General features: G+C 70.4%; 47 protein-coding genes and 2 pseudogenes (2 of these 49 cut by a window edge). 23 read left to right on the forward strand and 26 right to left on the reverse strand.

Annotated elements, in window-relative coordinates; all coding sequences use genetic code 11:
• The 5 genes from ACGF5O_RS30000 to ACGF5O_RS30020 form a co-directional block, all read left to right on the forward strand.
• Positions 1-291: the final stretch of a TatD family hydrolase gene (locus ACGF5O_RS30000; RefSeq protein WP_393812996.1), read on the forward strand. 558 nt of this gene lie to the left of the window's left edge; 291 of the gene's 849 nt are visible here — the last part of the coding sequence; the start codon falls outside the window, past its left edge; its stop codon occupies positions 289-291.
• 3 nt (positions 292-294) lie between these two features.
• Positions 295-1,464 carry a metabolite traffic protein EboE gene (eboE, locus tag ACGF5O_RS30005; RefSeq protein WP_393812997.1) on the forward strand — a complete coding sequence of 390 codons (1,170 nt, stop codon included), beginning with the start codon at positions 295-297 and terminating at the stop codon, positions 1,462-1,464.
• A complete protein-coding gene (locus ACGF5O_RS30010) occupies positions 1,461-2,843 on the forward strand; it encodes an alkaline phosphatase family protein (RefSeq protein ID WP_393812998.1) in 1,383 nt (460 codons plus the stop codon). The genes eboE and ACGF5O_RS30010 overlap by 4 nt, the downstream gene beginning before the upstream one ends.
• 53 nt (positions 2,844-2,896) lie before the next feature.
• A complete protein-coding gene (locus ACGF5O_RS30015) occupies positions 2,897-4,060 on the forward strand; it encodes a sugar phosphate isomerase/epimerase family protein (protein ID WP_393812999.1) in 1,164 nt (387 codons plus the stop codon).
• A 131-nt stretch (positions 4,061-4,191) separates the two neighbouring features.
• Positions 4,192-6,312 carry a PQQ-dependent sugar dehydrogenase gene (locus ACGF5O_RS30020; protein ID WP_393813000.1) on the forward strand — a complete coding sequence of 707 codons (2,121 nt, stop codon included), beginning with the start codon at positions 4,192-4,194 and terminating at the stop codon, positions 6,310-6,312.
• 307 nt (positions 6,313-6,619) lie between these two features.
• Here ACGF5O_RS30020 and ACGF5O_RS30025 read toward each other — a convergent pair whose 3' ends face one another.
• Positions 6,620-9,283: an ABC transporter substrate-binding protein gene (locus ACGF5O_RS30025; RefSeq protein WP_393813001.1), complete on the reverse strand. Its 2,664-nt coding sequence runs from the start codon at positions 9,281-9,283 to the stop codon at positions 6,620-6,622.
• A 505-nt stretch (positions 9,284-9,788) separates the two neighbouring features.
• Entirely contained in the window at positions 9,789-10,001 is a 213-nt protein-coding gene (locus tag ACGF5O_RS30030) for an e9imm peptide (protein ID WP_393813123.1), read from the reverse strand.
• Between the two features lie 1,268 nt (positions 10,002-11,269).
• Here ACGF5O_RS30030 and ACGF5O_RS30035 point away from each other — a divergent pair.
• Positions 11,270-11,551, forward strand: a pseudogene (locus ACGF5O_RS30035) (SpoIIE family protein phosphatase); the annotation flags it as partial.
• An 84-nt stretch (positions 11,552-11,635) separates the two neighbouring features.
• Here ACGF5O_RS30035 and ACGF5O_RS30040 read toward each other — a convergent pair.
• From ACGF5O_RS30040 to ACGF5O_RS30060, 5 genes are read right to left on the reverse strand one after another with little or no spacing between them, the layout of a single operon-like run.
• On the reverse strand, positions 11,636-13,036 hold the full coding sequence (locus tag ACGF5O_RS30040) for an MATE family efflux transporter (protein ID WP_393813002.1): 1,401 nt from the start codon (positions 13,034-13,036) through the stop codon (positions 11,636-11,638).
• The gene (locus ACGF5O_RS30045) at positions 13,036-14,091 is read right to left on the reverse strand and encodes a cysteine synthase family protein (protein ID WP_393813003.1); all 1,056 of its coding nucleotides are present in this window, start codon (positions 14,089-14,091) and stop codon (positions 13,036-13,038) included. Before ACGF5O_RS30045 ends, ACGF5O_RS30040 begins: the two co-directional genes overlap by 1 nt.
• Before the next feature lie 18 nt (positions 14,092-14,109).
• Positions 14,110-15,453 (reverse strand): alanine racemase, encoded by a 1,344-nt coding sequence (locus ACGF5O_RS30050; protein WP_393813124.1) that lies wholly within the window; start codon positions 15,451-15,453, stop codon positions 14,110-14,112.
• A complete protein-coding gene (locus ACGF5O_RS30055) occupies positions 15,450-16,490 on the reverse strand; it encodes an ornithine cyclodeaminase family protein (protein ID WP_393813004.1) in 1,041 nt (346 codons plus the stop codon). The genes ACGF5O_RS30050 and ACGF5O_RS30055 overlap by 4 nt, the downstream gene beginning before the upstream one ends.
• A complete protein-coding gene (locus ACGF5O_RS30060) occupies positions 16,487-17,485 on the reverse strand; it encodes a TauD/TfdA family dioxygenase (protein ID WP_393813005.1) in 999 nt (332 codons plus the stop codon). Before ACGF5O_RS30060 ends, ACGF5O_RS30055 begins: the two co-directional genes overlap by 4 nt.
• A gap of 285 nt (positions 17,486-17,770) precedes the next feature.
• Between ACGF5O_RS30060 and ACGF5O_RS30065 the strand changes: the two genes are divergently transcribed.
• From ACGF5O_RS30065 to ACGF5O_RS30080, 4 genes are read left to right on the forward strand one after another with little or no spacing between them, the layout of a single operon-like run.
• The gene (locus ACGF5O_RS30065) at positions 17,771-19,327 is read left to right on the forward strand and encodes an ABC transporter substrate-binding protein (RefSeq protein ID WP_393813006.1); all 1,557 of its coding nucleotides are present in this window, start codon (positions 17,771-17,773) and stop codon (positions 19,325-19,327) included.
• Positions 19,324-20,316 carry an ABC transporter permease gene (locus ACGF5O_RS30070; RefSeq protein WP_393813007.1) on the forward strand — a complete coding sequence of 331 codons (993 nt, stop codon included), beginning with the start codon at positions 19,324-19,326 and terminating at the stop codon, positions 20,314-20,316. Before ACGF5O_RS30065 ends, ACGF5O_RS30070 begins: the two co-directional genes overlap by 4 nt.
• Complete coding sequence (locus ACGF5O_RS30075) at positions 20,313-21,128, forward strand: ABC transporter permease (RefSeq protein WP_393813008.1); 816 nt, start codon at positions 20,313-20,315, stop codon at positions 21,126-21,128. Before ACGF5O_RS30070 ends, ACGF5O_RS30075 begins: the two co-directional genes overlap by 4 nt.
• Positions 21,125-22,672, forward strand: a complete 1,548-nt coding sequence (locus ACGF5O_RS30080; protein WP_393813009.1) for an ABC transporter ATP-binding protein — start codon at positions 21,125-21,127, stop codon at positions 22,670-22,672. The genes ACGF5O_RS30075 and ACGF5O_RS30080 overlap by 4 nt, the downstream gene beginning before the upstream one ends.
• A 25-nt stretch (positions 22,673-22,697) precedes the next feature.
• On the opposite strand, the gene ACGF5O_RS30085 is transcribed toward ACGF5O_RS30080, so the two are convergent.
• Entirely contained in the window at positions 22,698-23,615 is a 918-nt protein-coding gene (locus ACGF5O_RS30085) for a M48 family metalloprotease (RefSeq protein WP_393813010.1), read from the reverse strand.
• A gap of 329 nt (positions 23,616-23,944) precedes the next feature.
• On the opposite strand from ACGF5O_RS30085, the gene ACGF5O_RS30090 reads away from it, so the two are divergent.
• Complete coding sequence (locus ACGF5O_RS30090) at positions 23,945-24,616, forward strand: LuxR C-terminal-related transcriptional regulator (protein WP_393813011.1); 672 nt, start codon at positions 23,945-23,947, stop codon at positions 24,614-24,616.
• 149 nt (positions 24,617-24,765) lie between these two features.
• The gene (locus ACGF5O_RS30095; protein ID WP_393813012.1) at positions 24,766-25,137 is read left to right on the forward strand and encodes a BlaI/MecI/CopY family transcriptional regulator; all 372 of its coding nucleotides are present in this window, start codon (positions 24,766-24,768) and stop codon (positions 25,135-25,137) included.
• 785 nt (positions 25,138-25,922) lie between these two features.
• On the opposite strand, the gene ACGF5O_RS30100 is transcribed toward ACGF5O_RS30095, so the two are convergent.
• The 4 genes from ACGF5O_RS30100 to ACGF5O_RS30115 all read right to left on the reverse strand — a co-directional run bounded on the left by ACGF5O_RS30100 (position 25,923) and on the right by ACGF5O_RS30115 (position 29,477).
• The gene (locus tag ACGF5O_RS30100; protein ID WP_393813013.1) at positions 25,923-26,525 is read right to left on the reverse strand and encodes a hypothetical protein; all 603 of its coding nucleotides are present in this window, start codon (positions 26,523-26,525) and stop codon (positions 25,923-25,925) included.
• 162 nt (positions 26,526-26,687) lie between these two features.
• The gene (locus tag ACGF5O_RS30105) at positions 26,688-27,536 is read right to left on the reverse strand and encodes an ABC transporter permease (RefSeq protein ID WP_393813014.1); all 849 of its coding nucleotides are present in this window, start codon (positions 27,534-27,536) and stop codon (positions 26,688-26,690) included.
• Between the two features lie 258 nt (positions 27,537-27,794).
• Positions 27,795-28,499: a response regulator transcription factor gene (locus tag ACGF5O_RS30110; protein ID WP_393813125.1), complete on the reverse strand. Its 705-nt coding sequence runs from the start codon at positions 28,497-28,499 to the stop codon at positions 27,795-27,797.
• Positions 28,500-28,685: 186 nt separating this feature from the next.
• Positions 28,686-29,477 carry a hypothetical protein gene (locus ACGF5O_RS30115; protein ID WP_393813015.1) on the reverse strand — a complete coding sequence of 264 codons (792 nt, stop codon included), beginning with the start codon at positions 29,475-29,477 and terminating at the stop codon, positions 28,686-28,688.
• Between the two features lie 201 nt (positions 29,478-29,678).
• Between ACGF5O_RS30115 and ACGF5O_RS30120 the strand changes: the two genes are divergently transcribed.
• The 5 genes from ACGF5O_RS30120 (at position 29,679) to ACGF5O_RS30140 (ending at position 34,584) form a co-directional block, all read left to right on the forward strand.
• On the forward strand, positions 29,679-30,623 hold the full coding sequence (locus ACGF5O_RS30120; protein WP_393813016.1) for an ABC transporter ATP-binding protein: 945 nt from the start codon (positions 29,679-29,681) through the stop codon (positions 30,621-30,623).
• Entirely contained in the window at positions 30,620-31,462 is an 843-nt protein-coding gene (locus tag ACGF5O_RS30125) for an ABC transporter permease (protein WP_393813017.1), read from the forward strand. The genes ACGF5O_RS30120 and ACGF5O_RS30125 overlap by 4 nt, the downstream gene beginning before the upstream one ends.
• Positions 31,463-31,503: 41 nt before the next feature.
• Complete coding sequence (locus tag ACGF5O_RS30130) at positions 31,504-32,793, forward strand: sensor histidine kinase (RefSeq protein WP_393813126.1); 1,290 nt, start codon at positions 31,504-31,506, stop codon at positions 32,791-32,793.
• Positions 32,790-33,458, forward strand: coding sequence for a response regulator (locus ACGF5O_RS30135; protein WP_393813018.1), 669 nt, complete (start codon positions 32,790-32,792; stop codon positions 33,456-33,458). The genes ACGF5O_RS30130 and ACGF5O_RS30135 overlap by 4 nt, the downstream gene beginning before the upstream one ends.
• Positions 33,459-33,627: 169 nt before the next feature.
• Entirely contained in the window at positions 33,628-34,584 is a 957-nt protein-coding gene (locus ACGF5O_RS30140; RefSeq protein WP_393813019.1) for a sensor histidine kinase, read from the forward strand.
• A 74-nt stretch (positions 34,585-34,658) separates the two neighbouring features.
• On the opposite strand, the gene ACGF5O_RS30145 is transcribed toward ACGF5O_RS30140, so the two are convergent.
• The 3 genes from ACGF5O_RS30145 to ACGF5O_RS30155 all read right to left on the reverse strand — a co-directional run bounded on the left by ACGF5O_RS30145 (position 34,659) and on the right by ACGF5O_RS30155 (position 37,608).
• Entirely contained in the window at positions 34,659-35,753 is a 1,095-nt protein-coding gene (locus tag ACGF5O_RS30145; RefSeq protein WP_393813020.1) for an ABC transporter substrate-binding protein, read from the reverse strand.
• 116 nt (positions 35,754-35,869) lie between these two features.
• Positions 35,870-36,751, reverse strand: coding sequence for an ABC transporter permease (locus ACGF5O_RS30150; protein WP_393813021.1), 882 nt, complete (start codon positions 36,749-36,751; stop codon positions 35,870-35,872).
• Positions 36,748-37,608: an ABC transporter ATP-binding protein gene (locus ACGF5O_RS30155; RefSeq protein WP_393813022.1), complete on the reverse strand. Its 861-nt coding sequence runs from the start codon at positions 37,606-37,608 to the stop codon at positions 36,748-36,750. Before ACGF5O_RS30155 ends, ACGF5O_RS30150 begins: the two co-directional genes overlap by 4 nt.
• A gap of 235 nt (positions 37,609-37,843) precedes the next feature.
• On the opposite strand from ACGF5O_RS30155, the gene ACGF5O_RS30160 reads away from it, so the two are divergent.
• Complete coding sequence (locus ACGF5O_RS30160; RefSeq protein WP_393813023.1) at positions 37,844-39,538, forward strand: ATP-binding protein; 1,695 nt, start codon at positions 37,844-37,846, stop codon at positions 39,536-39,538.
• Entirely contained in the window at positions 39,535-40,224 is a 690-nt protein-coding gene (locus ACGF5O_RS30165; protein WP_393813024.1) for a response regulator, read from the forward strand. The genes ACGF5O_RS30160 and ACGF5O_RS30165 overlap by 4 nt, the downstream gene beginning before the upstream one ends.
• A 6-nt stretch (positions 40,225-40,230) precedes the next feature.
• Here ACGF5O_RS30165 and ACGF5O_RS30170 read toward each other — a convergent pair whose 3' ends face one another.
• Positions 40,231-41,013 carry a hypothetical protein gene (locus ACGF5O_RS30170; protein WP_393813025.1) on the reverse strand — a complete coding sequence of 261 codons (783 nt, stop codon included), beginning with the start codon at positions 41,011-41,013 and terminating at the stop codon, positions 40,231-40,233.
• Positions 41,014-41,185: 172 nt separating this feature from the next.
• Between ACGF5O_RS30170 and ACGF5O_RS30175 the strand changes: the two genes are divergently transcribed.
• The gene (locus ACGF5O_RS30175) at positions 41,186-42,349 is read left to right on the forward strand and encodes a sensor histidine kinase (RefSeq protein ID WP_393813026.1); all 1,164 of its coding nucleotides are present in this window, start codon (positions 41,186-41,188) and stop codon (positions 42,347-42,349) included.
• Positions 42,346-43,002, forward strand: coding sequence for a response regulator (locus ACGF5O_RS30180; RefSeq protein WP_393813027.1), 657 nt, complete (start codon positions 42,346-42,348; stop codon positions 43,000-43,002). Before ACGF5O_RS30175 ends, ACGF5O_RS30180 begins: the two co-directional genes overlap by 4 nt.
• Positions 43,003-43,230: 228 nt before the next feature.
• Here ACGF5O_RS30180 and ACGF5O_RS30185 read toward each other — a convergent pair.
• The 9 genes and pseudogenes from ACGF5O_RS30185 to xylB form a co-directional block, all read right to left on the reverse strand.
• A pseudogene (locus ACGF5O_RS30185) lies at positions 43,231-43,425 on the reverse strand (IS701 family transposase); the annotation flags it as partial.
• Between the two features lie 1,369 nt (positions 43,426-44,794).
• Entirely contained in the window at positions 44,795-46,318 is a 1,524-nt protein-coding gene (locus ACGF5O_RS30190; RefSeq protein ID WP_393813028.1) for an aldehyde dehydrogenase family protein, read from the reverse strand.
• Between the two features lie 96 nt (positions 46,319-46,414).
• A complete protein-coding gene (locus tag ACGF5O_RS30195; protein ID WP_393813029.1) occupies positions 46,415-47,671 on the reverse strand; it encodes a GAF domain-containing protein in 1,257 nt (418 codons plus the stop codon).
• A 102-nt stretch (positions 47,672-47,773) separates the two neighbouring features.
• Positions 47,774-48,376, reverse strand: coding sequence for an N-acetylmuramoyl-L-alanine amidase (locus ACGF5O_RS30200; RefSeq protein WP_393813030.1), 603 nt, complete (start codon positions 48,374-48,376; stop codon positions 47,774-47,776).
• A 51-nt stretch (positions 48,377-48,427) separates the two neighbouring features.
• Positions 48,428-49,441: an acetamidase/formamidase family protein gene (locus ACGF5O_RS30205; RefSeq protein WP_362579036.1), complete on the reverse strand. Its 1,014-nt coding sequence runs from the start codon at positions 49,439-49,441 to the stop codon at positions 48,428-48,430.
• The gene (locus tag ACGF5O_RS30210; protein WP_393813031.1) at positions 49,438-50,925 is read right to left on the reverse strand and encodes an APC family permease; all 1,488 of its coding nucleotides are present in this window, start codon (positions 50,923-50,925) and stop codon (positions 49,438-49,440) included. The genes ACGF5O_RS30205 and ACGF5O_RS30210 overlap by 4 nt, the downstream gene beginning before the upstream one ends.
• 161 nt (positions 50,926-51,086) lie before the next feature.
• The gene (locus tag ACGF5O_RS30215; protein ID WP_393813032.1) at positions 51,087-51,578 is read right to left on the reverse strand and encodes an NUDIX hydrolase; all 492 of its coding nucleotides are present in this window, start codon (positions 51,576-51,578) and stop codon (positions 51,087-51,089) included.
• A 101-nt stretch (positions 51,579-51,679) separates the two neighbouring features.
• Entirely contained in the window at positions 51,680-52,888 is a 1,209-nt protein-coding gene (locus tag ACGF5O_RS30220; RefSeq protein ID WP_393813033.1) for an ROK family protein, read from the reverse strand.
• An 84-nt stretch (positions 52,889-52,972) separates the two neighbouring features.
• Complete coding sequence (gene xylB / locus ACGF5O_RS30225; protein ID WP_393813034.1) at positions 52,973-54,418, reverse strand: xylulokinase; 1,446 nt, start codon at positions 54,416-54,418, stop codon at positions 52,973-52,975.
• Between the two features lie 227 nt (positions 54,419-54,645).
• Here xylB and xylA point away from each other — a divergent pair, with 227 nt between their 5' ends.
• Together xylA and ACGF5O_RS30235 are read left to right on the forward strand one after the other, a co-directional pair.
• On the forward strand, positions 54,646-55,812 hold the full coding sequence (gene xylA / locus ACGF5O_RS30230) for a xylose isomerase (protein WP_393813035.1): 1,167 nt from the start codon (positions 54,646-54,648) through the stop codon (positions 55,810-55,812).
• Positions 55,813-56,256: 444 nt separating this feature from the next.
• Complete coding sequence (locus ACGF5O_RS30235) at positions 56,257-56,529, forward strand: hypothetical protein (protein WP_393813036.1); 273 nt, start codon at positions 56,257-56,259, stop codon at positions 56,527-56,529.
• Here the strand turns inward: ACGF5O_RS30235 and ACGF5O_RS30240 are convergent, their stop codons facing one another.
• Positions 56,530-57,671: the 3' portion of an alpha/beta hydrolase family protein gene (locus ACGF5O_RS30240; protein WP_393813037.1), read on the reverse strand. It continues 136 nt past the right edge of the window; 1,142 of the gene's 1,278 nt are visible here — the last part of the coding sequence; its start codon lies off the right edge, out of view — the gene reads right to left on this strand; its stop codon occupies positions 56,530-56,532.

A 57,671-nucleotide genomic window follows, 5' to 3' on the forward strand; every position in this document is an offset into this window, starting at 1 on the left:
GTCTACCCGGACACCAAGATGGACGAGGACCGCATGGTCGCGATCCTGAAGACGTACGGGACGGAGAAGGTCCTCGTCAACTCGGCCGCCGACTGGGGAAAGAGCGACCCGCTGAAGACCCGCAAGGTCGCCGACGCCATGCTCGCGGCCGGCTTCGGCGAGGACGACGTCGACCAGGTGCTGTGGCGCAACCCGGCGGCCTTCTACGGACTCAGCGGCCGTCTCCGGCTCGACGTCCCGAAGCCGGAAGGCCTGCACGAAGGCAACTCCGTCCTGCGCGGCGGGGAGTGAGCCATGCGTTTCCGCCATGCCGACGGCTCGACGGTGCACCTCGCCTACTGCACCAACGTCCACCCCGCCGAGACCCTCGACGGTGTCCTCGCCCAACTCCGCGACCACTGCGAGCCGGTGCGCAGAGCCCTGGGACGCGACCGCCTCGGCATCGGCCTGTGGCTCGCCGGCGACGCCGCACGCGCGCTGATCGCCGACCCGGCGGCGCTGCGGCGGCTCCGGGCCGAGCTGAACCGGCGCGGCCTCGAAGTCGTCACCCTCAACGGATTCCCCTACGAGGGATTCGGCGCGGACGAGGTCAAGTACCGCGTCTACAAGCCCGACTGGGCCGACACCGAACGCCTCGCGTACACCACCGGCCTGGCCCGGCTCCTGACGGAGCTGCTACCGGACGACGTCACCGAGGGGACCATCTCCACCCTGCCGCTGGCCTGGCGGACCGACTACGACGAACGCGCCGCCGCCACCGCCGGTGCCGCGCTGACCACCTTGGCGGAGCGGCTCGACGCGCTGGAGGAACTGACCGGTAAATCGGTCCGCGTCGCCCTCGAACCGGAGCCCGGCTGCACGGTGGAGACGACCGCGGACGCGATCGGACCGCTCACCGCCCTGCCCGGCGACCGTATCGGCGTGTGCGTCGACACCTGCCATCTCGCGACCTCCTTCGAGGACCCGGCCACCGCACTGACCGCGCTCGACGCGGCGGGTATCGGCGTCCCCAAGGCGCAGCTGTCGGCCGCCCTGCACGCCGAGGACCCCCGTCTGCCGGAGGTCCGCGACGCCCTCGCGGCCTTCGCCGAACCGCGCTTCCTGCACCAGACCCGCGCCCGCACGCCGGCCGGTCTGCACGGCACCGACGACCTCGGCGAGGCACTGGCCGGCGACGCCCTGCCCGACGACACACCCTGGCGCGCCCACTTCCACGTCCCCCTGCACGCCCCGCCCGCCGCACCGCTCACCTCCACCCTGCACGTGCTCCAGGACGCCCTGGCCCTGCTCGTGGGCGGCACGGAGCCCCGCACCCGCCACCTCGAAGTCGAGACCTACACCTGGCAGGCCCTCCCGCCGAAACTGCGCCCCCGCACCAGAACCCAGCTCGTGGAGGGCATCGCGGCCGAACTGGCCCTCGCCCGCGACCTGCTCACCGGCCTCGGCCTGAAGGAGCTGCCGTGAGCATCCACCCGACTCCGCTCCTGGTCCTCGACGTGGTCGGCCTCACCCCGCGTCTCCTCGACCGCATGCCCCGCCTCAAGGCGCTGGCCGCCTCCGGCTCGCGGGCGAACCTGTCCACCGTGCTCCCGGCCGTCACCTGCACCGCACAGTCCACCTTCCTCACCGGCGAGCTTCCCGCCGAGCACGGCATCGTCGGAAACGGCTGGTACTTCCGCGAGCTCGGCGACGTACTCCTGTGGCGCCAGCACAACGGACTGGTCGCCGGCGACAAACTCTGGGACGCGGCGCGCCGCGCCCACCCCGGCTACACGGTCGCCAACATCTGCTGGTGGTACGCCATGGGAGCCGACACCGACATCACCGTCACCCCCCGTCCCGTCTACTACTCCGACGGACGCAAGGAACCCGACTGCTACACCCGCCCGGCAGCCCTGCACGACGAACTCACCGAGAAGTTCGGCACCTTCCCGCTCTTCCACTTCTGGGGACCGGGCGCGGACATCGTCTCAAGTCAGTGGATCGCCGACGCGACCCGCCACGTCATGCGCACCCGACGGCCCGACCTGACCCTGTGCTACCTGCCCCATCTCGACTACGACCTCCAGCGGTTCGGCCCCGACGACCCCCGCTCCCACCGCGCCGCCGCCGAACTCGACGCCGTCATCGGCCCCTTGCTCGACGACGCCCGCGCCGAGGGCCGCACGGTCGTAGCCCTGTCCGAGTACGGCATCACCCCGGTCAGCCGTCCCGTGGACATCAACCGCGCCCTGCGGCGCGCCGGGCTGCTGGAGGTCCACACCCAGCACGGCATGGAGTACCTCGACCCGATGGCCTCCCGCGCCTTCGCCGTCGCCGACCACCAGCTGGCGCACGTCTACGTCCGCCGGCCCGAGGACCTGGCAGCCACCCGCGAGGCGCTCCAGGACCTCCCCGGCATCGAGGAGATCCTCGACGACGACGGCAAGAAGGCGAACGGACTCGACCACCCGCGCTCCGGCGAACTGGTGGCGGTCGCCGCCCCGGACGCCTGGTTCACGTACTACTACTGGCTCGACGACGCCCGCGCCCCCGACTTCGCCCAGCTCGTCGAGATCCACCGCAAACCCGGCTACGACCCCGTCGAGCTGTTCATGGACCCCGGCGATCCCTACGTGCGGCTCAAAGCCGCCAAGGCGGTGGCCCGCAAGAAGCTCGGCATGCGGTACCGGCTCGCCGTCGTACCCCTCGACCCCTCACCCATGCGCGGCAGCCACGGCCGCCGCCCCGCGAGCGACGAAGAAGGTCCGCTCGTCCTGGTCTCCACCCCCCGCGCAGTATCCGGCCGCGTAGCGGCCACCGAAGTGAAGTCCCTTCTCCTGAGGCTCGCCGGACTCTCCTGAGACGGCGGCCGACAGGCACCCGCAGCACCGCGACGACGAAAGAGAGAACCACTGTGACCGCGTTCAACGACGAAGCCGTCACCGGCGACGCCCTGCGCCGCACCCTCGGCGTCAACCGCCGCCGTTTCCTCAGCACCTGCACGGCCGTCACGGCCGGGGCGATCGCCGCCCCCGTCCTCGGCGCCGCCCCCGCCCTGGCGCAGGGCAGATCGGAAGCCGCCGGCCACGACCGGGGCCGTGCCACCCTGGTCCCGCCGGACAAGCGCGGCATCATCCTCTACACCGTCCGTGACGCCACCGGCCGCGACCCGCTCGCCTCCGACCTGCCCTCCGGTTTCCGCGAGGTGTTCCGGCAGCTGTCGCGCTTCGGCTACCGCCAGGTGGAGTTCGCCGGCTACGGCCAGCACGCCAACGCGCCCGGCGGCGCCGACCTGGGCACCGTCCAGGGCGCCAAGCTGCTGCGCTCCTGGCTCGACGAGTACGGGCTGAGGGCGCAGGGCAGCCACGGCTTCATCCCGCCGTCCTGGCCCCTGACACCCTCCGACGTGGACGCCTTCAAGCGCTGGCTGGAGATCGCCAACATCCTCGGCATGGAGCACATGGGCACCGGCGCCGACCCCACCAACACCCCCTACCGGGCCGACTGGGACGCCGCCGCGCAGAAGTGGAACACCCTGGGTGCCATCGCCCGCAGGGAGGGCATCAAGCTCTACACCCACAACCACGACAGCGCCTACGACTTCCTGCTCGACGGCGGCCCGCTCGACTCCCAGGGCCGTCCGACCCGCAGCTCCGGCACCCGGAAGCTGGAGTACTTCCTGAAGACGACCGACCGCAAGAACGTCTACCTGGAACTGGACGTCTTCTGGGCACACGTGGCCCAGTACAAGTTCCACACGTACACCGCCCACGACGGCTCGCAGCAGGAGGACGTCTTCGACCCGGCCGCACTCGTGGTCCGCAACACCAACCGCTTCCCGCTCTTCCACGCCAAGGACGGCGTCGTGAACACCCAGAGCGGCCTGGGCTACGACATGGTGCCGTTCGGCACGGGCGACATCGACTACCGCAGGTTCTTCACCCGGGTGGGCGCGAAGAACTACCACAACCCGATGGTCGAGCAGGACAACGCGCCGAGCACGAGCGTCCCCGGCCAGTCCCTGGAGTTCGCCCGGATCGGCTACGACAACCTCGCGGCCCTGCGCGCGTGTAACTGAGGGAGAACCACCCAGGAGTCCCGCCCGGCGTATCGACGCCGGGCGGGCCCCGAGCGGTGGGTGCCCTGGCGTCCAACGCAGGTACCTTCCGCGGTTTTTGATCAGCCATCACCAGACCGAAGGAGTTCTGAGTGCGCAACAGACGGATCGTCACCCTCATGGGGGCGGCTGCGTTGGCCGGAGCCGTCGGGCTCCTGCCGCTCTCCCCGGCCCAGGCCACCACATCGGACCCCGCACCGCCGGCCTCGTCGGACTTCCAGAAGGTCACCCTCAACGACCGCCCGGGTGAGCCCATGGCCCTGGCCGTCCTGCCCGACCGGCGGGTCCTGCACACGGCGCGCACCGGAGAGGTCCGGATCCACGACCCCCGCAGCGGCGTGAACTTCCTGGCCGCAGACATGAAGAAGAGCCCCGCCGGGCTCTACCAGCACGACGAGGAGGGCGTGCAGGGCATCGCCGTCGACCCGGGCTTCGCCAAGAACCACTGGGTCTACCTCTACTACTCGCCGCGCCTCGACACCCCGATGGACGACCCGGCCACCCCGGGCGTCAACGAGGGGGACGCACCGCAGTTCGGGACGGCGGTGGACTTCGCCCGGTACAAGGGCGTCACACGGCTGTCGCGGTTCAAACTGGTGGGCAACAAGCTGGACTTCGCCACCGAGCAGAAGGTCATCGACGTCCCCGCCGACCGCGGCATCTGCTGTCACGTCGGCGGCAAGATCGACTTCGACCACAAGGGCAACCTGTTCCTGTCGACCGGTGACGACTCCAACCCGTTCTCCTCCGACGGCTACGCCCCCCTCGACGACCGCCCCGACCGCAACCCGGCCTACGACGCGCGGCGCACCGCGGGCAACACGAACGACCTGCGAGGCAAGGTCCTGCGCATCAAGGCCAAGCCGAATGGCGGTTACACCGTCCCGGACGGCAACCTCTTCGCGCCGGGCACCCCGAAGACCCGTCCCGAGATCTACGCCATGGGCCTGCGCAACCCGTTCCGCTTCGCCGTGGACGACAGGACCGGCGCGCTGTACCTCGGCGACTACTCGCCCGACGCCAACAACGCCAACCCCGGTCGCGGCCCCGCCGGCCAGGGACGCTGGATGGTCATCGACCGCCCCGCCAACTACGGATGGCCGTTCTGCGTCACCCGGGACCAGCCCTACCAGGACTACGACTTCGCGACCCAGACCTCGGGCGGCGCCTTCGACTGCGCCAAGCCGGTCAACGACTCCCGCCACAACACCGGCCGCAGCGAGCTGCCACCGGTCACGGACGCGGAGATCGTCTACGGCTACGGAGCCTCCGACACGTTCCCCGAACTCGGCACGGGCGGCATCGGACCCATGGGCGGCCCGGCGTACCGCTACGACAAGCGGAACACGGCCCAGAACCGCTGGCCCCAGTACTTCGACGGAAAGCCGCTCTTCTACGAGTGGACCCGCGACCAGATGAAGGCCATCACCCTCGGCAAGAAGAACGAGGTCCAGAAGATCGAGGACGCGATCCCCTCGATCACGACGGACGGCCCGATCGACGCCGAGTTCGGCCCGGACGGCGCGCTGTACGTCCTGGAGTACGGCACCGGGTACTTCGCGGAACTGCCCGAGGCCCAGCTCTCCCGCATCGACTTCACCCGCGGGAACCGCACCCCGGAGCCCAAGGTCGCCGCGGACGCGGTCAACGGCACCAGCCCGCTGACGGTCCAGTTCTCCAGCGCCGGCACGAAGGACGCCGACGGCGACGCCCTGCGCTACGCGTGGGACTTCGACGCCGACGGCACCGTGGACTCCAGGGAGGCCGACCCGAGGCACACCTTCGACAAGAACGGCGTCTACGACGCCACGCTGAAGGTCACCGACAGCACCGGACGTTCGGCCTCCGCGTCCGTTCCCGTCGTGGTCGGGAACAAGGCGCCGGTCGTCTCGCTCACCACCGACCCGGCTCCGCACGGCGGCACGGCGTTCCACTGGGGTGACACGGTCACCTGGCAGGTCACCATCACCGACGACCAGCCGGTGGACTGCTCGAAGGTCACCGTCTCGTTCATCCTCGGCCACGACTCGCACGGCCACCCGCTGTCTTCGAGCAGCGGCTGCTCCGGATCCTTCGAAACGTTCGTGGACGGTGGACACGCCGGTGCGGACAACCTGAAGGCGGTCTTCAACGCCACCTACACGGACTCCCCGCCGGCCGGCCTCCCGGCCCTCTCGGGCAGCGCCGAGGTCGCGCTGACCCCGGCCGGCTGACCTGACCGAGACACAGCTGCGGGGCGCCAACCCAAAGCGGGGGGCGCCCCGTCGTCGCTTTCGCCTGGCTGGTTCGGAAGGCCCAGCGAATGGCGGGGCGAGCGGACACAGAGGTCGATCGCGCTCGTCGCACCCTCGGCGTTTGAGGGTGGCAGGCCGAGGAAGGCCCGGTCTCGATGAGGACGCCGTGGACGACGCCGGGGCAGTAATGCGGCCGTTCGCTTCACGGTGCTCGTCCCCCCTGATTACGCGCCTTCCGGCCCGCCCGTGGGAAGGCGTGCCCGGCGCGAACCGGAGCGGGAACCTCTCATGGGGAAGCCGCCGCGGTCTTGTCCCTGGGACAGGGGAAGGTGTCGGGAGGGGTGCCCCACTTCGCGGGGTTCTGCCGGTCGGGTAGGACTCCGCAGCTGAGCAGCGTGGCCGTGGTGCCGCTCGGTTGGGCGATCTCGCGGATGAACACCGCCTTGTCGGGCGGGTATTTGTTCTTGCCGTCCAGTTGCAGTACGCCGGAGGCGCCGGGGTACTGGGACACACCGTGGGCGGTGAGCCACAGGTAGATGTCGTTGGGCTGGACGTCGTCGGAAGCCGGCAGCAGGTCCTCGATCACCTTGCTGACGACCCCCACGGTGTCGAAGCCGCCGGCGGCGTCCGCGTCCGCGCTGCGTCCGCCGAAGACGGTGGTGAAGTCCTGGGCGAACTGGGCATAGGGATCGCGGGAGTCCGGGGTGGGGGCGTTCGTCGTCTCGTAGAAGAGAGTCATGTACGGGTAGGCGCGCGCCGTTTGTTCGGGATGAAGCTGGAAGTCGATGGGGGAGCTCTCGGTGATCATCGGGATGGTCGTGCCTTGCGGTGGCTGGCACTGACCGCCCGCACTCTGCATCGCGTTGAGGAGGCTGGGAAGCACACCGGACCGGGCGAGGTAGACCACGATCCCGTGGGTCGCGGCGACCTTGTCGCACACTTCGCTCGCGATGTTCTCCGGTGTGGTCGCCCCGGGCTTTTCGCTGTACTTGATCTCGTCGATACCGCCGTGTCCGCGATAGGCGGCGACGAACAGGTTCCTGAGGTCCGTACTGAAGGCCGTGTCGGTCGGGTCGTACACGACCACGGCGTGCGGTGTGCCGCTCGTGAGTCCGCGGACCGCGGGAGAGTGGCGGATGAAGTCGGCGAGGACCGGCGCGACTCGCCCGTCGGGCGCCGAGATCTGGAAGTACCGCTGCGGCGAGTCGGGGCCGACCATGGTGCTTCCGGACACACCGTTCGCGATGACCGGGATGCTGGCCCGGTCGAGTTCCCGGACCGCGTTCAGCGACTCGGGGCGGCTCTGGGTGATGCCGATGACCGCGGCTATGTGGTCCTGCCGCTGACGGCTGATGATCATCTGTGCGACGTCGGGATCCTGCGGAGCTGCGGCGCTGTGCGCGCCGTACTGGAAGTACTGGCCGGTGTTGGCGATGAGCAGGCGGATCGGCATCTTGTTCTGACGGACCCCGGTGTTGAGCCTGTGCTGCTGGGCGATGGCGCCGCGCAGGATCTGCAGGCCGATCGGCGGATCGTCGTACACGCCGTTCTGCAGACTCAGGGGAGCGAGGAAGACCAGGGTGCGGTAACGCCCGTCCGGGATCTGGGCGTTCTCCTTCGCGACCCGGTGCTCCAGGTCCCGCAGTTCCTTTCCGCGGTCTCCCGGTACGGCCAGATCGCATTGGCTGCCGTCGGTGACGCCCACGCGCTCACCGGTCCTGACCGTGACGCATGAGGGAGGCGCGGGGGGCGGAGCGGGCCAGAGGTAGTGCGGGGCCAGGAGGATGCCCGCGGTCGCCGCGGCCATGACGGGCAGAGCGGCAGGACGCAACCAGTCGATCGGGTGGTCCCGGCGAGCCATGACGCCCCAGTGGGTGTCGATCTTCGTCTTGGCCGTGCCCTCCGTGTCGTCCTCGGCGGGCAGCGTGACCAGGCGTACCGGCTCGTCACTGCCCTCGTTGAGGAACGTGAAGACCTTGTCGGCAATGCCGTTGGGCCGGTCGGGGTCGGCGCCCAGAGGTGCGGCGTAGTCCGGAGGCGGACCCGCGCAGGCGGCCAGGACGAGCAGCGGCTTGGACGGATGGTCACCGGCGAGTTCCTCGAACGTGCCGAGGAAGGCGCGGCCGGGGCCGTCCGTGTCGTCGATCTCGGGAACGAGGACGACGAAGGACCACCGGCGCCGTGCCCAGAGATGACTCAGCCAGGTCCTCCTCCGGGTCGCTTTCCGCAGATCGGTGAGCAGCGCGCGCAAGAGGATCCGTCGCACGCGCGGGTCTTCCCGGTCCAGCTCGCCGTCCTGGCAGAAGGCGAGCGCGGCGTCCAGGAAGCAGGTCGCGTTCGCTTCGTCCGCGACCCATTGCAGGCCCCAGTGCCGCAGGTGGAGCCGGTAACAGAGCTTGGGAAAGCCCACGATCAGAGCTGCCACGAGTCCCTGCAGCCAGCCGGTCAGGAGATGCTGGCCCAGGAAGTCCGCGAGGCGAGCGCAGGCACGCAGCGTCTTCCGCCTTTTGAGCAGCGCTGTGTACAGGTCGTCGAGGATCGGCTGCTGCTGGGCCTGGAAGTCGCCCGTGCCGCGTTCGGAGTCCAGTACGGCCCGGCAGGTGTGAAAGGCCGGCAACCGCAGTCTTCCCGACGGCATGGTGAGCTGGAACCGCAGTCCGACTCGGTCGATCGCGGCGAGGAAGCCTCCGCTCAGCTCCGCGTCGTCGACGACGGCGTGCGGCACCTGGAAATGAGGGTTGCCCCGTCGTCGGGACAGTCGGTGCTCGTACTCTCGGACCATGAAGGCCGGTGCCCGGACGTCGCCGCCGTCCTGCCTGGTGAGGACCAGGGCAGGCACCTTCTCGGCACGGGACCGCGTGGCCGCGAAGGTGTCGAGCTGACGTATGAGGCGATCCGACCACCTGGGGTATCGCGGGGGCGGGTCCGTGGGCGTGGGGGAGTTGGGCACGCAGTTCCTCCCTCGGGGAAGCGGGAGGTCAACATGTCATGAAAGATGCTAGCGAAAATGCGCCATATCGGTTACTGACGACTAATGAGTGATTCAGGCTGTTTCCGAGGTAGTGGATGGCGGAATCGCGTTAGGGAGACAGGAGCTTCTGTGCCCTGGACGCGCCTTCCCGACCTGGAGGGCGAGGTGACGTCGCGGGCGAGACGAACTGGGACATCTCGGTGGACTCCACCATCGCGCGGCGGACAAGGGGTACGGCAACGGCCGTTGCCGCGAGTACCCGCGGCGGCGGGGCATCCGGCACACGATCCAGGAGGAGACGGCCAGCCGGCTTCACCGAGGAGCGTTACAAGAAGCGCAACATCGTCGAACGAGCGATCAACAGGCTGAAGCATCTCGGGCCGTGGCCACTCGCCATGGCAAGCGCGGCTACGTCTTCCTCGGCACCGCGCCCACCGCAGCTCTGGTCATCTGGCTTCGCCCGGCTTCGGAGTCGAGCCCCGACCTACAAGGCGATCGGCCGATACGCCCGGGCCCGATCGACCACCTCGTCAGCCGAAAGCTCCCGCGGCGGCGGCCAGAAGATCAAGCCGCTTACGTGCCCCGAAGGGCATGCCAGGGCTCTGTCGAGTCCGTCCAGCCAGCCGGCCACCTCTTCGTCCGACGCGTAGTCCGAGGCCGTCGTAATCGGAGGATCGGCGAGCTCCGCTTCACCCAGAAGGTCGACGTATGCCGCAACCTCCCACAACAGGTCCCTGAGTATCGCGTTGTCGGTTTCTGGGGTGGGTAGCGCAACGGCCGCCGTCTCATCCTCGCGGGTCATGTCCAAGGCGGGACCTTCGCGAAGTCGTCCTCCCGGCCGGCCGCAGCACACCGCCTCACCAACTCCGACAACCTCGCTGCCGGATTGCGCAAGCACAGCCGAGACACCAGACGGCCGCTGACCACCTTGGGAATCACGTGAACAGTGACCGAGAAGGGCGCCTGACGGGAGATTTCCCGGCTCAGGCGCCCTTTTTCCGTGTCTCCAGAAGAAGCCCAGCTTCTTCGGCGAGTACGAGACCAGCAGGTTCTTCGTCTGCTGGTGGTACACGCTCAACGCCGCCTCTGACCTGCGGCAAAGGGTGGAATCGTCTGCTGCTGAGCCGAGTTGGTCCGCACCTGGTCCGGATCTTGGTCGGTGACCTGTGATGTTGGCGTGCGAGTCCTGCGGTATGGCATGGCACATGGCCGTAGAAGCCGTCCGCGGGCGTCCAGTTGGTCCAGGGCGAGTGCGTAAGCCCAGGTCAGGGCCTTGTGACGGGAGAGCGTCTACGGGGTTGGTGACATGCCTGTGATGGCTCGTGATGCGTGGGAACCCCCTTCGGCGTCCTCCGGCGGGGGTCCTGCGGAGACGGCCACCTGACACGACGACGCCGCGCGCACTCGCAGATCGTTGTCCGACAGTCCACTGTGGAAGTTGTGGGCTCCTGGCAGCCGGGTTCTTCCGGCCTGGGGCGGATATGGCAGCCACGTCACATGGGGCTGCTGATTCCGGTCGGGCTCATGGCCCTGGTCACGGTCGTGGACACCGTGACCCCGGCCGACATCGTCCTCGGCCCTCTCCTGGTCATCGCCCCCGCCCTCACCGCGTGGTTCGAGGGCCCCTGGACGACGGGAGGCATCGGAGTCCTGGCCGTGGCGGCCCAGACGGTCATCGGCTGGCGCTCCGGGCTGCTGATCTCACGGGGCTTGATCGTCCAGATCGTCGCCCTTGCCGCGCTCACCGCCCTGATCGTGGTCATGTGCGCGGTGCGGGACCGTGGCAGTCGCCGGCTGGCGCAGGTGCGAACGGTTGCCGGAGCCGCCCAGCGGGTTCTGCTGTGGCCCTTGCCGAACCGGCTGGGGACGCTGCGGCTCGCCTGTCTCTATGTGGCCGCCGAGGACGAGGCCCAGATCGGCGGTGACCTCTACGCGGCCGCACACAGCGGGAACGCGGTCCGCCTGATGATCGGCGACGTGCGGGGCAAGGGCCTGTCCGCGATCGGCGAGGCCGCCGTTGTGCCCGGCGCCTTCCGGGAAGCCGCTCACCAGCACGCCGGTCTGCCCGAGCTGGCCGCCGCACTGGACCGGAGCGTCGCCCGCTACCTCGCCGACTTCGAACCGGAGAGCGAGGCCGGGGAGCGTTTCGTCACGGCCCTGCTGTTGGAGTTCCCCGATGACGAACCCGTCGTCCGACTGACCAGCTGCGGCCACCCGGCGCCCCTCCTGCTCGCTGCGGACGGCAGCGTGAGCGTCCCGCACCTGCATCCCGCGCCTCCGCTGGGAATATTCTCCAGCGCTCGATTCGTGCTCTTCGCGGGCGGCTGGTTTCTACGACTGCATGCTCACCGAAGTCGTGGCCGCCACCTGCGCCGGCAGCCCGTTCACGAGCCGTCCGAACCGGCGCAGCAGCAGTACGGCGGTGGCCGCCAGGCCGGTCAGCAGGCCGAGCCAGATGCCGAGGGTGTCCAGGCCGGCTGCGAAGCCGAGCAGGGCCGCGGCGGGGAGGCCGATGAGCCAGTAGCCGATGAGGGTGACCTGGAAGCCGCCCTTGGTGTCGTCGAGTCCTCGCAGCAGGCCCACTCCGATGTTCTGCGTGCAGTCGAAGAACTGGAGGACGGCGGCGACCAGGAGGAGTTGCACGGCGGTGTCCATGGCCCGCTCGTCGTGCGTGTCGAAGAACGGTGCCAGGATGACGCGCGGGATTGTCAGGTAGACGACGGCCACCACCGCCATCACCCCGGCCGCACACGCCAGGGCTGTGGTCTTGAGGCGCTGTGCGGCGGCCGTGTTGCCGAGGGCCAGTTCGCGGCTGACCCCGATCGAGGCGGCGTGCGAGAGACCGACCGCGATCTGGAAGACGATGTAGACGAGCTGGTTGACGGCGGTGTGCGCGGCCAGTGCCGCCGTGCCGAAGCTGCCGACCAGCAGTGCCACGACGGAGAAGAAGCCGGCCTCGGAGCCGTAGGTCGCGGCGATCGGCGCGCCGAGTCCGGCCAGTCGGCGCAGGGTCGCCGGCCGGGTCTTCCAGACGCGCAGGGAGAGCAGCGGCGCAAGGCGCGGATCGCGGCGGGCGGAGGCGTACAGCGCCAGGAAGGACAGCGCGTACACGGAGGTGGTGGCCAGGCCGATGCCGGGCAGTCCCAGCTTCGGGAAGATCCACGTGCCATGGATGAAGAGCCAGTTGAGACCCGCGTTGACCGCGATGGAGGCGAGGGTGATGCGCAGCAGTGCCTGTGGCCGGCGCATGCCGACGGTGAACTGGCGGATTGCCTGGAACCACAGGCAGGGGAGCAGGCCGGGCGCCATCGTGTAGAGCACCGGCTGTGCCGTGCGGACGACATCCGGATCCTGGCCCAGCCAGACCAGCGCGTGCCCGATCAGCACCATCAGGACGGCGCCCGCCATACCCGCGAGTGTGGCCAGCAGCAGGCTCGCGCGCACCAGGTCGCGGACGTCCGCCGCATCCGTCCCGCCCTTCTCCGCGTGGGCGTCGGCGGCGGCTACCTGGTTGCCGACGGAGGTGACCATACCGACGCCCATGGTGCGCAGCTGGTTGAAGACGACCATGGCCAGGCCGCCGGCCGCGAGGGCTTCGGTGCTGATCAAGCCCATCATCACGGTGTCGGTGGTGGTCAGGGCGACCTGGGCGAGCTGGGTGAGCGCGAGGGGCACGGCGAGCGTGGCCAAGGCCCGGGCATCGGTGCGGAGTCGGGTCAGGGCGGGCGGCATCAGATGTGTTCCTGCGGGATCGGGGAAGCGGTCGGGCGGAGGATGGACAGCAACTCGTCGACCTCGCGTTCCACTCGGAGGTCGAGCAGACCGCGCGCGGTCATCCAGTCGTCGTCGAAGACAGTGTCCATGTACTTTTCCCCGCCGTCGTTGACCAGGGCGACGGCAGCGGTTCCCGCCGGCTGTGCGGCGAGGCGGTGCAGTGCCTCGTACACCACACCGCCGGCGGAGCCGCCGATGAGCAGTCCGACCCTGCGGGCCACCACCCTGGCGGTGGCGAAGGCTTCGACGTCGCCGACCTTGACGCCCTCGTCGAGGAGGCCGTAGTCGACCATGGCGCCGATGTCGGCTCCTTCGGGGGTGCCGGTGCCGGACTGGTAGTAGTCGTGCGCCGGAGGGCCGAAGGCGATGGACCCTTTCGGCTCGACACCGATGATCCGTACTCCGGGCACGATCTCACGGAGCACCTTCCCGGTCCCGAACAGACCGCCGCCGGTGCCGACGGCTCCGATCAGTTCGTCGACCCGGCCGTCCAGTGCCACGCCGATCTCCCGGGCCACGGGGTGGTAGCCGACGCCGTTCGCAGGGTTGTTGTGCTGCTCCGTGAAGTAGGCGTTGTCCGAGTCGGCGGCCATTTTCTCGGCGAGTTCCTCCCGGGCGGCCGTTGCCAGTTCCTCGTCGCCCTCCTGCGCGACGTAGACGAGTTCGGCACCGAGGGCCTTCATCGCCCGGAGCTTGTCGGTGGCCGCGTGGTGGTCGACGACGGCGGTGAAGGTGTACCCGCGTTCGGCCGCGACAACGGCCAGGCCGAGCCCGGTGTTTCCGGAGGTCGACTCGATGATGCGGCCGCCCGGGCGCAGCAGTCCGCGCTCTTCGGCGTCGATGACCATCTGCCGGGCCATGCGTATCTTCGCCGTGCCGGTCGGGTTGAACTGCTCAAGTTTCAGCAGCAGTCGACTGCTGTTCTCGGTGCGGCACAGCTCGAACAACGGAGTCGCACCGATGAGTTCGGAGACCTGCCGGACGACGGGCGGCCGGTGCAGGAAGTCGTGCATGGGGGGCTCCAGACGTGGTCAGGCAGGGCGGCGGTCGAGGTGCCAGCGGAAACGGTCCGCCGTCGGCTCGACGACGACCTTGGGCGGCAGCGGCAGCTCGTGGAACGGCGACTCGTTGGAGTCCATCTGGTAACCGGCGGTGTTGAGATACACGAGGAGGTCGCCCACGGCGGGTGGCGCCGGAAAGGGGATCTTGCGCCAGGTCAGCAGGTCCGACTCCAGACAGGTCGCCGCTCCTACGCAGGCCGGGTGGAGGTCTGCGTGTGGGCCGGCCTCCGGGCGGGCCGGCACGAGCACCGGGTCCGGCAGGAACTCGCTGTCGAACCACTGCTCCGACAGGCTCAGGCTGCTGCCGTCCACGGTCAGGATCGCGTAGCCGTCACGATCCTTGACGCCTTGGACGCGGAAGACAGTGAACCCGGCCTGGTCGAGCAGCGCCCGACCGGGCTCGACCAGCAGCCGTACGTTCGCCGTCCTCAACATCTCGGCCAGCGGGACGCTCTCGCCCGCGGGCACACAGGCGAGGACCGCGCGCAGGGCGTCGGCGCCCGCCACAGGGGAGTGGTACGGGTAGAAGCCGCCGCCAAAGCGCCTCTCGGCGTGGAAGTGCTCGGCCCGGTTGCTCTCCCCGAACCGCCGCCAGTCCGCACCGTCGACGTAGTCCACCGCGAAACCACCGCCGATGCTGATGCTGTCGGCGGGCAGCCCGAGTGCCCGCGCTCGGCTGCAAAGGCGCACCAACACCGCCGCCAGGTCCGCGCGTTGACGGACGTCGTATCCGGACAGGTGGAAGCTGAAGCCCTCCAAGGACACCGCCGAGCCGCCGATCCGTGCCAGAGCGACGGCGAGATCACTCTCCTCGAGCCCGAACCGGCTGTGCGGCTGTACCGACGGCAGCACCCGCAGCAAGGCCCGTGCCGTACGGCCGAGTTCGCCGGCCATCGCATTCAGCCGGTCCAGTTCGTCCAGCGCGTCCACGGCGATCAGCGCGCCCTGCAGCACGGCCACCCGCAGGAGCTCGTCCGCCTTCGCCGGGCCGGTGACCACCAGGTCGTCGCCCCGGACCCCGGCCGCGAGCGCTTCGCGCAGCTCGCCCCGGCTCGCCACGTCCACGCCCAGCCCGGCCACCGCCGCTCGTTCCGCGAACACAGCGGCCTTGTTGGCCTTCTTCGCGTAGTACACCCGGCCGTCCACGCCCGACTCCCCGAATACGGCTTGGAACGCGGTCGCGTTGGCGTCGAACGCGGTCGGCAGGAGTACGTGATAGGGGCCGCCGAGGCCGTGGCCGAGCTCGTGCAGCAAGGGGTCGGCCAGCAGACCGCGCGTCTCGGGGCCGGCGTGCGCGGGCAGCCGTGCCGTCACTTCCACAGGGGCACCGCCGTTCCCAGCCCCTGCGCCAGGGCGAGCTGGGCGAGCCGGTGACCGAGCGCGATGTCGGTGACGACCAGTCCGCTGTTGTAGGCGAAGATGCTCTGCCCCGCGTCGGTGCGCCCGGACATCCGCCCGGCCAGGATGTCGGGAAACTCCGCGTCCACTTCTGGCAGCCGTCCCTCACGGTCGGCCATGTCGATGCCGGTGACCTGCATCTGCGCGGCGCTGGTGGCGATGACGCGCCGGGCCCGATGGAGGGTCGACGGGGCGATGCCGTATCCGACCAGGACGCACAGAGCAGCGGGCTTCAGCCAGTCCGCCTCCACGCGGGCCGGAGTGTTCGGGCCCGCGGTCGCGAGCACGATGTCCGCCTCCTCGGCGGCCTCCCGGAGATCGGACACGACCTCCAGGTCCCGTCCCGGGAAATGCCGTTCCAGCTCCTCCCGGACGGCTGCGATGCCGTCCGGATGGGTACCGAAGAGCATCAGCCGCTTGAGGTCCGGCAAGGTCGTCAGCAGAAAGGGGAGGGCCAGCCGGCCCTGCGTACCGGTGCCGATGACGAGCGCGCTGCGACTGCCGGGTGCGGCCAGTTCACGGGCGAGCAGCGCGGAGACGGCCGGGGTGCGCAGCGCACCCACCCGTCCGCAGTCCAGCATCGCGACCGGCAGGCCGGTCTCGTCGTCGTACAGGGTCAGCGTCGTGTAGTAGTGCTGCCGTTCACGGTCCTCGTGCAGGCCGTACTTGTACGACGTCTTGACGGCGACGACCTTGCGCTCGCCGTCGCGGCCGAGCATGGCGTAGGCGACCGAGTGGTCGTCGTCCGGCTTGACCGTCAGCTTGCGCGGGTTGTCGGAACGGCCCTCCGCCAGGGTGCGGTACGCCTGTTCCACCACGGACACCACGTCGGTGAGGGTGATGTCGATGCCGGCCACGTCGCTGGTGCTCAGGATGCGCAGCGTCTTGTCGTCATGCCTCACGGGATCCCCCTCGACGCGGATGCGGACCGGGTCCGCCTGGGCGCGGGTCATGCGTACGCCTCCACCGCGGCCTGGCCGTATCCGTGTTCGTCCTGTTCGGCGGCCGGCCGGGTGCGGCGGTGCGGAACGCGGACCGAGGCGCGCTTGAGCCAGCGGTCGGTGCCGTCGTAGCGGGCCCGGAAGGGCACTCGGCCGTGGACGACCAGGTCGTTGTCGACGACGAGGACGTCGCCGGGCTCCAGGCTCACGGCGACGGAGACCCTGGTGAGCTCGTCCGTGAGCCGGGAGTAGGCCGCACGATGCTCCGCGGATCCCTGTTCGAGAGGGGTGTAGGCGGGGTCGAAGCGCAGTGTCAGCCCGTTCGGCGAATGCCAGAGGGTGGGTACGGCGGGCGGGGTGCCGGTGTAGGACTGAGCCTCGGCGTAGGCGTCGTCGGGGAGGATGGGCAGGACCGGCTCGCTCAGCAACGCGACGTCGGCGGCGTCGAGCCGGACCTCCCGGACGGAGGCGGCGGTGGTGGCCACGGCGTCGTGGTTGCGCATGCAGCCGAGGATCAGCAGATGGGCGCGGCCGGGGTGGAAGGCGTCCTCGGTGTGCGGGCTGAGCAGCACGCTGCTGCTGGCCCCGGTCTGTTCGGCCTCGTGCCCGGGGGAGGGGACGATGTTGTGCACGAACCGGCCGTCCTGCTGGCCCTCCCAGGCGATCGGCGTGCCCATCACGGTGGAGAGCAGCAGGAGGACCACGTCGTACAGTGCCCCGGCGCGTCCGGCGCTGGACCAGTGGCGTGGTGTGGGGCCGATGGTCTCGTCGACGACGGGGATGCCACGTACGACGAAGAGGCCCGCCGCACTGTCCACGGGACGGCAGACGTGGTGGATGTCGGCACTCAACGAGGCTGCCGTGCGCGGGACTTGGGCCAGGAGGCGCGACCAGTCGAGGTCGTCCTTCAAGGGGCCGGTGGAGGAGAGCAGGTTCTGGGCCGCCTCGGTCAGTTCATGTACGGCGTGCGGGTGCAGCTGGCGCACAGGCGTGACTGCCGTGGGCATGGTCGACCATCCGTTCTTGGGGGTGCGCGTGCGGGTGCGCGACGAGGTGATCGGGGAAGGCCGGGCAACAGGGCGTTGACAGTGGATCGTCTGCGGCGGGACGAGAGGTCCACGTGTTGCGTTCCAGTGACGCGCCGGGCCGGCTCGGCTCAGGTAAGCCACACCTAAGTTAGAGCGTTCACGCGGAGTGCGCTGTACTCCACTTGGAGTATTGCCCCGGGGTCGATTTTTAGGATAGGCAAACCTAAGTAAGTTGTTCGCTGTTTCTGGAAGTCGAGGACGAACGTGGATCTGACGAGACGTCAACTGCTGTGGACCGGTGGCGCTGTGGGCGCAACGGCCCTGCTGGCGGCATGCAGCGGCGGCGGTGACGCCAAGTCGACCGGGGCGTCCCGTGCGGCAACCGGGAAGCCCGTCAAGGGCGGCACGCTGCGCGTAGGTGCCCTTGGTCATGCGAGCGCCATCACCCGCGATCCGCACGGCACCCAGGCCAACGAGAGCGACTACCTGATCATCAGCCTCGTATACGACACGCTCGCCGTGCCCGGCAGCAAGCCCAACACCGTGCCCCGGCTCGCCGCGAGCTGGCAGGCGTCCGACGACCTGAAGACCTGGCGGTTCACCCTCGCCAAGGGGGCGACGTTCCACGACGGCTCACCCGTCACCGCGGCCGATGTCGTCTTCTCCCTCAAGCGACTGCGCGCGACTCCCTCCGGCGCCTCCCGGCTGCCCGGCATCCAGGCCGAGAACATCACGGCCGACGGTGACGACACGGTGGTCCTCGTCTCCGACTACGCCAACGCCGAACTGCCCCTGCTCACCCGCCTGACCACGTTCGTCGTCCCCGACAGCACGGCCGACAAGGACATCGCCAAGGCACCCGGCACCGGTCCGTTCAAGCTCGACTGGTTCCGCGGTGGCAACGCCCGCCTGGTCCGCAACGACGCCTGGTACGGCGGGGACGTGTACCTCGACGCCATCGAGGTGAAGATCTTCGAAAGCCCGCAGGCCATGGCCAACGCCCTGCTCGCGGGACAGATCGACCTCGCCTCCAACGCCGGCGCCGTCGCGGCCCGCACGGCCGAGACGCGCAGCGACATCCAGACGATCCGGCGGCCCAACGACATGGCGATGCCCATCGTGATGCGCACCGCCGACGGCCCCTTCGCCGACTCCAAGGTACGAGAGGCCCTGCGCCTGGCCGTCGATCGCAAGGCCATGGTCGAACAGGTGCTGTCCGGCTACGGGAGCGTGGCCAACGACATCCTCGGCACCGGCGATCCCGCCTACGCCAAGAGCATCACGCAGCGCACCCGTAACCTCGCCCGGGCCAAGCAACTGCTCAAGGAAGCAGGATTCGACACCTCCAAGACCTACGAGATCCTCACCACCGAGGACATCTCCGGACTGGCCGAATCCGCCACCCTCTTCGCCACCCAGGTCCGTGAGGCCGGCGTCAAGGTGAAGGTGGTCAAGCAGGAGTCCGCCGTCTTCTGGGACAAGACCTGGCTCAAGGGCGATCTCTACACCACCTACTGGGGCACCAACGACTCGGTGGTCTTCTTCGCCAGCAAGACCATGGTCTCCGACAGCGGCCAGAACGAGGCGGGCTGGAAGAACAGCACCTTCGACGCGGCGTACGAGAAGGCCATCGGCACCTCCGCCGCCACCGAACGCACGGCACGTCTCCAGCAGATGCAGCAGATCGAGTACGACGGCTCCGGCTATCTCCTGTGGGGCATGGCCGACGGTGTGGACCTCGCCGTCGCCAAGGTCCACGGGCTGCCCACCCTGCCGGGCTACGGGCGTGTCCAGCTCGAGAAGGCGTGGCTGGCCAGTTGAGCACGGCAACCGGGGCGCTCCCGGCCGCGGTGCCGCGGGGCGGATGGGCGTGGGCCGTCGTGGCCCGCGTCGGCCTCGCCGTACTCAGACGCGCCCTGCTTCTGACGGCGCTCCTCGCCGCGGTCTTCGTCGGCGTGGAACTGCTGCCCGGGGACGCGGCGAGCGCTACCTCGGAACGCGGGGAGAGCAGCGCGGACCTGGCCCGGCGGCGCCATGAGCTCGGCCTCGACAGACCGGTCCTGGAACGCTTCTGGGACTGGATGTCCGGCCTGCCCACCGGCGACCTGGGGACATCGGCCCACGGTGAGCGGGTCACCGGGCTGCTGACCACGGCGTTCCCCAACACCCTGGTGCTCAGCGGCACCGCCCTGCTCCTGACCGCCCTGCTGTCGGTGACGCTCGCGTCCTGGGCGGCACAGCGGCCCGACGGACGCCTCGACAGGGTCGTCACCGGCGTCTCCACCGCGGTCTTCGCCATCCCGGAGTTCGTGGTCGCCGTCGGCCTCGTTCTGGTGCTGTCCCTGTGGACCGGCTGGCTTCCCGCCGTCACCCTCACCGACAGCCACGGAACCCCGGCCTCATGGACCATGCTGATCCTCCCCGCCCTGGCCCTGACCATCCCGCAGACCGGCTGGAACACCCGTATCGCCCGTGCCGCACTCGCCGACGAGGCCCGCGCCCCCTACGTCGAAGCCGCCGTCCTAGACGGCCTCGCACCGCGCCACGTGCTGCTGCGCCACGTCCTGCCCGGAGCCCTGCCGACCATCGCCACCGGTCTCGCCACGTCATCGGGAGTGCTTCTCGGAGGGGCGGTCGCCGTGGAGACCATCTTCAACTACCCGGGGATCGGCGCCGTCCTGTCCTCCGCGGTCGCCGACCGCGACACCCCGGTGATCGCCGGAGTGACGGCACTGGCCGGCGCGGCGATCACCGTTGTCCTGCTGGTGGCCGATCTCGTCCGCGACCAGCTGACGGCAGGCCGCCGATGAGGGCCCCGAACCGCGCGGTCCTGCTCCGGGTGGCGCCGGCCGTTCTGCTCGTACTGCTGGCGCTCGTCGGCCCCTGGCTGGCCCCGCACGCTGTCGACGAGCCCGTCGCCATGCCCTTCGCGGGCCCCGGCCAAGATGCCCCTCTCGGCGGCGATCAACTCGGGCGCGACGTGCTCAGCAGACTGCTGGCGGGCGGCCGCTCACTCGTCCTGTCCGCACTGCTCATCGCCGCGGTGGTGACGGCATCGGCCGCCGTGGTGGGCGCGATCGGCGCCCTGCGGCCGACCGTCGGCCGCATGGTCGAACGCGTCGCCGACGTGCTGATCCTGCTGCCCGCCGTCCTGGGCGTCATGCTGGTCGCTCTTTCCTGGCCCGGCGGCGGGCGACTGGCCGTAGCGGTTGCCGCTGTCGTCCTGGGATTCCCCTACGCTGTCCGGCTCACCGCCAACGCGGCAGCGCCGGTGGCCGCGTCCGGTTACGTCGAGGCGGCCGCCGCCGGTGGCGAGCGACTCTGGTTCCTGGTGGTCCGCGAAGTGCTGCCCAACCTGCGAGCCACCCTGCTCGCTCTCCTGGGGCTGCGCTTCGTGGAAGCCGTCTACGTCGTCTCCATGGCCGGATTCCTCCAGGTAGGGCCCCAACCACCCGCTGCCGATTGGGCGTTGATGATCCGGGAGAACTCCTCGGGCATCCTGCTCAACCCCTGGGCCGTCATGGCCCCGAGCGCGGCTGTCGGCCTGCTGGCACTGAGCGTCAACCTCGCGGCGGCCGCCCTGACCCCGCAAACAGGCCGAAAGGCGGCAACCCTGCTGTGAGTCACCCACTCCGGAACACGGACGCGGACAGCCAGGACAACGTCGCCGTGGCGCGCGGCTTCGGTGTCGTGGCAGCGGACGGCCGAACGCTGCTCGAAGCGACCTCAGTCAGCCTGCGGCCAGGGCGCGTGGCCGCCGTCACAGGCCCCTCGGGGACGGGGAAGACCACGTTGCTGCGTGCCTTCCTCGGCCACCTGCCGCACGGCACGGTCCGCTCCGGCGGCACGGTCCAGGTCCTCGGGCACGACATGTTCGCGGTGGACGACACCGAGCGCCGTGCGATCCGTAGCGGCGAGATCGCCTACGTCGGCCAGGACCCCGCCTCGTTGCTGAACCCGCGGCTGCGGATTCGCACACTCCTGTCCGAGCTGAGTGCCGACGCGGCCCCCGACGCCGTCGGCGAACTCCTTGAGGCCGTCCGCCTGCCCTCAGGCCGAGACTTCGCGGCCCGCCGGCCGGACCAGCTCTCGGGCGGCCAACTGCGCCGGGTCGCGCTCGCCCGCGCCCTCTCGAAGCGGCCCAGGCTTCTCCTGCTGGACGAACCCACAGCCGGCCTCGACCCGGTGCTCCGCGACGAGATCACCGACCTGCTCCGGACCCTGACCCGCGGTCGTCGGCTCGCCCTGGCCTTCTCCTCCCACGACCCGGACGTCGTGGCGAGGCTGGCGGACGACTCCGTATGCCTGACCGCGGACGGAGGCCGTCCCCCGAGGACGCTGCCGCCTCCGGACCGGCGCCCAGCCCTCTCCGCACAACCACCCCACACGGTCGCGTCCCCTCGCCTCGTTCTCGACGTTCGGGACCTCGGCGTGGCGTTCTCCAGCCGAGGAGCTCGTCAACCAGGGCTGACCGATGTCCAGTTCGCCGTGACCGAGGGCTCCGCCGCAGCGGTCGTCGGCGCCTCGGGCTCCGGCAAGACCACGCTCGCCCGCGCACTCGTCGGCCTGCGGAAGCCCGAGTCCGGCACCATGCGGCTCGACGGCGCGGACCTCGCGGCCACGGTCCGGCGCCGCAGCAGGGAACAGCGACGCCGGATCCAGCTGGTCACCCAGGACCCACTAGGTGCGCTCAACCCCAGCCGTACCGTCGGCTCGTCCGTGGCCAGACCCCTGCGCATCCACAGGAGAGCGTCGTCCATCGAAGCAGCCGGTTCGGTGGAGGATCTGCTGGAACTCGTCGGACTTCCCCGGTCTTTCGCGAGCCGATACCCCCATGAGCTGTCCGGCGGCCAGCGTCAACGGGTGGCGATCGCCCGGGCGTTGGCGGCCGAGCCGGACATCCTCATCTGTGACGAGATCACGTCCGCACTCGACCCGGCCACGGGAGCCGCTGTCATGGACCTCCTCCACCAGCTGCGTCAGGACCGCTCCCTGACACTCGTCGTGATCAGTCATGACCTCACACTGGTCCGGGAGCGCACCGACACGATCACGGTCCTCGCCTCCGGGCGCGTCGTGGAATGCGGCTCCACCGCGGATGTCTTCGCCGCTCCGCAGCACACGGCGACGCGGGAACTGCTGTCCGCCAACCTCGCTGCCACCTGATCGCCGTCTTCGCCTCAGGCACCGGTCAGCGAGGTATGACTCCCTGCGCCTCGCCCACTTCATGACGGAGATGCAGCACGCCCACCCCTGTCGCTCCCACAGACAGCACAACGACAAGGGCCGTGACGACCGCAAGCCGGCGTGACGCCCAGGCGCTGGGCGGCTCCGACGGCGTCAGGAGCCTGGCGACACGGTGTGAGACGGGGCCGGTCGCGCCGCCGAGCGCCAGGTAGGGCCGCGTCGTAGGCCCTGCGTCATGGCTGGCCAAGGCGGCTCGGGCCACGGCGACGGCCACCAGCTTGCGGTCCCCGACCGCCCGGGCCGCCGCCTCGTCGGCCGCGAGTTCCGCGGCCAGACGGATCCCGGCGCGCACACTGCGGAGTGCAGGGTGGCAATGCGCCGAGATCTCGGCGACGGCCAGAAAGCGGTGATGCCGTCCGGAATTGTGCGCCCGTTCATGCGCGAAGAGAGCCTCCCTTTCGGCCCCTCGCAAACTGCGCAGCATTCCCGATGTCACGATGATGCGGTCGACGCGCCCCGGCAGAGCGTACGCGTCGGGCCGCGGTGAGTCGATGACACAGAGGTCGCCCACCACGGGAAGTCGGGCGACCTTTCGCTGCGTCGCCCTCAGCGTTCGGCTGTGTCGCACCGCCGAATACCCGAAGCGCAGGCCGCCCAGGGCGAGAGAGCAGGCCGCCAGCACAGCCATCCCGCCCATGAGATGTGCCGAGGGAGTGCAGAGATGACGGACGAAGTGATGGAGATGGGCAAAGGCCGGCACGAGATACAGACCGGTCAGAACCAGTGCGCAGAGGGAGGCGACGCAGGCCGCGGCAAGCATCGCCGCGCTCACCGTGAGCGTCCACAAAGCAGCCGTGGGCCGCACCCACCCCAAAACTCGATTCGCCACAAGGCCCAGCAAGAACGGCAGCACGAGCGGCACCAGAAACAGTGGAGTCAGCAACAGGCGCCCTGGAGGTGAGCAGGGAGGCGCACAGGCTCCGCGCATTCTCCTGGCCGAGCGGGGCCATCTTCAGCAGCCACCTATGCACTCACCCCAGTTGTCGACTACAGTGTTGTAGACCGTTTACAGCTATGTAGACGGTCTCGATGGTCTTTCCCGAGGAAGGTCGTACCGAATGCAGCCCTCGGGCTGCCATCTCCGCAGACCACGGTACATGTGCTCGGCCGGCCGGTGGCACTCCTTGCCTGAGTTGGGTGCCGCTGAACTGCGCGCCCGTGCTTGAAAATTTCGGTGAGGAATAAATGGTGTTGCGTGTACTGCTGGCCGGCGGACCGACCTCCGTACACTCTCGTATCGGTCAACTCATCGAAAGCGCACCGGACATCCAGATCGTTGCTGCGGTTGAGAGCGGTGTGGAAGGTGTCCGGCTGGCCCATGATCTGCGCCCGGATGTCGTCCTCATTTATGCGCACAGTGAGGGGACGGACGGAATCGAGATTGCCCGGAAGATCGTGGGCAGCGGTGAGTTGCCCGACGCGCAAGCGGTGATGTTGGCGGAATCCGCCGCAGATGATTCGGTGCTCGGGGCGCTCAAGTCCGGAGTCCGCGGATTCCTGGAAAGGGAAGCCAAGCCGGAAGCCCTTGTCGAGGCGATAAGAGCGGTAGCGCGTGGTGAGGCGCACCTGTCACCTGCCGCGACCCGATGCGTCCTTGACAAGATGTTTCCGTTCGCGTTGTCCGGCCCCGGCGACGACATCGACCAGTTGTGGAGCGAACTTACGCCCAGAGAGCGCGAAGTCGTCTCCCTCGCGGCTCTTGGGCTGGACAACAAGGAGATATCCAGCCGTTTGATCGTCTCGCACTTCACCGTCAAAACGCACATCAATCGCGCCATGGCGAAGCTCAATGTCAGGAGCCGCGCCCAGTTGGTAGCCGAGGTGCATCGAAGTGGACTCGTTCGCGCGAGAATTGGCGAGTGACGAAACGGATGAGGCACGCCGCCGCTGACACCGTGGCGATCAACCGGTTGTGAGGCATCTGCCCGCCGGACGGGGCCGCTGGGTCCAAGCTCCTCGCCCTCGATAATGGTGGCGGGGGCTGAACGGTCCAACGGAGCGCGGGGAGGGTCATGCCGGACAAAGAGAGCGAACGTCGGCCTGCAGGGGAGTTGGAGGCCAGCGTGCTGGCGGCACTGTGGGCTGCGGGTCGACCGCAGACGGCAGCGCAGGTGAGAGAAGCCCTGTCGCAGTCACTGGCCCGCACGACGGTCGCCACGCTGCTTGGACGGCTCCTTGACAAGGGCGTCATAGACCGCAGCCCCGCCCATCGCGGTTACGCCTACTTCCCGGTGGAGGACGCGCACGGCTTGACCGCGCGCCGCATGCACCGCGAACTCGACCAGGACGGCGACCGCAATCTGGTGCTCGCTCGATTTGTGGAGGGTCTCACGGGCGACGACGAGACGGAGTTGAGGCGTCTGCTGGAGGAGAGTACCGACTGAGGAAGTCGTACGATCGGATGTGATCGGGTCGTCACTCCTGTATGGGTAGGGCATCGCGGGTCGGTTGACCAACCGGAACCCAGCACAACGCTGTTGGAGAGCGCGGAACCGTCACAGCTTCTCGCCTGCATGACCTTGTGCCGACGGTATGGTCCATCGCTCCACGAGGCCGGTCCTGAACGCATGGGTGTGGGCCGCAGGATTGCACGAGGACGGCTGTCGGCGAGTAGCGAGCTCACCGGCGGGGCAGGCCGGGGCGCCGTGTTCGCGCAGGGGTCGACCTGCCAGCCACGTTCCTGGCAGGTGTCGAGGATGCGGGGCAGGGCGGCGAGGGTGGAGGTGCAGTCGGAGTCGTGCAGCCGGATGGTGCCGCCGCCGCGCAGGTCCGTCAGGACGGTGCGCTCGACGGACCGCGGAGCGGCCTGTTCGCGCCAGTCCTCGCCCCAGCCGGTCCGCCGGATCCCCGTGCTCGGCCAGCCGCCGGGCCGGCCCCTCGGCCGCGCCGTCGTGTCCCGCGCCGACATCGGCCGAGATGATCGCGATCCGCCCGGCACCGCCCGGCGGCAGACGGCGAGGGCGCCGGCTCCGGCACCAGGTCGTCACGGTGGACCAGGGGGGGATCGCCTCCTGAGCGGCGACAGGGCACCTCGGGCATGCCCCGGCCCACCGCCGTGGTGCCTGGAAGCGAAGCTCTGCATGATGTAGAAATTAGGAGATGATCGCCCCACGGGAAGGGCGTGTCGGCGGCGGCTTTGGCGCCGGTATCCCCGCGGGTGCCGGTCAGGCTACTGATCGTCACGTTGCACGAGTCGGAAGCTCGTAGCGCCCTTCGCCTTCCCCGGCCGTCTTGGCTTGTGAGAGTTCGGCACAAAGTGCCTGGGCTTTGGCAGGCGCGCCCGTCTGGCTGAGTCGGTGAGCGCGGCAAGTGAGGGGGAAGCCTTCCGGAGTTGGCGGAACTGGTGCGCTGTGAAGCCCGCGATTTCAGCCGCAGCCTGCCACCCTCTCCCTGAGCTGAGAGCCACCAGCATGACTCGGATCGCCGCGCCGGTTCGGCGCCTGCCCTGCTGAAGGCCATGGGCGGTGGCCAGGGCCGTTGCCGCCCCAACGGCGTCAGCGAAGTCCGAGTCGTTCGCCAGCCAGTTTTTGAGTATGTGCTCCGGGATGCCTGCCCACACCGCGGCAGCAGGCAGCCCGAGTCCCTGCGCCGTTGCCTGCAATACGTCTGCCATCCGCGCGATGCGGTCATCACGCTCAAGTGGTACTCCGCCCAAGGGTGCCTGCAGCGCCTGCTCGACTTCCAGGCGGCTGGTCAGCCAATGCACAACTCGGTCGGCCTGAGCCGCGCTCTCCTCGTCGGCCTGGTCGACGGGCCTTTTCGAGTCGTACATCGTCTCCTCCGTCTGCGCCCGCTCGGCAAAGGGCGGGAGCCTGCACTGCGTAGAAGGGGGTGGTGTGGCGGCGCGCGCGATGTGCCTCAACACATGGAGGCAAGGCAGCGTCGGCTCGCGGGCCTTGTGGCCTCTGTCCCGCGCATGGAGTCGGCAGCGGTGTCACGGTTGTGGCGTGACCGGCGTGCGTCGGCGATGTACGGAGAACCGTCGGGCGCGTGTCGCTCGGGGCCCGTCTGGCTGCTCGGAGGTGATGTGGCAACGGGCCACAAGTTCGAGAGTGACCGTCACGGCTACGGCTTGAACGGCCATCAGGGCTATGAGGACGAAGAGTTGAACGGCCCCGGCAACCAGCGGGTCGGCTCCGCCGAGCAGCATGCCGACAAAGGCGCCGGGCAGGGTTACCAGGCCGACGGTACGAGTCTGGTCGAGACCCGGCAGCAGCGCGTCGGAAGCGGCGGGCCTCGCGATCTCGATCCTGGCATCGCGTTCCGTCATCCCGAGCGCCAGACCGGCCTCGACCTCACCGTGGCGTTGCGCGAGCGCCGAGAGACTCTGGCGGCCGGCCAGGACGGTCGCGGTGAGGGCGCCTCCGATCAGGATTCCGGTGATCGGGATGACGGCTATGCCGTGGGGCGGGACGAGTCCTGTGGCCAGAAGGAGGGCGATGGCCGGTATCACGCTCACGGCGATCGGCATGCCTGCCCACCACCAGGATCCGTTCGCGGTGATCCGTCGGCCTGCGGTCCGTACCGCGACCCCGTACATCAGGATCAGGAACGCCGGCAGGCCGGAGCGGGAGGACACCACCCATCCGATGACCGCGGATACGGCTATGAGTTGCACGGCGGCACGCACTCCCGCAGTCAGGACTTCGCGCGCTCGGCCAAAACCTTGATCGGGGGACAGACGGGCCGTGGCGGTAACCGCCACGGCAGTTGCGAGGAGCACGGCCAGGGCCCAGCCGAGGTTGGCATCGACAGGGAGAAGACTGGTCGAGGCGGAGCTCATGCGTCTCACCGTTCATCGCTGTTGGGCTGCGGGCCTACGGGCTGTGTGGCTAGACGGACGCACCCAGCCCCTGGGGTAGCTGATCGTCCACCGACCTGGTCCCTGCGCCTGCTCTCGGAGCCGTGGCGATCTCGTGCGACGGCTGCTTCAGACGGCCGGGAGCGGAGCTGTGGAGTCGCGAGGTGAAGGCCGCACTGAGTCTACACGCATGTAGACGGGGAGGAAAGTGGAAGGAAGGGTCCCCTTACCGGCGGTTCGCTATTCCTGATTTCCGGACTTGCTCGGGCCGGTGATGCCGGGGCCGAGAACGTAGCCGGAGCCGGGCACGGTGTGGATGAGTGGTTCGCCGGCAGTGTCGACCCTCTGGCGCAAGTAGGCGATGTGCAAACCGACGACATGGGAGGTGTTCCCGAAGTCGTCGGGCCAGACATGTTCGAGGATCTGGGCCGCAGTGTGCACCTGACCGACGTTGCTCATCAGGAAGCGGAGCAGAGCGAACTCGTCGGGAGAGAGCTCAAGGAACCTGCCGTTGTGGGTGACCTCGTGTGCAGTCTCGTCCATCAACAGATCTGCGACTCGTAGGCGACTCCCGGCAGGGGTGGGATCCGAATCCGGTCGTCTCATGCCGGCCCGGCGCAGCAGAGAGGTCAGCCGCGCGACGATCTGTGCGAGACCGACCGGCTTGACCAGGTAGGCATCGCCTTTGGGTATCGCGGTGTTCGTAACATCGCAGGCGGTCAGGAAGAGAACGGAGATCTCGGGCAGGAGCGCTAGGATCTGCCGGGCCACGGCAGGGCCGTCGAGGTCGGGCAACAGCACGTCGAGTACCACGGCGTCGGGGCGAAAGCGTTCGGCCTGGGCCACGGCACTGGCGCCGTCCACGGCGCTGCGGACCTGCCAGCCCTGGTAGCGCAGGGGCGGTCTTGCGATCCATCGCTCCCTCCTGTGGATGTCGCCCGAGATGGGGTGTCAGACCATGTCATACGACCCTCTGAGCCTGCTCTCAGCCTGCTGCTGTGTCCGGACGCCGTCTTCGGCTCGCTCGGCGTTGCGCGCCGATGCAGTCCGTCCCGGGCATCTGGACGCACGTGAGAACGACGTGGGGGCGGAGTCCGACCGGTATGTGGACCGCCTCCGCGTCTCCTTCGCTCAGGCCGCGGCGTGGGCGCCCCGGTCACGCTGGGAGACGGCCAGGTAGCCGACGAATCCGATGATCGCGACCGTCCATGCCAGAGTGACCGGCGCCAGGCCGAAGCCGAGGCCGCCGCGGGCGTGGCCGAGGGCCATCCAGTCGGCGAGGGAGGCACCGAGGGGGCGGGTGATGACGTACGCGGTCCAGAAGGCCGCGACCGCGTTGAGGGCGCCGAAGCGGTGTGCCAGGGCGGGTACGCAGATGGCCGCCGCGAACAGGACGACCGATCCCAGGTAGCCGAGGCCGGCGGTGGCGGTGAGGTCGCCTGCGGCGGTGCCCAGGGCGAAGGTGGCGAGTACAGCTGCCCAGTAGAACGTTTCGCGGCGCCGTGTCCGGATGGTGTGGACGGAAAGGGTCCGCTCGCTGGCGTACCAGAGCATGAAGACCGCGGTCAGGATGATGAGGAAGGCCGGCGTCGACGCCGTGTACGGCACGCCGAGCCCGACGTGCAGGACGTCCGCGGCCATGGTGCCGAACACGCTGACCATGACGACAGCGGTCCAGTAGGCCCAGGCGACGTACCGGCGCAGGGCGAACTGGACGGCCAGGGAGGTCACCAGAGCGAGGCCGCCGAGTGCGACTGCCGGTATCGGGCCGAACGTTCGGGCCAGGAGGTCCGACGCCGTCTCGCCCATGCCGGTGGTCAGGACCTTGATGATCCAGAAGTAGACGGTCACCTCTGGAACCTTGTTCACCAACTGGCGATCGGGGGTGAGGGGCCGGTCGTCGAGGGCGTGCCTAGCGGTCATGATCCGCACGGTCGCATGCCGAACCTGAACGTGACCTGAACGGTGAGACCGAGGTCGCAGCGGCGCGTAGTACCGCGGTACGACCCGGCGGGCGTGGATCAGTCCGCGGTACCACCGAATCGGGGTCTTTCGCCTCCTAGCGTTGTCGGTGAGGCGTCAGGGGTGACCGACGGGCGCCGGTTCTCACAGGAAGAGACGCGCATGATCGACGCTCAGCAGCTGACCAAGCGGTACGGGGAGAAGACGGCGGTCGACGGGCTGGACTTCGCCGTCAAGCCGGGTACGGTGACCGGCTTTCTGGGGCCCAACGGCGCGGGGAAGTCCACGACCATGCGCATGATCGTCGGCCTCGACGCCCCGAGCGGTGGGTCGGTGACGGTCAACGGGCAGCAGTACGCCCGTCACCAGGCGCCGTTGCAGGAGGTGGGGGCGCTGCTGGAGGCGAAGTCGATCCATCCGGGCCGCTCGGCCTACAACCATCTGCTGGCGCTCGCGCTGACCCACGGGATTCCGCGCCGCCGGGTCGACGAGGTGATCGACATGGCGGGCCTGGGCAGCGTGGCGAGGAAGCGGGCCGGTGCCTTCTCCCTGGGCATGGGGCAGCGGCTCGGTATCGCCGCGGCGCTGCTGGGCGACCCGCAGACGGTGATGCTGGACGAGCCGGTCAACGGGCTCGACCCGGAGGGCGTGCTCTGGATCCGCAACCTGCTGAAGGCACTCGCGGAGGAGGGGCGGACCGTGTTCGTGTCCTCGCACCTGATGAGCGAGATGGCCCTGGTCGCGGATCACCTGATCATCGTGGGGCGTGGGCGGCTGCTGGCCGACACCACCGTGGGGGACCTCGTCCGGGAGGCGGGCGGTGACACGGTGCAGGTGGCCACCCAGGAACCTGCCCGGCTGCGGGAGGCGCTGGCCGGTCCGGGTGTCGAGATCACGGGCCGGGCCGGTTCCGAGGAGCTTCAGGTGACCGGGTTGAGTGCCCGCGAGATCGGTCTGAAGGCGGCCGAGCACGGGATCGCGCTGTTCGAGCTGACGGCACGGACGGTGTCGTTGGAGGAGGCGTTCATGAACCTGACCAGGGATGCCGTGGAGTACCACGGCTCCACGACCGTCGAGACCCTGGAGACCGTCGGGAGGTCCGCATGAGCACCACCCTCACCACGACTGCCGAGGCGCCCCCGGCGGCCCCGGCCCGCCCCGCCTACCGGGTGACCGGCCGGCGTGTGCTCGCCTCGGAGTGGGCCAAGCTGTGGTCGCTGCGCTCGACCTGGATCACGCTGGGCCTCGGCCTGGTCTTCCTCGTCGCTTTCGGCCTGATCGCCGCGAACCACTACAGGTCCGGCGTCGGCTCCTCGCACCAGGACCGGGACTTCGCCACCGCGACGGCCGTGAGTCTGTCCCTCTTCGGCACCAACTTCGCCCAGCTCGCCCTCGGCGTGCTCGGCGTGCTGGTCACGGCGGGGGAGTACTCCACCGGGATGATCCGCTCGACGCTCGCGGCCGTACCGCGCCGGCTGCCCGTGCTGTGGTCCAAGGCGGCCGTGTTCGGGCTGGTCGCGCTCGTGGTCGCCACCCTCGGTGTGTTCGTCGCCTTCGGGTTCGGCAGCGGCATCGTCTCCGGCACCCCCGCCGCCATGGGCTTCTCGCACGCGGGCGTCATACGCAGTCTGCTGGGCGCAGGCCTCTACCTCGGCCTGGTGGGTGTCATCGGAACCGCACTCGGTTCCCTGCTGCGCTCGGTGGCGGGCGGCATCTCCGTCCTGGTCGGCGCCCTGATGCTGGTCCCGGGCCTGATCTCCCTGCTGCCCAGCTCCTGGCAGGACAACATCAGCCCCTACCTGCCGAGCAACGCGGGCGAGTCGATGTTCGCCTTGACCCACGACAGCACCACGCTGTCGCCGGGCGCCGGGCTGCTGGTCTTCCTCGGCTGGACGGCGCTCGCGCTGGCGGGGGCGGCGTACCGGCTGGTGCGCAGCGACGTCTGACCAGCCTGCACTATGGGCAGGTGACGACCTTGACCACCAGCATGATCACTGACGATGTCAGCGGGATGGGACCGCTGGTCGCCCGGTTCGCCCGGGTCGGCCAGCGGCTCCGTCAGGCGGATCGGGCCCGGCCATGGGTGCTGGACACCGCGGTGGTGGTGCTCGTCCTTGTCGTGTTCTGTCTGCCGGACCTGCTGCACCACGGCGGCGCGGGGGACGGCGACGGGGACGAGCGGCACAGGTTCCAGTTCGCTTTCACTCAGCTCCCGCTGGCGGCGGTGCTGGCCTTGCAGGCCGGGCTGGTGCTGCCGCTGCTGTGGCGGCGGCGCCGCCCCCTGGCGGCATTCGCCGCCATCGCTGTCGTCTTCGTCCTGCAGTGGTCGCTCGGTGCCGCGCTGCGCGCGGACGTCGCCCTGTTCGTGGCCCTTTACAGCCTGGCCCTGCACGGGCGGCTGCGGCGGCTGCCGTGGGCGTGCGGGGTCATGGCGGCGGGGATGGTGCTGGTGGCGGTGCGGGTCTCGCCGGCCGTGTCGGTCTGGGACGCCCTGTTCTTCCTGCTGAGCACGGTGATCGCGGCCCTGGCCGTCGGCCTGATGGTGCGGACCCGGCGGGCGCAGCTCGCGGGGCTGCGGGAGCGGGCGGCGCGGCTGGAGACGGAACGTGACCAGCGCATCAGGCTGGCGACCGCCACGGAGCGGGCCCGGGTGGCCCGGGAGATGCACGACATCGTGGGCCACAACCTGTCCGTCATCATCACTCTCGCCGACGCCGGCGCGTACGCCACCGACACCGCTCCCGAACGCGGCAAGGAGGCCCTCCAGCTCATCGGCGACACCGGCCGCACGGCCCTCGGCGAGCTGCGCCGGGTTCTGGGTGTCCTGCGCGAGGCGTCGGACGGCGCCCGCCAGGCGCCCGAGCTGAGCCCTCAGCCCGGTCTGGCGGACATCGAGTCGCTGTGCGACAGCGTGCGCACCGCGGGTCTGGAGATCGTCTACCGGACCGTCGGCGAGGTGGACGCCCTGGACCGGGGAATGCAGCTGACGGTCTACCGCATCGTCCAGGAAGCCTTGACCAACACCCTGAAGCACGCCGGTTCCGGCACCCAGGTGACCCTGTCGGTCCTCGTCGAGGACGAGCGGCTCGCCATCCGGGTCCGGGACGACGGTCCGGCCGGGTATCCCGGGCCATGGAACGAGGAGGGACACGGACTGGTGGGCATGCGTGAACGGGCGGCGTTGTACGGAGGGACCGTGAGCGCCGGTCCCGCGGCCGACGGGGGATGGGTCGTGGAGGCCGCCCTCGACCTGACGCCCCGAGGAGGTGCCCGGTGACCACGGTGCTCGTCGTCGACGACCAGCAGTTGCAGCGCTACGGATTCCGGGTGCTGCTCGACTCCATTCCCGAGACGGAGGTGGTCGGCGAGGCCGCGAACGGCGTCGAGGCCGTCCGCAGGACCGCCGAGCTGCGTCCCGATGTCGTGCTCATGGACGTGCGGATGCCCGGCATGGACGGCATCGAGGCGACCCGCCGGATCGCCGAGGCCGGGGGGCGCTCCCGGGTCCTCGTGCTGACCACCTTCGACGTGGACGAGTACGTGCACGCCGCCCTGCGGGCCGGGGCCAGCGGCTTCCTCCTCAAGGACGCGCGCCCCGAGGAGCTCCTGGCCGGGATCCGGGCGGTCGCCGGGGGCGACGCGGTGATCGCGCCGGCGCTCACCCGCCGCATCCTGGACGAGTACGCCCGGCATGTGCCCGCCCGGAGGGGCGACCCGGGCGAGGATCCGCGCCTGGCCTCGCTGACCGAGCGCGAGCGTGAGATCCTCGTCGCCATCGGCAAGGGCTGGACCAACGGCGAGATCGCCGCCCGCTTCGTCGTGGCCGAGTCCACCGTGAAGACGCACGTCGGCCGGGTCCTCGCCAAGATCGGCGCCCGGGACCGCGTCCAGGCAGTGATCTTCGCCTACGACCAGGGCATCGCCCGCCCGGGCATCAGCTGATCGGAAGGCGCGGGTGAGGCTACCTGCGCCGGCGTGCGGAGCAGCGTGATGGCCGTCAGGGCAGGCCTCTGCGCCTGGGCGCCTCGCGCTGTCTGGACGTCTTGTGGTGGTGGGCGGCGCCGGTGACGGCGGAGTACGCGGAGGCCGGGTCGGAGGGGAGTCGGGTGGTGTGCGGGCAACCTGGTCGATCTCGGCGACGCTGCTTTCCGGCGGTCAGGCGCAGCGGGTGGCCCCCGCCCGGGTCCTGGCCCGGGCGCCACGTCTGATCCTCGCCGACGAACCCACCGGGCGACTCGACCACGCCACCGGCGCCCACGTCCTGGACGCCCTGCTGACGGCCGCCGACCGCACCGGCGCGGCCCTCGTCGTCACCACCCACGACCCCACCGTCGCCGCCCGGCTCACCGTCCGCCGCAGCACCCACAACGAGATGCTGCACACCCTTTCGGAACTCCTGCGCCGCGAACGCGACTTCACCGCCAACGCCTCCCACCAGCTGCGCACTCCGCTCACCGGCCTGCAACTCGCCCTGGAGGCGGGCCTCGCCCAGGACGACGACGCCAGGCTGCGGCCCGTACTGGCCGAGGCGCTGGCGACCACCCAACGCCTGCACCACACGGTGGAGGAGGTGCTGCGCCTGTCCCGCTCCGGAGAAACGGCTCGCCCCACCGCCGGGACGATCGCTGTACGCCAGCTGCTGCGGGAGACGGAGGACCGGTGGCACGGCCTCTTCGCCCAGGACGGCAGACGCCTGGAGTGCGCCACCCAGGAGGCACCGGCCGACCTCCGGGTTCCGGGCGCGGCCGTCTCGGAGGTGCTCGGGATCCTGCTGGACAACGCCCGGGTGCACGGGCACGGCAGGGTACGCGTGGCGGTGCGGGACCTGGAGGGCGCCCTCGCCTCCGACGTGAGCGACGAGGGCGCCGTGACCGGCGAGCCGTCACGGCTCTTCGCCCGCGGGCGCACCGGCGACGGTGCGGGAACCGGGATCGGCCTGGCCCTCGCCCGTGAACTGGCCGTCTCGCTCGGAGGCAGGCTCTCCCTGACCAACCGGCACCCGGCCACGTTCACCTTGCTCCTTCCCGTCGACCAGGACGAGACACAGGGGGCGGGGACACCGGGGTGAGACGGGCCGCTGCGCCTCCGCGAGGCGGGGCCGCCCCGGTGGCTGTCACCTGAGCGGCCCCGTGCCGGTGGTGGTCAGCCGGTCGGTCCTGCCGGGGTGGTGGTGGTCTTGAAGCCCTCCGTCTTGTTGGCCTGGAACGCGAAGTCGTTGGTGAACGTCTTGCTGAGGTCCACCGAGCCCTTCACATTGCCGACGAGTTGCTCCGTGGCCAGGGAGGTCTTGGGGCCGCCGGCCGGCATGATGCCGTCAGGGAGGAACTGGCCCTTGTCCTCGGTCAGGGCGGTGATGTAGTCGGCCTTGGTCACCAGCTGGTTCGACACGAACGACGCCGGCAGCTTGTTCGCGATGTCGGCCGCGCTGTGCGTGTTGATCCAGTGCATGGTGGCGACGAGCGCGTCGACGACTTTCTGCACCGTGTCCTTGTGCGCGTTCACCCAGTCGGTGCGGGCGAGCACACTGGCCGCGGGGTAGGCGCCGCCCATGGCCGCCGTGGCGCCCTGCGTGGTGGCCAGGTCGATCGCGGAGCTGCCGACGCCCTTCTTCTGGATCGCGGCGACCGTCGGCTGCGTCGTCATCACGCAGTCGACCTTGCCGTTCTGCAGGGCGGCGATGGCGGTGGAGCCCGCGCCGACCCCGATCCGGTGGAACTGGCTGGTCTTGACACCCTTCTTGGCGGCCAGGAACTGGGTGAGCGTGTCGGTGCCCGAGCCCAGGTCGGTGACACCGAGGGTCTTGCCCTTGAAGTCGGCGCCCGAGGTGACACCCGACTTCTTGGTGCACATCTCCCGCTCGCCCGGCGCGCCGGACAGCTGGACGACGTCCTCGACCGCCTTGCCCTTCGCCTGGAACTCGATCGTGTGGTTGTACCAGGCGCCCGCCATGTCCACCTGCCCCGAGGCCATGGCCTCCTCGGCGCCGACACCGCCGTCCTGCTCGGTGCTGAGCTGGACGGTGACGCCGTACTTCTTGTAGAAGCCGAGGTTCTGGGCGAGTTGGTAGGGCAGGTAGATCTGCTTGTCGATGCCGCCGACCATGAGCTTGACGGTCGGTGTGCCGCCGGAGCCGCTGCTCGCGGTGGTGCTGCCGGAGTTGCCGGAACAGGCGGCGGTCGAGCCGAGCGCGAGGACGGCGAGGAGAGACGCGGCAACGGTGGCGGGTCGTCTGGACATGGCTGGCCACATTCCTTTGGTGAGGTCGAACAGGGAAGAACGGGGGAAGGCAGGGCAGGGCAGGGCAGGGCAGGGCAGGGCAGGGGAGGGGAGGGGAGGGGAGGGGAGGGGCCGGGTCAGAGGGCGTTGGACGCCTCGGAGGGGGCCGGCGGGCGCCAGGACAGCAGCCGGTGTTCGAGCTTGCCGATCACCCACTCGGCGCCGAGCACGATGACCGAGATGACGAGCATCGTGGCGAACACGCCGTTGGGGTCGAAGTTGTTCTGCGCGGTCTTGATGACCAGGCCGAGGCCGCTCTGCGCGCCGAGCACCTCGCCGACCAGCGCGCCGACGATCGCGAAGCCGAAGGCGCTGTGCAGGCTGGCGATGATCCAGGTCAGCGCGGAGGGCACCGTGACGTGCCGGATGATCTGCAGTTGGGAGGCGCCGAGCACCCTGGCGTTGGCGAGGATGTTGCGGTCGACCTCACGCACGCCCTGGAAGGCGTTGAAGAAGACGATGAAGAACACCAGCACCGCGGCGAGCAGGATCTTCGGCAGCACGCCGATGCCGAACGCGACGATGAAGATCGAGCCGAGGACGATCCGCGGGATCGCGTTGACCATCTTGATGTAGGGGCCGAGGACATCGGCGAGGAAGCGGCTCTGGCCCAGTGCGACACCGAAGACCACGCCGGTGACGGCCCCGAGGGCGAAGCCGACCAGTGCCTCCTGGATCGTCGTCCAGATGTTGGCGTAGAAGGACCCGAACTCGGTGCCGTGCCGGAAGAGGTCGATCAGCCGCTTGGCGATGCCGGAGGGCTGCCCGAAGAAGAACGGGTCGACGATTCCCCAGGTGGTGAACGCCTGCCAGCCGCCGATGACCAGGACCGCGAGGCCGAGGCGGCCCGCCCACACCAGGGCGACGCGGCGCCGGCGAGCGCGTCTGGCGGCGGCCCCGGCGGAAAGCTGTGCGCTGCCCTCGACGGGGGCGGGGGAAACTGCGGACGCCGTGCTCATGCCGTACCTCCTGCGGTGCGTGCGTAGGCGCGCTCCACCTCCTCGCGTAGCGAGTCCCAGATCTGGTGCTGAAGTTCGATGAAGCGGGGCTGGAAGCGGATCTCCTGGACCGAGCCGCGCGGGCGGGGCAGGTCGATGTCGAAGACCGCCTTGACCGATCCGGGGCTGGACGTCATGACGACGACCCGGTCGGCGAGTGCGACGGCTTCGTCGAGGTCGTGGGTGATGAAGATGACCGACGGGCGGATCTGCTCCCACAGACCGAGCAGCTCGGTCGACATGATCGCCTTGGTCTGCACGTCCAGGGCGCCGAACGGCTCGTCCATGATGAGGATCCGGGGTTCGTTGATCAGCGCCGCGGCCATGGCCACGCGCTTGCGCATCCCGCCGGAGAGCTGGTGCGGGTAGCGGTCCTCGAACCCTGTGAGGCCCACCCGGCGCAGCCAGTCGCGTGCCGAGACCTGGGCCTGCTGCTTGGGCACCCCGCGGAAGACGGGGCCCATCAGCACGTTGCCGAGCACGGTCTTCCAGGGCAGCAGCGCGTCGGCCTGGAACATGAAGCTGACGCCGTCGGTGACCCCGTCCACCTCGCGGCCCCCGACCCGGACCGAGCCCTCGCTGGGCCGGTCGAGCCCGGACACCATGCCCAGCGTCGTCGACTTGCCGCAACCGGTCGGGCCCACCACCGCGCAGAACTGGCCGGGCTCCACGGTGAACGAGACGTCCTGCAGCGCCGTGAACACCTCACCGGCAGGAGTCAGGAATCGTTTGGTGAGCCCGGATATCTCGACTCGCGCGCTGTCCTGGCCGTCCTTCTCGGCGGCCGGGCGCACCGCGGCGTCGTTTCGCGAAGCCATCTGGAGCCGTCTCCTTCCTAACCTCGGGGATCGAGGAAGGCAGACGCTAGAGGCCGCCGGGTGTTACGTCGCTGTTTCATCCGTATCCCGCGTTAGCCGTGTAAGCCAGGCTTCTGCTCGTTCTGCTCAGCGAACCGGGGCTGGGCAGCGGGCCGGGAGCGGGGGCACAATCACGCCACCACGGGTACGGCGCAGAGGCCGCGCCCGGCAGCCGTACGACAGGCGAGAGACACCGGTGAAACCCATCCGTATGCTGCTCGACCGTGGCGGGAAGGGGCGGCTCTCCGCGCGGATCCTGGCCAACCAGCTGGCCATCCTGGCGCTGACCGGGCTGATCGGTTTCGTGCTGTTCGCGTTCGCGCAGCGGGGCGAGATCGACCGTGCCTACGAGCAGCGGGCCCTCGACATCGCGCAGACCACGGCCGCCGAACCGCAGATCCGGCAGACCATGCAGGACGGTGGCGGCGGCGACGTGGTGCAGACCGTGGCCGAACGGATCCGCAAGGCGTCCGGGGCGTCGTACGTGGTCGTGCTCGACCTGCGCGGCATCCGCCACTCCCATCCCGACCCGGCGCTGATCGGCGAACCGACGGGCGACCCGATCGTGGTACTGGACGGCAGGCCCCAGGTCGGTACCGACCAGGGCGCGACCGGGCGTTCCGCCAACGGCAAGGCTCCGCTGTACGGGCCCACCGGCAAGCTGGTCGGCGAGGTCTCCGCGGGCATTCCCGAGCACTATGTGCTGGGCGAACTGTGGCGCGAGCTGCCCACCTTCGGCGTGTACAGCGCCATCGCTGTCGCGCTCGGCTCGATGGCCGCGTTCCTGCTGGCCAGGCGGCTCAAGCGGACGACGTTCGGGCTGGAACTGGAGGAGATCGCCGGGTTGCTGCAGGACCGGGAGGCGATGCTGCACGGTATCCGTGAGGGAGTCGTCGCCTTCGACCCCGACGGCAGGATCACCGTGGTCAACGACGAGGCCCGTGAACTGCTCGGCCTCGGTACCGCGCTCGGCAGCACGCTGGAGGAGGTACTGCCGGACGGGCGGCTGCGCCGCGCCCTGGACGGCACCCTGGCGGGCAGCGACATCAGCGTGCTCACCGACGACCACTGCCTGGTCGTCAACCGGATGCCGGTAGCCCTGCACGGCCGTGAACTGGGCGCGGTGGTCACCGTGCGCGACCGCACCGAACTCATCGGGCTGCTGCGCGAACTGGACTCGGTCCGCGGGCTCACCGACGCGCTGCGCGCCCAGCAGCACGAGTTCACCAACCGTATGCACACGATGGCCGGCCTGCTGGACATCGGCGATCACGACGCAGCCTACGAGTTCGCCGTCGAGACGGCCGGCGCCGAGCAGGCGCTGACCGAATCCGTACGGGAACGGATCGGCAATCCGCTGCTCGTGGGACTGATCGTCGCCAAGGTCACGGTGGCCGCGGAACGCGGGGTGCGGATCGTCCTCAGCGAGGACTCCGCCCTCGGTGAGAACCCGCCGCATCTGCGCCGGCTGCTGACCATCGTCGGCAACCTGCTGGACAACGCGATCGACGCGGCCGCGACCGGACCGGCACGGCCGGGCGGTCCCGAGGTGCGGCTGTCGCTGATCGAGGCCGTCGACGTGGTGCGGGTAGAGGTGGCGGACACCGGGCCGGGCATCCCGCCGGGCACCATCGAGTCGATCTTCGAGGACGGCTGGTCGACCCGTCCGGACCGGGGCACCGCGCGGCGCGGCCTCGGACTCGCTCTCGTCCACCGGCTGGTCCAGCGGCACGGCGGCACGATCACGGTCACCGAGGGGCAGGGCGCGGTTTTCACTCTGATGCTGCCCGTGCCCGGCATCGCCCCGGCTCCGCAGGACGCCCTGTTCACGACGGCTCCGCCGGTGCCGGTCGGAGCGCGCGAGAGCGTCGCAGGAGGTGACCGCTGGTGATCCGCACCTTGGTGGTGGACGACGACTTCCGGGTCAGCCGCGTCCACTGCGACTACGCGTCCCGCGTCAAGGGCTTCGAGGTGGTCGGCCAGGCGGCCACCGTGGATGCGGCACTCGACGCGGTACGCGACCTCCACCCGGACCTGCTGCTGCTCGACGTGTTCCTGCCGGACGGCAGCGGACTCGACGTGCTGCGCCGGCTGAGCGCGGACGAGGGCGGCGACCGTCCCGACGTCATCATGATCACCGCCGACCGGGACATCGGCTCGGTGCGGAGCGCGATGAAACTCGGCGCCGTCGGTTACCTGGTCAAACCTTTCGGAGCGCCCGACCTCGCCGAGCGGCTCACCGCCTACCGCGAGCTGCAGCACCGTATGGACGCTCTCGGCACAGTCCCGGAGACCGACCAGGCCGACGTGGACGCCCTGTTCAGCGCCGCCCGCCCGCCGGCCGTGCCGCGCGTCCCCGCCAAGGGCCACTCCGCGCCGACGCTCGCCCTGCTGCACCAGACCCTGCGCACCACGAGCGACGCCTTGTCGGCCGCGGAGGCCGCCGAACGCACCGGGGTCTCCCGTGCCACGGCCCAGCGCTATCTCTCCTACCTCGTCAAGGAGGGCATGGTCCGCCTCGAACTGCGCTACGGAGCCACCGGACGTCCCGAACACCGTTACCGCGTCGCGCACTGAGCCGGATCAGGGCAGAGCGGTTGGAGTGAGAGCCGGGGCGTCGTGATCGTCGCGCGGGTGGGACAGGGCGAGGTAGCCGACCAGGGCGGCGCACACCAGCGCGGCGAGGATCGCCGTGGTGCCGAAGCCGACACCTGTGCCGAGCGGCTTGTCCATGCCGAGCCAGTCGGCGACTGAGGCGCCGAGGGGGCGGGTGAGGACGTACGAGGCCCAGAACGCGACGATGGCGTTGAGTCCGGCGAAGCGGTGCAGCAGCCACGGCACGATGATCGCCGCGCCGAACAGCAGCGCGGAGTTCACGAACCCGAGGTCGAGGTAGAAGCCGGTGAGGTCGCCGGCGGCGGTGCCCAGGGCGAAGGTGAGCAGCACGGTCAGCCAGTAGAAGACCTCGCGACGGCGCGTGGTGACGGTGTGGATCGACAGCGTGCGCTCGGTCGCGTACCAGGCGGCGAAGCAACCGGCCAGGGCGATCGCGTAGCCGGTCGTCGTGACAGGCAGGGGTACGTGCAGTCCGATGCGGAAGCAGTCCGCGGCGGCGGTGCCGAAGACCGCGATCATCGCGACGGTGAACCAGTACGGCGCCGGGTGGTACCGCGAGGAACGGAACTGCCACCACAATGCGGCCACCAGCGCGGCGGCACTCGTCCCGGCGGACAGCCACAGGCTCCACTGGCCGAGAAAGTCGGAGGTGGCCTCACCCATGCCGGTGGTGAGGACCTTGACGATCCAGAAGAGGGCGGTGGCCTCGGCGACTTTCGTCGGCGCATTCTCCACTGATCCCTGTTTCATTTCCGACCCTCGCACTTCTCTGTGATTTCTCTGTGTGGCTTTTTGGGGATGTCCTTTCGGCGAGGTTAGAAATGCGGGTGGGAGTGGCGCGTCAGCCGATGGTCGCTAATTTCCGCGGGTGTACGACCTTCGGTTGATGTCCGGTGCGGTGGTGTCCCGTAGCCTCAGGAGCGTGATTTCGATCGGCCCGGAATTCCTGGAGCGTGTGCGCGGGCCGGCCCTCGCGCCCCTGCTGGTGTTCGGGCCGCCCCTCGTCTGCGCCGCCGTCGCGGTCCACGAACTGCTCTACAACCGGGCCAGTGCGATGGACTGGACGCTGGCGGCGGCGGTGATCGCACCGCTGGTGCTGCGCCGCCGGGCCCCGGTCGCCGTCTTCTGGTGCTGCTGGGTGATGGCCGTGCTGACCTGGGCCCTGGGCACCGTCTTGCTGGCCGAGTCGGCCGTCCTCGTCGCCCTGTACACCGTCGCCGCCGAGCGCAGCCTGCGGTACTCGCTGAGCGCGGCGCTCGCTGTAGCGGCCGGCGCCGGTGTGGTGGCGGTGCGGTTCGGGCCGCCGGGCAGCATCAATGACGTCGTGGTGGTGCTCACCGGCCTGGCCGCGGCGGCCTTCTTCCTGGGGACGACCGTGCGGGCGCAGAGCCGTTACCTGGTCTCGGTGGAGGACCGCGCCCAGCGGCTTGAGCAGGAACGCGCACAGCAGTCCCAGCTGGCCGCGGCGGCCGAACGCACCCGCATCGCACGGGAGATGCATGACATCGTCGCCCACGGTCTGGTCGTCGTCGTCGCGCTCGCGGAGGCCGCCGCGGCCACGACGGCGACCGATCCGGACGGTGCCCGCGACCAGATGCTCCACGCCGCCTCGACCGGCCGGCAGTCCCTGACCGGCATGCGCCGCCTGCTGGGAGTCCTGCGGGCGGAGGACGGGGCCGACCGGGCACCACAGCCCGACCTGGGCTCGCTCAAGACCCTGGTGGACGAGGCCCGTCGCACAGGGCTGGACGTCAGCCTCACTGAGTCCGGCACCGAGCAGCAACTGGACGCCGAAGTGCAGACCACCCTCTACCGGATCGTGCAGGAGTCACTCACGAACGTCGTCAAGCACGCGACGGAGGCATCGAAGGTAGACATCGTCCTGCTCCGTGATCCCCGCCGGGTCGTGTTCACCGTCACCGACGACGGCAGACCGGTCTCCGGTCCCCGCCCGGACACTCATACCGGCAACGGCCTGACCGGCATGCGGGAGCGCGTCGCCCTGTTCGACGGCGACCTGACGGTGGGACCCACCGCCACAGGCTGGAGGGTCTCCGGTGAACTGAAGCTGAGCGAGTCACGATGACCATCAAGGTCCTCCTCGCCGACGACCAGGCGCTCGTCCGCATGGCGTTCCGCAGCCTCCTCGGCACGATGCCGGACATCACGGTCGTCGGGGAGGCCGCCGACGGCCGGCAGGCCGTCGACCTCGTCCGGCGGACGGCGCCGGACGTGGTCCTCATGGACGTCCGCATGCCCATGATGGACGGCATCGAGGCCACCCGTCGGATCACGGACACCTCGCCGTGCCGCGTCCTCATCCTGACCACCTTCGACCTCGACGAGTACGCGTTCGAGGGGCTGCGGGCGGGCGCATGCGGATTCCTCCTCAAGGACGTCGTCCCGGCCGTGCTGCATGAGGCGATCCGGGCTGTGGCCTGCGGCGATGCCGTCCTCACCCCGCGCATCACCCGAGACCTCGTCGACCGTTTCGCCAAGGCCGCGCCCTGGCCCCGTGACGAGGCGGCCGGCGCGCTGTTCGCCCAGCTGACGGCCAGGGAACGGGACGTCTTCCACGTCATCGCCACCGGCCTGACGAACGCGGAGATCGCCCAGCGCCTCCACCTCACCGAGGCCACCGTCAAGACCCATATCACGCGCATCCTGGCCAAGCTGCAGCTCCGGGATCGGGTGCAGGTCGTGATCTTCGCCTACGAGCACCGACTGCGCCCGCACTGAGCCGGACCGCTTCACCGCCGCAAGGGAACGGTGGTGGCCTGGCCTGCCTCGCGGGCCCTGATGGAGCGGTTCATCGGACGCGGACGGCGTCGCTGGGCGAACCGGAGTGCGACAAGGTGGCCCGATGGCCTGCGGTATTTTCCGGAGCTACTGAAGTGCTCCCCGACACGGTTCATCACCGACGGCGCGTCAAGATACCTGTACCCGCAGGCCCCAGCGCCCGTTCTGTTAGTACTCCAGCCAGGCGGACCAGCGGAGCCGGTGGGCTGCATCGCGCATGGGCCGGACGATCAGCGTCGTGAACAGTCGCTGGATCTCGTTGCAGGTGAGCGGGATCAGCTCGTCCGGGGCGGGATGGCGGGCGTGTTCGTCGGCGCGGACGACGGCGAGGAAGGCGTGAGCGAGCACGGTCAGGGTGCCCCAGACTCGACAAGGATGCTGCGACGCCACACCGGAACATGGGCAAGGGGTCCAGGACCGCGACATATACGGCAGTCGCGACCTGCACCTCCCTGTGGCCACCGACCCGTCGGCCGGAACAGCAGATCAGTCATGGACCTGCGGTGCTGCGGCCCCCCGGCGTCGGCCTGTCCAGGGACGCTTGGGGGGAAGCGCGTGTGGTCTACTTCGACAATTCCGGTCCCCGTGTCCGTCGGCCCCTCCGGCTCCGTCCTCCACGAGACGACATCGAACTAGAACCGGCCAAGACCCGTTACATCCTCCAGGTCGCAGACGACGATCCACGACTCGCACCCGCCGAGGTGCACGCCGAGATCCACTACGGTCGGCGCCGGCACGATAGTCCCAAGCGAATGGTGCGTAGCGTACTCGCCAATCGCCGCCGCAATTTGTTTCCATGGCCCTTCGGTCGTTGAGCTTCGGCATCGTACGACAACCCCGGTCCCCCGTCGACGGGTTGGGAAGGTGGAGCAGGTGCGCTCCAGCTGGGGCGAAGCCGCGAAAGGCAAACCTTCCAGGGCCCGCCATCGGGTGAAGCCTTCGGAGCCATGCAAGGTGAAGGTGCGATGCTCAACTGCCTCCCAATGGACCATGAAACGGCAGCGGGTGGAGGGTTCGAGGCTGAGATACAGGCTGGCTTCGTGGCAGCAGTCAGCGACGAGGAAGTAGGAAAGGCCTCTGCGGAGGACTTCTCGAAGTCCTCCACAGGAGTGCGACGCTGTCACATCCAGCGTTTGCGTGAAGCAGACACCGGGCCGGAGGGTGACAACGCTGAATGCGATCGACGCGTCGACCTCGCCCCAGGGCATAGCTGCTTTCGCGGGAGATGGCGCCCACTGCCGTTATGGCGAGGTTGAGTTCGGCCGGCGATGCTCGCGTCCCCACCTACCTGGTTGGAGGCGTGGACGCGAAGGCTATTGCTCTGCTGGACGGTGCTGCGGCCGACGATTTCAGTGAGCTTGTTGAGGCTCCCGATGTGACTCCGTCGCCGTCTCCGATTCGGTGTGCCGATCGCTGCTCTAGGCTGGCCTCGTGGGCCGTTTCCACGTCGTTCTCGGTCGACTCCAGTTGCTGGAGTGCGTCCCAACCGTCCTCGACGGGCCGCCCGGCACTCAACAGTGGGCCCGGGAAGCCTGACTCCCGCTCCCAGCGGAACTCGATCTTCTGCGCCGAGGAGGGCACCGTAGTGCCCCAGCTGGTCCGTGGCTGATCCGGGGCGGGCACAGATTCGTGGTGAACGGGTCCGGAAAGTTGCTGACCAGTGACGGAAAGTGGCTGCGCCCTGTGGGTGCCTGAAAGAGTAAAGCTCTTTTCAGGCACCCAACTTGAGATTCTAGAAGAACCCAAGCTTCTGAGGGCTGTATGAACAAAGAATGTTCTTCGTCTGCTGGTAGTGCTCCAGCATCATCTTGTGCGTCTCGCGGCCGATCCCCGACTGCTTGTAGCCGCCGAACGCGGCGTGTGCCGGGTACGCGTGGTAGCAGTTGGTCCACACCCGGCCGGCCTGGATCGAACGGCCCGCGCGGTACGCGGTGTTGATGTCGCGGGTCCAGACGCCCGCGCCGAGCCCGTACAGGGTGTCGTTGGCCATCTTGATCGCGTCGTCGAAGTCGTCGAAGGACGTCACCGAGACCACCGGGCCGAAGATCTCCTCCTGGAAGATCCGCATCCGGTTGTCGCCCTCGAAGATGGTCGGCTGGACGTAGTAGCCGCCCTTCAACTCGCCGTCGTAGTCGATGCGTTCGCCACCGGTGAGGATCTTCGCGCCCTCCTGCCGGCCGATGTCCAGGTAGGAGAGGATCTTCTCCAGCTGGTCGTTGGAGGCCTGGGCGCCGATCATCGTGTCGGTGTCGAGCGGGTGCCCCGGCTTGATCAGGCGGGTGCGGGCGACCGCCGCCTCCATGAACTCGGCGTAGTGGCCGCGCTGGACGAGGGCGCGGGACGGGCAGGTGCAGACCTCGCCCTGGTTGAGCGCGAACATCGTGAAGCCTTCGAGGGCCTTGTCCCGGAAGTCGTCGTCGTGCGCCCAGACGTCGTCGAAGAAGATGTTCGGGGACTTGCCGCCCAGTTCGAGCGTGACCGGTTTGATGTTCTCCGAGGCGTACTGCATGATCAGGCGCCCGGTGGTGGTCTCGCCGGTGAAGGCGACCTTCGCCACCCGCGGGCTGGACGCGAGCGGCTTGCCCGCCTCCACGCCGAACCCGTTGACGATGTTCACCACGCCCGGCGGCAGCAGGTCCGCGATCAGGCTCATCCAGTAGTGGATGGAGGCCGGGGTCTGCTCGGCGGGCTTGATGACGACCGCGTTCCCGGCGGCGAGGGCCGGCGCGAGCTTCCAGGTCGCCATCAGGATGGGGAAGTTCCACGGGATGATCTGCGCGACGACCCCGAGCGGCTCGTGGAAGTGGTACGCCACCATGTCGTCGTCGACCTCGCCCAGCGAACCCTCCTGTGCGCGGATCGCCCCCGCGAAGTACCGGAAGTGGTCGATCGCCAGGGGGATGTCGGCGGCCAGCGTCTCGCGCACCGGCTTGCCGTTCTCCCAGCTCTCGGCGACCGCGAGCGGTTCGAGGTGGGCCTCCATCCGGTCGGCGATCTTCAGGAGGATGTCGGAACGCTCCGTCACCGACGTACGGCCCCAGCCCGCCGCCGCCGCGTGCGCCGCGTCCAGCGCCCGCTCCACGTCCTCGGCGGTGCCCCGCGCCACCTCGGTGAACGGCTGCCCGTTCACCGGCGACGGGTTCTCGAAGTACTGACCGCGGGCCGGCGGCACGTACTCGCCGCCGATGAAGTGGTCGTAGCGCGCCTGGTAGGAGACGATCGCGCCCTCGGTGCCGGGCGCCGTGTAACGGGTCATGGTGGCCTGCCTCCTTGCAGAAGCGCTGCCCGCCGTTGGACAGCTCTCGGCGCGGAGGCTAGGGCAGCGGACGTTGCGGACACGTTGCGCCGCAGGTCAGCCGACCGGCGCCGCGAGCTCCGCCTCCAGGGCCGCAAGCCGGGACCGTACGACCGCCGTCGGCCGCACCGCCGCCAGCGCCCGCCACACCTCGACGTCGTCCTCGCCCCACGGCGCGTGCGCCCACTCCGCCAGCAGGTCGGGGTCCTGACACCCGATCAGCGCCGCCCGCAGCCCGTCCGCGAGCCGCCGCCTGAGCCGTACGACCGCGGGCGCCTGCGAACCCGGCAGCAACGGGCCGGTGTACGCCCCCGCGGCGGCCGTCACCGCGCCCGCCTCCAGCCGCCGCTCCACCACGGTCGCGTCCGACTCGACCGGCGCGGACAACCGGTAGGGACGGGAGGCGAGCAGCCCCGGGCCCAGCAGCCTGCGCAGCCGGACCAGTTCCGCCCGCAGCGTCACCGGCGTCACCGACTCGTCCTCGTACAGCGCGCACAGCAGTTCGTCACCGGTCAGCCCCTCCGGGTGGCGGGACAGCAGCACCAGCAGCTCGCTGTGCCGGCGGCCGAGCCGGATCCGGCGGCCGTCAAGACGGAGCTCGGCCTCGTCCCGGCCGAGCGCCGTCAGCGCGGGCGCCTCTTCGGCGGGCACCGGCGGATCCAGCAGCGCGAGCTGTGACTCGGCGGCCCGCGCCACAGCCTGGACGAAGCCCAGGCTGTGCGGGTGCGCCAGCCGGTCGCCGCCGGTGATGTCGACGGCACCCAGCACCCGCCCGGTACGCGGATCGTGCACCGGCGCCGCCGCGCACGTCCACGGCTGCACCCGGCGGATGAAGTGCTCCGCCGCGAACACCTGCACCGGCCGGTCCACGGCCACCGCCGTCCCCGGCGCATTGGTCCCGACCGCGCTCTCCGACCAGCGGGCGCCGGGCACGAAGTTCATCCGGTCGGCGCGGCGCCGGGTCGCCGGATGCCCCTCGACCCACAGCAGCCTGCCGTCCGCGTCGCACACCGCCAGCAGATGCTCGCCGTCCGCCGCGAACGTGCCCATCAGCTCCCGGAACAGCGGCATCACCCGGGCCAGCGGATGCTCCGCCCGGTACGCCCCGAGGTCACCGTCCGTCAGCTCCACGCGCGCCGCGCCGTCCGGACCCACCCCGGCCCGCGCGGAACGTCGCCACGACTCGGCCACCACGGACCGCACCGGACGCGGCACGGTGCCCGCCGTGGTGAACGTCTCGTGTGCCCGGCGGAGCACCCGGACGCGCTCGGCGGGGTCGGCCCCCGGCTCCAGGGCCACCCAGGGATCGGTCAACTCGGCCTCCCGACGGCGATGCGGCTGGGGACATCGTCACGCGGGGTGTTCGCGCCGACAACCGTTTCGACCGGCCTCGCTGCGAGGACCGGCCCACCGGTCTCACTCCGCCTGGCCGACCAGCCTCATGTAGCGCGCCCAGTCCCAGTGCTTGCCCGGATCGGTGTGGTCGGTCCCCGGCACCTCGACATGCCCGATGACGTGCTCGCGGTCCTTCGGGATGCCGTATCTCTCGCAGATCGACGCCGTCAGCCGCGCCGACTCCCGGTACAGGGCGTCGGTGAAGTACTCCGGACTGTCCACCCAGCCCTCGTGCTCGATGCCGATGCTCCGCGTGTTGTACTCCCAGTTCCCCGCGTGCCAGGCCACGTCGGTCTCCCGCACGCACTGCGCGACATGCCCGTCGGCCGAGCGGACCAGGTAGTGCGCGGACACCCGCTTCTTCGGGTTCTGGAAGATGGACAGCGTGCCGGCGTACGACTGCTGCGTGACGTGGATGATCACCCGGTCGATCGCGTACTCGTAGGGGCGCTGGGCCGGTGTCCGGTTCTCGCTGCTCGCCGCCTGCCACTCGGCCGAGGGATAGTCGACGACCCCGGTCTGCGCGCCCGCCCGGCCCGCGGGGAGCAGCGCGTACGGGACGGCGGCGAGGGCCGCGCCCTTCAGGAGCCGTCGCCTGCTGGGGAGCGGTCGTGCCCGGTCCATGGATGGGGTGCCTTTCGGAAGCGTGCTCGAAGCACGGGGGATCGAGGGCGGTCAGCGGCGCAGGGCCGCCGCCGTCTCGCGCAGTCGCGCATGCAGTCCGCGGTAAGTCTCGCGCGCGGGCAGCCACTCCTTGCGGAGCTTGGCCACACACGTGTAGTTGGTGTCGCACACGTTGGCCAACGGCGATTCCACCGTCTGGGTCGCGTACTGGTAGGCGTCGAGTTCGCCGAACCCGTAGTCGCGCACCAGCCACTGGACCAGGTCGAGCTGCGATATCCGGAAGGCGTCCTCCAGCGGACGCGCCGAGCCCGTCGAGACGATGTGCGTGTCCGACTCCAGCCGGGGCCACGGCGTCGCGATCCCCTTCAGCAGCTCGACGATCACCACGGTGTTCATCGCGCACTCCACGGCCACCCCGCAGGTCTCGCCCTCGCCCTGCCGGGCGTGCCCGTCACCGAGGCTGAGCAGCGCGCCCTCGACGTTGACCCCGAGGTAGCAGGTGACGCCGGCCCGCATCTCGGGCGTGTCCATGTTCCCGCCGTGCGCGTCCGGCACCAGGGCGGAGCGCACCTCCAGATTGGCGGGGGCCACCCCGACCGTGCCGTGCATCGGGTCCAGCGGCAGCTCCAGCTCGATGCCGCCCTCGTGCGCCCGGAAGAGGGCCGTGCGCCGGGTGCGGTCCAGCTGCCAGATCCAGACCGTCTCGGGCAGCGGCGGCTGGAGCGTGGCGGTGGTGTGCGTGGAGGTGAGCGCGCCGAACAGGGGGACCGTCGTCGACGCCGCCCAGTCCCGGGCCGGTTCGATCGACACGAAGTGCACGGCGACGGTGTCGCCCGGCTCCGCGCCCTCGATGTGGAAGGGCCCGGTCTGCGGGTTGAGGAACGGGAACTCGCACACCTCGGACACCAGGTCCTTCTCGGACCGCACCCGGCCGGCGAAGCAGTCCTCCGTGTACAGGTCGAGGACGGTGCCGGGCGCGATCCGTGCCACCGGCGGCGCCCCGCCGAACGTCCAGGCGTAGTCGTCCGGTCCGGGCCGGACGGTGAGGATCCGGGGGTCGGTCATCGCGGTGGTGCTCCGTTCTGTGCGGTGGCGGTGCGTGGTGTGTCGTCTTCGAGGTGGACCCGCGCGGTCTCGGCTATGCGCTCGGGGTGACGCCGGATCAGTACCAGGAGGACGACCGCTCCGATCGCCATCCACACCCCGACCACCGGACCGGCGTACGACACCGGGGCGGTCAGCCTCGTCACGAAGTCGAAGACGGGCAGCCCGGCCGCGGTGAGCAGGGCGGGGACGAAGGCCACGATGCCCAGCAGCGGGAGGAGCAGGTGCCGTACGGGCTTGAGGGACGGTCGGCCGCGGCGCAGGAAGTAGCCGGCACAGGCGAGGTTGACGACGATGTAGACGCCGATGACGACCGTGACGATCACCGTGGCCAGCAACAGGAACGCGGTCACCGGGTCGTAGCCGAAGCCCAGCCCCAGCACGGCGCCGACCGCCACGACCGTCTGGACCGCGATTCCGGCGACGGGGGAGCGGTACCGGGGGTGGAGCGTGGCGAGGACGCGCGGCAGGACCCGGATGCGGGCCAGGGCGAAGGCCGTCCGCGTGGACACGTTGGCGCAGGCGTTGGCGTTGGCGATCGTCGAGTTCACGACCGCGAGGAAGACCAGCACCCAGAAGAGGCCGAACGAGGCCCGGGCGACGCCTTCCCAGGAGGCGTCGCCAGCCGCCCCGAAGGAGGCGAACCGGCCGGGGCCGAAGTACACGGTCATCGCATAGGTCGTCACCACGTAGAACAGGCCGATCCCGAGGGCCGCGCCGAGCACCGCGCGGTGCATCGTGCGGCGCGGGTCGCGGGTCTCCTCGGCGAGCGGCGCGGCCGCCTCGAAGCCGGCGAACGCCAGCACGGTGTAGACGGAACCGGCGAAGACCCCGCCGACCCCTCCGTAGCCGTCCGCCGTGTGCGAAGTGCCGAACACGGAGAGGGTGTTGTGGTCGCCGGCCCGGATGATCAGCCATCCTGCGAAGACGAGGAACACCGCGATCTCGAAGACCCCGAGGACGGTCCCGAAGCGGGCCGAGGCGCGCACCCCCAGATACCCGGCGACGGCGATGACGGCCGCGCCGGCCAGCGCCCACGGCCACCACAGGCCGGCCGGATAGGAGGCCCACTCGTCGTGCAGGGTCCCCGCCGCGGTGAACCCGAGCTGGAGCAGCAGCAGTGGCGGCACCAGCGCCTCCACGAACACGTATCCCCAGCCGACCAGGAACCCCACGGCGGGATGCAGCCCCCGTGCCGCGTAGGTGGCCACGGAGCCGGCGGCGGGCAGCTCGCGCGCCAGCTCGGCCACGCACGAGGCGGTGAACAGACAGGCGACCAGCGCGATCAGCACGGCCAGCGGCAGGCTGCCTCCGGCGAAGGCCGCACCCGCCGGAATGGACGCGGCGACGGCGGCGGCGGGCGCCATCGCCGTCACGCTCTGGAACAGCACCTCCCGCAACCCGACCGCGTCCCGCCGCAGTCCTGCGGTCGCCTCTCCCGACATACGTCCCCCCGATGTGCGTGTTCCCCTCGATCAAGCGGATGCCTCGCGTGAATCACGGTACGGCGCTGGCGGGTTGGGCAGAAGAGCGCCCGGGGGTTCCGTGGACGGAGCGGCGACTGTGGACAACCTCCGCACCCGGACGGGTGAAGGGAGTGCGCGCCTCACACGGGCTCTCCCTCCCGCAGGCAGACGCAGGAACCCGAACTCGCCGCCGAATGGAGCGCGACGAGGGCCGAGAACGGCGCGACGAGCGGCGTCGCCGCCAACTCCGGCAGGGAGAACAGCGCATGCCGGTCGTGCTCGTCGCTGAGCCGTACCGCCGTCCCCTCGGCGAGGATCCCGCCGTCGAAGTAGCAGTCCAGCACGGGGCCGGTGCCGTCCACGTCGGCCCGGTGGTCGATACCGAGCAGTCTGGGTGCCGGACCGAGAACGATGCCGGTCTCCTCCAGCATCTCCCGCCGCGCCGCGGTCAGGGGATCCTCGCCGTGGTCGAGCATCCCGCCCGGCAGCCACCACTCGCCGGCCACCGGCTGGCCTGGGCCGTAGCGCAACAACAGGACCCGATCACCTTCGTCCCGTATGAACACGCACGACGCGATGAGAGCCTGGGGCTGGGTCCTGATCCACTCCTCGCGGGGAACCCACTCGGCCACGCCAACCTCCCGGAGTCCGACGGAACTTCAGGGTGCCTCCCCAGGGCACGGCCGTCCCGAACCCGCGGGCGCGAAGGCGGAGACTTCCGGGCGCGTCTCGGTCAGACCCGCTCAGCGACGGTCGCCGGATCGTCCAGGACGGCACGGATCACCGAGTGGGCCGCGCCGAGGAGGGGGCCCTCGGAGCCCAGCCGGGAGACGGACACCGGGCAGGCCGGACCCGTTGTGCGGTCGGCCAGTTCGGCTTCCAGGGACGGCAGGAGCCAGGGCGCGAGACCGGCCAGGGCCCCGCCCAGGACCACGGACTCGGGGTCGAGGAGGTTGACGGCGCCGGTGAGGGCGATGCCCAGGGCCCGGCCGGCGTCCTCCAGGGCCCGTCGCACGGCCTCGTGGTCGGCGCCCGCCCGCTGCGCGAGCAGCCCGACCGCGTCCTCGCGGGTTTCGAGGCCGGCCGCGCGCAGCACCGCCTCCTCGCCGGCGTACTGCTCCAGGCACCCGCGCCCGCCACAGGCGCAGCGCGGTCCGTCGGGGTGGACCGGTACATGACCGAGCTCGCCCGCGAAACCGCGTTTCCCGCGCAGCAGCTGTCCGTCCACCACGACGGCGGCGCCGATGCCGATCTCCGCCGACACGTGCAGGAAGTCGGGGGGCGTCGCGTCCCCGAGCCACAGCTCGGCCAGGGCGCCGAAGTTGGCCTCGTTGTCCACCGTCAGCGGGAGGTCGGCGGGCAGCAGCGCGGCCAGGTCGGTGTCGTGCCAGTCGAGGTTCGGGGCGTGGACGACCGTGTGCCCGTCGCGGGCCACCAGGCCGGGGACGGCGACCGCGAGACCGGCGGGCCACAGACCGTGCCGTTCCGCGTCCGCCGCGACCCGCCGGACCAGACCGGTCAGCTCCGCCAGCACCGGGCGCGGATCCCGGCCCCGGTTCGCGCCGTGCCGCTCGGCACGCGCGCGTACCTCGCCGCGCAGGTCCACCGCGCACACGGCGAGATGGTCGACCCCGATCTCCGCCCCGAGGCCGGCCGGACCGTGCCCGCTCACCGCGAGCGCCGAACCCGGCCGCCCGACCCGGCTGGGCCGCTCGGGCCCCAGTTCCTCCAGGAGTCCCCAGCGGATCAGCTCGTCGACGAGGGTCGACACGGCCGCTCTGGTGAGGCCGATGCGCGAGGCGACCGCGGCCCGCGACAGCGAGCCCTCCGCGCTGACCGCGTGCATCACGCGCGCGAGGTTGCGCCGGCGCATGCCCTGCTGGGTGTCCGGCAGGGCACGGCCGGTCGCCGTCGGGCGGGCCTCGTGCAGCGGTGCGGTCATGCCTCCATCAATCCTCTGGGACTCTCCGGGATCCTCTCGAATCCTCTTGAACCCTTTCGAAGCCTCTCGGCGGTCCTCTGCCGGTCAGCGGTTCTCCGGCGCCCGCTCCAGCAGCGGGGCCGCGTCGGAGAGTACCCCGGAGATCCTGGACAGCGTCGCGGCGTCCCGCTCCACCGCGTCCAGCACGGGCCCGGCGGCCGTGTTCCAGCGCCGTGCCACCGCTGCCGGGTCCTCTCCGGTGAGCAGTCCGGCCGCCTGTGCGGCGGCGCCGAGGGCGACCAGTTCCTTCGCCTCGGGTACCTGTACCGGCCGCCCCGACAGCCGCCGTACCGTCTCCTGCCAGGCCCGGCCCCGGGCGCCGCCGCCGATCAGCAGCAACGGGGTGGTCCGGTCGGCGTCCTCGTCGAGCACCAGGTCCAGAGCGCCCAGCAGGGCGTGCACGGCGCCGTCGTAGGCGGCCTGGAGGAGCTGGCCCGCGGTGGTGTCGTGGCGCAGGCCGTGCAGCAGGCCGGAGGCGTTCGGCAGGTTCGGGGTGCGCTCGCCGTCCAGGTACGGCAGCAGGGTCACCGAGGTGCCGGGCTCGACGGCCTCGCGGTCCAGGCCGAGGAGCGCCGCGACCCGGTCGACCGCGAGGGTGCAGTTCAGGGTGCAGGCGAGCGGCAGCCAGTCGCCGTGCGCGTCGGCGAAGCCCGCCACCGTGCCGGTCGGGTCGGCGGGCCGGTGCCTGGAGACCGCGTACACCGTGCCCGAGGTGCCGAGGCTCAGCACGGGGGTGCCCGGACGCAGTCCGAGGCCCAGCGCGGCAGCCGCGTTGTCGCCGGTGCCGGCCGCCACCAGGGTGCCCTTGGAGAACGGCAGGTCATGGCTGTCCCGGACGGTGCCGGCGACCTCGCCGGGCCGGACCACCCGGGGCAGGAACGCCGGGTCCAGGCCCACGTGGGCCAGGGTCTCCGCGTCGTACGCCTCGGTCGCCGACGCCCACCAGCCGGTGCCGGAGGCGTCGCCGCGGTCGGTCGTGCCCAGCCCGGTCAGCCGCTCGGTGAGGTAGTCGTGGGGGAGCCGTACGGCCCTGGTCGCCCGGACCGCCTCCGGCTCGTGCTCCGCCAGCCAGGCCCACTTGCTGACCGTGAACGACGCGCCCGGCACGCTCCCGGTGCGCTCCGCCCAGGCCTTCGGGCCGCCCAGCTCCTCGATCAGCCGCTGGGCCTGGGGCGCCGAGCGGACGTCGTTCCAGAGCAGCGCGGGCCGCACCGGTTCGCCGTGCCCGTCCAGGGTGACCAGACCGTGCTGCTGCCCGCCGATCGACACGGCCGCCGCCTCGTGCGCGGCGTCCCCGCACTGGCGCAGCGCCTCGCACAGCGCGTCCCACCACTGGCGCGGATCACTCTCCCGGCCCGTGCCGGTGGTCACGGTGTGCGGTGCCTGGCCGCTCGCCACGACCTCGCCGGTGGACGCGTCGACGACCAGCGCCTTGGTGGACTGGGTGGACGTGTCCACGCCGACGACGAGCGGACCCTCGGCTGCTGACATCGGGCTCTCCCTTTTTCCGCGGCTCGCGGCGTATCTGACCTGCAGTTTTCCCGGCTCGTCGGGGTGTCGCGACCCGGTTTTCGTCCTTCGGGGACAGGGTGACCCTTCCCAGGGACGCGTCGGCATACTAATTTGTAAACCGCGATGACGAAATAGGCGACACGACAGTCGTCCATCGGTCATCCACCGCAGTCATCGAGCACAGCCCCCGAGCAAGGAGCCGCGGCATGAGCTTCCAGCCCACCCCCGAGGACAGGTTCACCTTCGGCCTGTGGACCGTCGGCTGGCAGGGAAGGGACCCGTTCGGCGACGCCACCCGTCGCGCCCTCGACCCCGTCGAGACGGTCCAGCGCCTGTCCGAACTGGGCGCCCACGGTGTGACGTTCCACGACGACGACCTGATCCCCTTCGGGTCCTCCGACAGCGAGCGCGAGTCGCACATCAAGCGCTTCCGGCAGGCCCTCGACGCCACCGGCATGAAGGTGCCGATGGCCACCACCAACCTCTTCACCCACCCGGTCTTCAAGGACGGCGCGTTCACCGCGAACGACCGTGACGTGCGCCGCTACGCGCTGCGCAAGACCATCCGCAACATCGACCTGGCCGTCGAACTGGGCGCCGAGACGTACGTCGCCTGGGGCGGCCGTGAGGGCGCCGAGTCCGGCGCCGCCAAGGACGTGCGGGTCGCCCTCGACCGCATGAAGGAGGCCTTCGACCTCCTCGGCGAGTACGTCACCTCCCAGGGCTACGACCTGCGCTTCGCCATCGAGCCCAAGCCGAACGAGCCGCGCGGCGACATCCTGCTCCCCACCGTCGGCCACGCCCTCGCCTTCATCGAGCGCCTGGAGCGCCCCGAGCTGTACGGCGTCAACCCCGAGGTGGGCCACGAGCAGATGGCCGGCCTGAACTTCCCGCACGGCATCGCGCAGGCCCTGTGGGCGGGCAAGCTCTTCCACATCGACCTCAACGGCCAGTCCGGCATCAAGTACGACCAGGACCTGCGCTTCGGCGCCGGCGACCTGCGCGCCGCCTTCTGGCTGGTCGACCTCCTGGAGAGCGCGGGCTACGCCGGCCCGAAGCACTTCGACTTCAAGCCGCCGCGGACCGAGGACCTCGACGGCGTGTGGGCGTCGGCCGCCGGCTGCATGCGCAACTACCTGATCCTCAAGGAGCGCGCGACCGCCTTCCGTGCCGACCCGGAGGTCCAGGAGGCCCTGCGCGCCTCCCGGCTGGACCAGCTGGCCCAGCCGACCGCCGCGGACGGCCTCCAGGCCCTCCTCGCCGACCGCACGGCCTTCGAGGAGTTCGACGCGGACGCGACCGCCGCACGCGGGATGGCCTTCGAGCGACTCGACCAGCTGGCGATGGACCACCTGCTGGGCGCCCGGGGCTGAACACGCACGCGCGCGTGACGGCCGCCTCCGCGGCGACGCCCGCACGCGCGCGTGTCGTTTCCGGCGGGCATACGACCGGTTCGTACCGGAAATGCTCCGGAACCGTGCGGTCCATGGCATGAGTCCGTGCCAACTGTCGTGCCGGTCTCGCGCGATGACCGGAACGCGGTGACTCTTGACGGTATGGCCATGCCGCCCGTACCGCCACGACCGCCCGGCCCGCCGGATGGCACTCCGCCGCCCGCGGGCGGCTACGACCCGCCTCCGTACGGGGGTTACGATCCGCCCCCGTACGAGGGTTTCGCCCCGTCCCCGCAGGCAGGTTTCGGTGCCCCGTCCCCGCAGGCAGGATTCGGCGCTCCGCCCGGTGACCAGGACCCGCCCACCGCCGTGGGCTGGATGCCACCACGCCCGCCGGGGCCGCCCCGTCGGCGCAGGGGCCCGTTGTTCGCCGTTCTGGCCCTGCTGGCGGTAGCGGTGGCCGTCGCCGTCGTCGTCCTGATGGCGTCGGGTGGCGACGGCTCGACCGACGAGAAGCCCGGCGCCGGCAGCCCGAGCCCCTCCGGCCCGGCCCGGCCTTCGTTCAGCCTCCCGACCGAGCTGCCCAGCAGCCTGCCGTCGGGGCTGCCGAGCGAACTCCCTTCGCAATGGCCCTCGGAGCTGCCCAGCGAGCTGCCGAGCGGTCTGGATTCCCTGCTGCCCTCGTTGCTGGGCTAGTCACAGCGTCCGGAACCACCGCACCACGGCGGCGGTTCCCGCCTGCTGGGAACCGAGATGGCGGGAACCGCCGTAGTCCGGGGTGCCGAGGCCGACCGGCGGGGCATCGACGCCGTGGGCGCGCAGGGCGGCGTGGCAGTGGGCCGTGTTCGTGTTGACGGCCTGCTCGTCCCCGTCGGCGTAGTAGAGCCTGACCGGAGCCCGCGGCACCCAGTCGCTGCACACGCTGTCCGTGGCCCGCAGGGCCGCCGCCAGCCCTCCGGTGGGGTGGGCCAGCATCGCCCGGCCGCGGGCGGTGAGCAGTGCGCCGAGGGAGTCGGGGGTGCCGGCCACGACCTCCTGACCGGTGTGGGTGCCGTCCAGCAGCTCCTCGACCGTGCGGTCGTACGGCGCCCGGAACACCTCGGCGGGCGAGTCGTACAGGTGGTGCAGACGGTTGAACGCGACCAGGGCCAGCGCCGTGTAGATCACGCTCGCCTTCGGGTCCGTGCGCCCGGCCAGCAGCGCGGGGATCTCCGCGTCCCGGAACGCGTAGGCACCGCTGACGGGTGCCACCGCGCGGAGCCGGAACCAGCCGTCGGCACCCTCCTGCAGAGCCCTGGCCAGCCCCAGGGCCGCCGATGCCCCCTGGGAGAAGCCGGTGACCAGCACTCCCCGGTGCAGCTCCCGGCTCTTCTGTGCCGCGACGGTGCGGGACGCCCGCAGCATGTCCAGCGCGGCCGTCGTCTCCGACGGCACGTCCATCCAGGGATGCGGGCCGGGGCCCAACCCCAGCCCGAGGTAGTCGGGGAGCACTGCCGCGAATCCGGCGGACGCGTAGGCCAGGGCCGGTGCCTGGTCCCAGACCTCGGTCGAGACCGAGGCGACGTCACCCTTGAACAGTTCGGTGCCGTGCGTGAACGACACCGCTCGCAGCCGCCGTTCACCGCTGCGCGGCAGGGCCAGCAGCCCGCTGGCGGTGGTGGGCCGCCCGTGCGGATCCACCGTGCGGTACACGATCCTGAAGGTGTCCAGGCCGTACCGCACGGCGCCGGTGTCCCAGGCCCCGCCCTCGTCGCCCGCCAGCTCGGCCGCGGCCTGGCGGGCGGTCAGCGTCCGCAGATGCTCGACGGACACCGCCGTGCCCCGTGGCACCTGCGCCC

Origin of the sequence: Streptomyces sp. NPDC048291, assembly GCF_043201715.1 — a bacterium.
GTDB lineage: Bacteria > Actinomycetota > Actinomycetes > Streptomycetales > Streptomycetaceae > Streptomyces.

What these genes read in the sequence shown, in the direction of transcription:
- eboE (WP_393812997.1), top strand. Translation starts at nt 295, where the DNA reads ATGCGTTTCCGCCATGCCGACGGCTCGACGGTGCACCTCGCCTACTGC.
- ACGF5O_RS30040 (WP_393813002.1), bottom strand. Translation starts at nt 13,036, where the DNA reads ATGCCGCCCGCCCTGACCCGACTCCGCACCGATGCCCGGGCCTTGGCC.
- ACGF5O_RS30045 (WP_393813003.1), bottom strand. Translation starts at nt 14,091, where the DNA reads ATGCACGACTTCCTGCACCGGCCGCCCGTCGTCCGGCAGGTCTCCGAA.
- ACGF5O_RS30055 (WP_393813004.1), bottom strand. Translation starts at nt 16,490, where the DNA reads ATGACCCGCGCCCAGGCGGACCCGGTCCGCATCCGCGTCGAGGGGGAT.
- ACGF5O_RS30060 (WP_393813005.1), bottom strand. Translation starts at nt 17,485, where the DNA reads ATGCCCACGGCAGTCACGCCTGTGCGCCAGCTGCACCCGCACGCCGTA.
- ACGF5O_RS30075 (WP_393813008.1), top strand. Translation starts at nt 20,313, where the DNA reads ATGAGGGCCCCGAACCGCGCGGTCCTGCTCCGGGTGGCGCCGGCCGTT.
- ACGF5O_RS30095 (WP_393813012.1), top strand. Translation starts at nt 24,766, where the DNA reads ATGCCGGACAAAGAGAGCGAACGTCGGCCTGCAGGGGAGTTGGAGGCC.
- ACGF5O_RS30100 (WP_393813013.1), bottom strand. Translation starts at nt 26,525, where the DNA reads ATGTACGACTCGAAAAGGCCCGTCGACCAGGCCGACGAGGAGAGCGCG.
- ACGF5O_RS30105 (WP_393813014.1), bottom strand. Translation starts at nt 27,536, where the DNA reads ATGAGCTCCGCCTCGACCAGTCTTCTCCCTGTCGATGCCAACCTCGGC.
- ACGF5O_RS30115 (WP_393813015.1), bottom strand. Translation starts at nt 29,477, where the DNA reads ATGACCGCTAGGCACGCCCTCGACGACCGGCCCCTCACCCCCGATCGC.
- ACGF5O_RS30120 (WP_393813016.1), top strand. Translation starts at nt 29,679, where the DNA reads ATGATCGACGCTCAGCAGCTGACCAAGCGGTACGGGGAGAAGACGGCG.
- ACGF5O_RS30125 (WP_393813017.1), top strand. Translation starts at nt 30,620, where the DNA reads ATGAGCACCACCCTCACCACGACTGCCGAGGCGCCCCCGGCGGCCCCG.
- ACGF5O_RS30130 (WP_393813126.1), top strand. Translation starts at nt 31,504, where the DNA reads ATGATCACTGACGATGTCAGCGGGATGGGACCGCTGGTCGCCCGGTTC.
- ACGF5O_RS30145 (WP_393813020.1), bottom strand. Translation starts at nt 35,753, where the DNA reads ATGTCCAGACGACCCGCCACCGTTGCCGCGTCTCTCCTCGCCGTCCTC.
- ACGF5O_RS30150 (WP_393813021.1), bottom strand. Translation starts at nt 36,751, where the DNA reads ATGAGCACGGCGTCCGCAGTTTCCCCCGCCCCCGTCGAGGGCAGCGCA.
- ACGF5O_RS30155 (WP_393813022.1), bottom strand. Translation starts at nt 37,608, where the DNA reads ATGGCTTCGCGAAACGACGCCGCGGTGCGCCCGGCCGCCGAGAAGGAC.
- ACGF5O_RS30170 (WP_393813025.1), bottom strand. Translation starts at nt 41,013, where the DNA reads ATGAAACAGGGATCAGTGGAGAATGCGCCGACGAAAGTCGCCGAGGCC.
- ACGF5O_RS30180 (WP_393813027.1), top strand. Translation starts at nt 42,346, where the DNA reads ATGACCATCAAGGTCCTCCTCGCCGACGACCAGGCGCTCGTCCGCATG.
- ACGF5O_RS30190 (WP_393813028.1), bottom strand. Translation starts at nt 46,318, where the DNA reads ATGACCCGTTACACGGCGCCCGGCACCGAGGGCGCGATCGTCTCCTAC.
- ACGF5O_RS30200 (WP_393813030.1), bottom strand. Translation starts at nt 48,376, where the DNA reads ATGGACCGGGCACGACCGCTCCCCAGCAGGCGACGGCTCCTGAAGGGC.
- ACGF5O_RS30205 (WP_362579036.1), bottom strand. Translation starts at nt 49,441, where the DNA reads ATGACCGACCCCCGGATCCTCACCGTCCGGCCCGGACCGGACGACTAC.
- ACGF5O_RS30210 (WP_393813031.1), bottom strand. Translation starts at nt 50,925, where the DNA reads ATGTCGGGAGAGGCGACCGCAGGACTGCGGCGGGACGCGGTCGGGTTG.
- ACGF5O_RS30220 (WP_393813033.1), bottom strand. Translation starts at nt 52,888, where the DNA reads ATGACCGCACCGCTGCACGAGGCCCGCCCGACGGCGACCGGCCGTGCC.
- xylB (WP_393813034.1), bottom strand. Translation starts at nt 54,418, where the DNA reads ATGTCAGCAGCCGAGGGTCCGCTCGTCGTCGGCGTGGACACGTCCACC.
- xylA (WP_393813035.1), top strand. Translation starts at nt 54,646, where the DNA reads ATGAGCTTCCAGCCCACCCCCGAGGACAGGTTCACCTTCGGCCTGTGG.